Here is a 57,671-nt window from a genome sequence, read left to right as displayed (position 1 = left end):
CAGCTGCTAAAATAATTGCGTATCTATTTTCCACGTTTGCCACCTCAAATTAACTAAATTGTTTGATTTTCTTCTAAATCGTCCTCATTATACCTTTTCTAGTTTATCTTACTCTTTTGTCTTTTTCAACAAAATAAGGCATTTAAAAGGTAGACCAATTTATTTTCTCATCTTTTTTTAAAGGAATAAAACAGAAAAAAAGAACCTGAAAATGGAATGGACCATTTTCAGGTTCTTTTTCAAATTATTTCTCTGTGAAATAGTTTCCTGGGACTACGCTAATCGTTTTTGTTTGTGTATCAACATCTTCCACATATAATAGCGAAGTGTAGTCATCGATTGCACGACGGCCATTGAATTTTGACTCAGCAAAAACAGTAATGCCCACAAGTTCTGCTTCAAATTCTTCAATCATACTCTTCATACCATTGACGGTGCCGCCGCCTTTCATGAAGTCATCCACGACTAAAACTTTTGAGCCGCGTTTTAAGCTGCGTTTTGAAAGTTCCATTTTTTCGATACGTTCTGAAGACCCTGATACATAGTTCACGCTCACCGTTGAACCTTCAGTAATCTTAGAATCGCGACGAACAATCACAAACGGAACATTTAAGTAATAAGACACAGCTTGCGCAATTGGCACTCCTTTGGTCGCAACGGTCATTACCGCATCAATTTGTTTGCCTAAATATTTAGAAGCAATAATCCGGCCCACTTGTCTTAATAAATTCGATTCCCCAAGTAAATCTGAAAGATAAACATAACCCCCAGGTAATAAGCGATCTTGTTCTGACAAACGATCACACAAATCCATAATCAACTGCTTCGCTTCCTCATAAGGAATTTCAGGGATAAAGCGGACACCGCCTGCAGCGCCTGGAATCGTTTCTAAAATACCTGTTCCACGTTCTTTAAATGTTTTTTTAACAATTGCTAAATCTTCACTAATGGAAGACTTGGCAGATTGGTATCGGTCAGCAAAATATGTCAAAGAAACCAATGTATGGGGATGATCTAAAAGATATTGGGTCATATCGATTAATCGTTCACTTCTCCGAATTTTCAAATTCGTCACTCCTTTTCATTCTATCGTTCCTTATTATAAGGGGTTTAACCGAAAAATTCGAGGATTTTTTTCAAATAACTGAAAATAGTTCGCCATTTCTTTAAAAAAAAAGAAATAAAGGAGAAAAACTTTCGTTTTTCTCCTTAGTTTCTTTGCATTTTTTGTTTTCGTTGGACCATGACAACCACTCGGCGATAAATATTGACTAATAAGAATAAACCAATAAAAATTAGGGTAATGCTTGCACTCGGTGGTGTTTCCAAATAATACGAGCTAGTCAACCCTGTTAGCATGCCAATCAAGCCCATAAACACACTGATGATAATCACCGTGTTGAAGCCTTTACCAATTCGCATACCTATCGCAGCTGGTAAGACCATAATTGCTGAAATTAACAAGGCTCCCGCGATCGGAATCATCACAGCAATCGCCACACCAGTAATTACATTAAAAAGCATCGACATCCAATGAATAGGTAGCCCATCAACATGAGCAGTATCTTCATCAAATGTTAAAACATACATTGGGCGTTTAAATAACATAAACAATAGAACTAAAACTACGAATAAAATTGCCAACATAACCACTTGATCCCACGTAATCGTGACGATGGAACCAAATAAATACGATTGAATACTAGCAGCTGAATTGCCTCCTGTTAAATTCATTAAAACTAACGCCAAAGCCAAACCGCCTGACATTAAAATAGCAATCGAAATTTCTGAATAGGTGCTATAAATCATTCGTAAATATTCTAGAATGATTGCAGCCACAATCACGACAATTAAGGTCATTAAATTAGGATTCCAATTAAAAAAGAAGCCTAGTGCCACACCGGCTAATGACACATGTGAAAGGGTATCTGCCATTAAAGATTGTCGGCGAATAACTAGAAAGACGCCGAGCATTGGGGCAATCACTGAGATAAACAGTGCTGCTAAAAAGGCCTTTTGCATAAATGCATAAGAAAGCATTTCTGCCATACGATTCACTCCTTACCGCTAAAATGAACACTACCATTGTAGCGACGTTTAAGCGAATTAATTTTTTAATTCCTGCTTATTTTTTAAATTTTTCCAACATTTCTTTAAGCTGTTCCTAGGCTTTCGTTATTATCGAGCCAGATAACGTTTTATTGGAAAATTTACGTATACGATTCTTCACTCATATGGAAGCAACGCCATTTCGAATCTTCTTTGCGGACAAGACGAATTTGACGATCTACATAGGTTTTGATATCTTCATGATCATGCGTAATCATCAAAATAGCTTTTCCATGTTCATGCGCACTGTGTTGCAACAATTGATAAAATTCGTTTCGCGATTGTTCATCCATACCTGTTGTTGGCTCATCTAAAATAAACAAATCTGGATCAGTCGCAAACACTCGTGCTAAACTAATTCGTTGCTTTTGCCCGCCAGAAAGCTCGCCAATTCGTTTGTGGCGCATTTCCCACATGTCCACTGATTTCAAAGCTTTTTCCACATGAAGATGATCTTTTTTCGTCAACGGTTTGAACCAACGATTTCTGGGAAAGCGACCTGAACGTACTAATTCAATGACGGTGCTAGGAAAGCCCGCATTGAAAGAAGCGACTTGTTGTGGAATGTAGCCAATGCTGATTTTTTCACCAGCACTATTTTTTTTAGCGACCGTAATTTTGCCACTTGTTGGTTTTAATAACCCTAAAGTACTTTTGATCAGCGTTGACTTGGCAGCGCCATTTTCTCCTGTTAAAATAACGAATTCCCCTGGATCAACATAATAAGAAACATCTTCTAAAACAGGTTCATCATCATAATAGAAGGTTAAATTTTCGACTTCAATATAATGCATAAGTTGGCTCCTTTCTGTTGCCAGATTAATGAATGCTTTTTTGTAAAGCGGCGAGGTTTTCTTTCATGACAGACACATAGTTCTCGCCTGCTTCTTGTTCTTTTTGAGTTAAACTCTCTAAAGGATTCAATACGGCTAATTCGACGCCTGTCTCATCTGCCAATGTTTTGGCTACTTTTGTAGAAGCCGATGCTTCAAAATAGATCACAGAAACATTGTTTGTTTTAATATATTTTTTTAATTCGGCTAAACGACTTGGCGAAGGTTCTTGGTCTGGAGAAATCCCAGCAATCGGTTCTTGGGTCAAGTCATATTGTTTTGCCAAATAGCCAAATGCAGCATGTTGCGTCACAAAGGTCCGATTTTTAGCGCCTGCAAATGCAGCTTGGTATTCCTTATCTAGCGCAGTCAATTTTTCCAAATAAGCAGCGGTATTTTTTTCAAATACGGCTTTTTTCTCAGGATATTTTTTGATAAGCGCATCCCGAATCGCTATCACTTCTTTTTGCGCTAACACGGGATCTAACCAGACATGCGGATCCAGTTCGTGAGAATGGTTATGGCCTTCATGACCTTCTTCGCCAGATTCTTCCTCTTCTGTTCCTTGCATCAATTGAATGGATTGACTGGCTTCCACGATTGAAACTTTTTTCGTGTCCAAGTTTTCAATAACATTCGGAACCCAAGTTTCTAGCTCTTTACTATTATAAACAAAGACATCCGCATCAGTAATTTTCGCTAAGTCTTTTGCGCTTGGTTCATAATCGTGTGGTTCCGTTCCAGCTGGAATCAACAGCTCAACCTCTCCCTCATCACCAACGACTTGTTTTGCGAAGTCGTACATCGGATAAAAAGTAGTCATTACCGTGAGCTCTTTCTTCTCTTTTGGCGATTGTGTGGTTTGCCCACAACTAGCTAAAAGAAAAGCGCTGATTGCTAAAGTAACGCCGATTATCAAACGGCGGTAGATTTTCGTCATGTTCTGTCCTCTTTTCGATTTACCTATTATAAACCGTAATATTTACGATTTGCCAGGAATAATGTACCAAATGGATCACGGGACGTCAAGGAATAAATTAAAAAAAACAACAGAGCGTGGGACAAAAATCACTTTGGATTTTTGTCCCACGCTCTGTTGTTTTTTATTTATTTCAATGTCCGAACCAAATAAACTTCTTCGCAAAAGCCTTTGAGTCCATTATAAATCCGTTGTGCTCGTGTTTTCTTTTCACATAAAGCAAAGACTGTCGGTCCACTGCCGCTCATCAACGCTGCATCAGCGCCGTACTTCAGCATGCGATCCTTGATTTGTTGCACGATTGGATGTCTGGCAATCGTGACACTTTCCAACGCATTGCCGACCGTCTGGGTCATCCCAGTATAATCACCATTTTCAATAGCTATTCTTAGTCCAGCAATATCTGGATGGTGCAATTCATCTACCGCTAAATCATTAAAAACGGTACTAGTAGATACACTAATTCTTGGTTTAACTAACACAATCCAACATTGAGGCATGGTCGGTAATGCTTCAATTTTCTCCCCACGTCCGTTTGCAAAGGCTGTTCCGCCCCTTAAACAATAAGGAACATCCATACCAATTTGGCTACCAATTTCACAGAGTTCGTCCATCGTCAACCCCAGATTCCACAGCTTGTTCAAGCCTCGTAATGCTGCGGCACAGTCACTGCTACCACCTGCTAAACCAGCTGCCACGGGGATACGTTTTTCAATATATATTTTAATTCCTTTATGAATATTATAGGTACGCTTTAATAAGTCAACTGCTTGATAGACATGATTCCGTCGATCCACGGGTAAAAAAGAGCTGTCCGTTTCAATACGAATGATGTCTTCTTCTAGATTTTCAAAAGTTAAATGATCGGCTAAATCTACACTTGCAAAAATAGATTCAACTTCATGATAGCCATCCACACGTTTATGCAGAACATCTAACCCAAGATTAATTTTCGCAGGAGCTCGTTCGATTATTTCCATCGGTTCCCTGATTCACCTTCCTTAATCTTTTGTCTACCAACATTTTAATCTTTTAGATTCTATCATATGTCCATGAAGAAGTACACCGAAGATTGCTCTTTCTCTGACGACAGATGGCTGAAATTAAAAAGAGCTTAGGAACGAAGGGCTCTTCCTTCACTCCTAAGCGGACTTTCTAAATTATACGGCTTGACCGATGAATTCGATTTCAACGGTGCGTGTTAAAACATCTGAATAGCTATAAGATACACGTTCAAATGAGTTCTCGTCTGGATCCAAGTCAACAACAAAAACAGATGGATAAGTCTCCGTTAAGATTCCTTTACGTTCTGTTTGGCGCTTTCTTCCAGTCTGAGCAACTAACATAATTTCACTGCCGATACGGCCTTCCAAATCTTTCTTAATTGACGATAACGTTGTTGGCATTGCATTCACCTCGAGAAATATTATATCACTTTTTTTAAAAAATTTCAAGTTTATCATACTAGAAGTCTGTTTGCAACTACTTTTGCTCGACAAACCGGCTGTTTTGTCGAATTTTTATTCATTTTCTAATGTATATTTCATTTTTGCTTTGGCACGATCATAGGCACTTCGGACAGCTGAAAAAGTTCCCCCACGTACTTTAGCGATTTCTTCTAACGTGTAGCCTTTTAAGTATGCGTTTAAAATTTGTTGTTCCAACGAGGAAAGACGTGTCGGAAAAGCTGCCAATTTTTCTTGAATCATTAATTGACCTAATGGGTCGGTGGCCGTTGTCCCTAAATAGTCCACTAACTCTTCACCAGTGCTTTCTAAGCGTTGTTCCAGAGAAATAGACAAGGTATCTGTTCGCCGCTTATAGGCGCATTGATGGCGAATTAAGCTATGTACGTGATTTTCAAAATTTCGTTTAAAAAACTTTCCTAATGATGCTTGTTTTTCTGAATCAAATCGTTCTAACGTCCGAAAGAAGACAATTCGCCCTTCTTGAAGCCAGTCCTCAGTATCATAATCTTTTAAATAGTATTTTTTCATGCACTTATAAATCACTGGCTGATATTGCCCATATAAAGCTTGAAATTGTTCTTGGTCTCCTGCTAATGCTTGCTGAATCTGTTCTAACATAAAAAGCCCTCCTTTTCGATAAACGTATCGAATGATTTAGGAGAGCATAGCATGTTAGAAATTTATGACTTAAGCGAACATTTGTTTAATCTTTTTTTTGAGACAATTCTTCTAGCTTCTCAGAAAGTTTTGATAACTGCTCCACGTTCCATGGAGAATTTCGACGAAATTGCTGGAAATGGATATCTGTTGCATGAATGGCAATCGTCTTTTCTGTTTTCTGGACAGCTTTGTAAAGTTCATTGGCCGAAGTCCGCAATGCACCTTGTGAAAAGACCACCCATTGTTCAGCCAAATCACTCGTTGCGACTGTTACTTGCGTTAAACGATCATTTTTTTCACCAGCTAGACGTTCAATATAACTATCTGCTGTTTCATCTTCTTTGGTGAAAACCACGGTCAAAAGGTACTTTTTGTACGTTTGCTGAATACCTGGGACTAATTGGGCATCAAAGACCACAATGATTTCCACCCCTTCATATTTGGCATAATTGGACAGACGACTAAGAAGCAGTTCACGCGCATCCTCTAAACGCTCTTGCTTTTTCAACTGGACCAATTCTGGCCAAGCACCAATCATGTTATAGCCATCAACGATTAACAATTGTTTTTTCATACAATCGCCTTCTTCTATAATGGGTTGCGGCCACGATAGACTTCATACATTAGCAAGCCTGCAGCCACACCAGCGTTTAAGCTTTGAACGTGTCCAGTCATTGGAATCGTTAATAATTCATCCACTTCTTTATGAAGACCTTGACTCATGCCACGACCTTCATTTCCGATGATTAAGGCAATTGCGCCTTGTGTATTCCAGCGACGATAATCCGTCCCAGACATATCTGTACCAAAAATCCAAAATTGATTCTCTTTTAGCGTTGCAATACTTTGCGCTAGATTCGTTACACGAGCCACTGGAATATGTTCCACGGCCCCTGTTGACGCTTTGGTTACGGTTGGTGTAATTCCCACTGCGCGATGTTTCGGAATGATAATACCGTCCACGCCTGTCGCATCAGCTGTTCGCAAAATTGAGCCAAAGTTATGTGGGTCCTCTAGACTGTCTAAAATTAGGAAAAATGGTGTTGCTGTCTTTTCTTTTGTTTGTTCCAATAATTCTTCTAAAGTTAAATATTGATACGCTGTGATTGCTAAAACCATGCCTTGATGCACGCCGTGATCACTCATCGTATCTAATTTTGCTTTAGGCACCCATTTGACTGGAACCGCCTGTTCTTTCGCTGCTTGTTTTAATTGCTCAATTTTCTCGCCACGAGCATCTTCTTGTAAAAACAATTTATTCCCGCGTCCTTGCTGCAACGCCTCAACAGTGGCATGGAAACCAAAGACAAAGTTATCTGCTAGCTCTTCTGAGGCTCCATCAGCACCTGCTGTCGCTGGTCGTGGGTTCCGTTCTTTTGAACGCTTGTCTGAACGTTCTGGACGTTTCTTACCTTTTTTAAAAGGACGAGATTTTTCATTTTTCATTGGTTTCACCTACTTTCTTGATACACCAGTTAATTAATTCTTCTAAACGTTCTTTTTGTTGTGTCAAATGTAAATAACCCATCAAGGATTCGAAACCGGTCGCTACCCGATAGGTCGTCACATCAGCATTTTTGGCAAAGGTGTGACTTTTAGCATTCCGACCGCGTTTGTACATCACTTCTTCTTCCTCCGTTAGCATTTCTCCCGCTAACATCGCTTGCATTAAGCTTGCTTGGGCTTTTGCTGACACGTAGTGTGTCGCCATGCGATGCAAAACATTCGGTTTCGTTTGTCCTAAGGAAACTAAATAATCACGAATGTAAATTTCATAAATCGCATCGCCAACATAGGCCAAAGCTAAACCGTTTAATTGTTTGTAATCTCTCATTCACTTCTTCTCCATCTCGTTCCTTGCGGAGTATCTTCTAAAACAATGCCTTGTTCTTTTAATAAATCGCGGATTTCATCACTTCGGGCAAAATCACGGTCTTTCCGTGCTTGGTTCCGTTCTTCAATTAACGCATCGACTTGTGCATCCACTAATTCTTCGTTTTTAAAGAATAAACCAAAAATAGCTAACCAGCCACTGAAAAGCTTATCCATCGCCACTAGAACTGGTTCCGAAACTGTCGCTTGTTCACTGTACTGATTCATCATCTTCGCTAATTCATAAACGACCGTAATCCCGTTAGCTGCATTGAAATCATCATCCATTTCCGTAATAAAACGTTGCTCTAATTCGTTTAATTGCGCTAAATAGTGTTCATCCTCTGGCAAACTTGCGACCGCATCTGCTTGTCTAAAACGTAAATTTTCAAACGCATTTTTCAATTTTTGATAATTGGCTGCTGCCTCTTTTAGAGTGCTTTCGCTATAACGAATCGGGCGACGGTACTGGGTGGTGGACATAAAGAAACGTAAAATTTGCGGATCCACTTTTTGAATCATTTCATGAACAGTAATGAAGTTACCTAGGGATTTACTCATTTTTTCATCGTCTTCACCAATTGTGACATAGCCGTTATGCATCCAGTAATTGGCAAAGGTATGGCCTGTTTTGGCTTCGCTCTGTGCAATTTCATTCTCATGATGTGGAAATTCTAAATCTTGTCCACCGCCATGAATATCAATCGTCTCTCCCAAGTGTTTTGTCGCCATGACAGAGCATTCAATATGCCAGCCGGGACGTCCTTTCCCCCAAGGAGAATCCCAAGAAATTTCATCTTCTTTGGCACTTTTCCAAAGAGCAAAATCCAATGGGTCTTCTTTTAATTGTTGTTCAACGCCAGTTCGTTGACTTGCCCCCACTTCTAATTCATCAATCGATTGATGGCTTAATTTACCATAATTAGGGAATTTACGGGTGCGATAATACACATCACCTGCGACCTCATAAGCAAAACCTTTTTCAATTAAAACGTCGATAAAAGCTAAGATATCAGGCATGTGGTCCATCACCCGAGGATGTAACGTTGCTGGTTGGACATTCAATGCTTGCGTGTCTTCTTCAAAGGCTTTGATAAAACGCTCCGCCACTTCCGGCGCAGTAATTTTCAATTCTTTGGCTGCCTTGATAATTTTATCATCGACATCTGTAAAGTTCGAGACATAATTCACTTCATACCCACGATATTCAAAATAACGACGAATCGTATCAAAGGCGATCGCACTGCGCGCATTACCGATATGGATATAGTTATACACGGTTGGTCCGCAGACATACATCCGAACTTTATGCGCCTCAATTGGCGTAAATACTTCTTTTTCTCTGGTCAATGTATTATAAATTTTAATCATGCCCTTTTTCCACCTTTCTTCCATTTAGACGAACGACTTTCGCAGGAACACCCACAGCTGTGGCATCTGCTGGGATGTCTGAAATAACAACAGCACCCGCACCAATTTTTGAACGTTCACCAATCACAACTGGCCCTAAAATTTGAGCTCGTGCCGAAATCATCGCTCCTTTTTTCACTGTTGGATGGCGTTTACCCGTATCACGACCGGTCCCACCTAACGTCACTCCGTGAAACAAAACAACATCTTCTTCTATTTCCGCGGTTTCCCCAATCACAATGCCCATGCCGTGATCGATAAAAACTCCCGCACCAATTGTGGCTCCGGGATGAATTTCTACGCCCGTTATGAAACGCCAAAATTGTGCATGAATCTTCGCCAACAAAAACAACTGATGCCTATATAAGAAATGAGACAAGCGATGCCAAAACAGGGCGTGCAAGCCAGGATACGTTAAAAGAACTTCTAGTGTAGTCCGCGCTGCAGGATCGTTTCTTTTAACAGCTGCGACGCTACGTTTCAACCAACTCATAGGGTGAACTCCTTTCTATTATACAAAAATAAAAAACGTCTTTTAAGCAACAAAAAAACGTTGCTTAAAAGACGCCCATGCGTGGTTCCACTTTTCTTCACAAGAACTAGCTCTTGCCTCGATACAGTTAACGCCTGCCGACGTCTTCGGTTACTTTTTTCACCGAAGCCACTCATAGATGCATTTCGACAAAAGATGCTCGCTGTTCTCACCACCCACAGCGTCTCTGAAATCCATCTGATTGTCTACTTCTTCTATTCTTTGTGTTTTTATAACACTTTATTTAAATGATCTAATGCTTTTTCTTTGCCTAATAATTCGATAGTTTCACCTAATTCAGGACCATGCATTTGTCCAGAAACAGCAATTCGAATTGGCATAAACAAGTTTTTGCCTTTAACGCCGGTTTCTTTTTGGACGGCTTTAATCGCTGCTTTAATACTTGGCACATCGAAAACGTCCAAGGCTTCTAATTGTTCTTTAAACGCATGTAACACAGTTGGCACTGTTTCTCCTTGCAAGAATTCTTTCGCAGCATCATCTAAAACTGGATGTTCATTAAAGAACAAGTTTGATAGTTCCACAATTTCAGCTGCATAACTCATTTGTGGTTGATACAAGCTAACTAATTGTTTTAACCATTCGATTTTTTCAGGAGATGGATTTTCTTCAACACGACCGTCAGCGACTAAATAAGGAAGACACATATCTGTTAGTTCACTTAAGTCCATTTGTTTCATGTATTGATTGTTAATCCATTCTAATTTTTTCGCATCAAAGGCCGCTGGTGACTTGCTTAAGCGTTGTTCATCAAACAATTTAATCAAGTCTTCTTGTGAAAAGATTTCTTCTTCGCCAACAGGAGACCATCCTAGTAAAGCAATAAAGTTGAACATGGCTTCTGGTAAGTAACCTAATTCACGGTATTGTTCAATAAATTGTAAAATTGTTTCATCACGTTTGCTCAATTTTTTGCCAGTTTCTGAATTAATGATTAAGGTCATATGGCCAAAGACAGGTGGTGTCCATTCAAACGCTTCGTAAATCATTAATTGTTTTGGTGTGTTCGCAATATGATCATCGCCACGTAAAACGTGAGAAATTTTCATTAAGTGATCATCTACTGCAACGGCAAAGTTATACGTTGGCATCCCATCACGTTTTTGGATGACAAAATCGCCACCAATGTTATCTGACTCAAAAGTAATTTCACCTTTTACGATGTCATCAAATTTGTATTCTGTGTTACGTGGCACACGGAAACGAATCACTGGTTCTAGACCAGCCGCTTCTTTGGCTGCTTGTTCAGAAGGTGTTAAATTCGCACAAGTGCCTGCGTAGTGAGGCATTTCCCCACGAGCTTGTTGTGCTTCACGTTCTGCTTCTAATTCTTCTGGCGTACAATAACACTTATACGCACGATTGCTACTTAATAATTGATCAATCAATGGTTGGTAAATTTCTTTACGTTCTGATTGACGATATGGACCATATTCTCCCGGATGAGCAGGTGATTCATCCCATTCCATCCCTAACCATGCTAAGTTTTCCAACTGACTTTTCTCGCCGTCTTCGATGTTCCGTTTTTGGTCGGTATCCTCGATACGAATGATAAATTCTCCGTCATTATGGCGGGCAAATAAGTAGTTAAATAATGCTGTTCTTGCATTCCCAATGTGCAAGTGTCCAGTTGGACTTGGTGCGTAACGCACACGAACTTTCGTCATGTTCATTCCTCTTTCCATTTTTTAAAAACAGACGGTTTAACGTCGTTTTCAGTTATTTTTCCAATAAAGCAACGGCAATTGCGCCGATTCCTTCTTTTTTACCAACAAAGCCCATCGTTTCCATGGTCGTTGCCTTAATGTTCACTTGTGTGACCGCTAAGTGGCAACTCGCGGCTAGATTCTTTTTCATCTCTGCCAAGTATGGGCTCATCTTTGGCTCTTCCGCTAAAATTGTACAATCAATATTGCCAATAGTAAAGCCCGACCGCCCAACTTTTTCATTTACTTTTTTTAATAAGTTTACAGAATTCGCATTTTTGAACTGCGGATCGGTTTCGGGAAACAGTTGCCCAATATCACCCAGACCAGCGGCACCAAGGATTGCATCAATAATTGCATGTGTTAAAACATCGGCATCTGAGTGCCCTAACAGACCTTTTTCATAAGGAAGAGTAACCCCACCAATAATTAAAGGTCGTTGCGGAACTAATTGATGAACATCAAAACCTTGACCGATTCGAATCATACTAAGTCCTCACTTTGCTTAATTTTTATCGTTTTTAGGATGGTTATCCTTGCGATCATTAATCCCGCGACCCGCATGCGCCGGTTTGGCAAAAATCATACGCCCAGCTGCGGTTTGTAAAGCACTTGTAACGACCACTTCGATTTGCTCATTCATGTAATGCTGGCCATCTTCAACCACAACCATTGTGCCATCATCTAAGTAAGCGACCCCTTGTTGACGCTCTGTTCCAGCTTTTACAACCATCACATTCATCGTTTCACCTGGAATCACCACTGGTTTCACAGCATTAGCTAAAGCATTAATGTTTAAAACAGGCACATTTTGAAATTCAGAGACTTTATTTAAGTTGTAGTCATTGGTCACAACCACGCCATCTAATAATTTTGCTAATTTGATTAATTTACTATCTACTTCAGAGATATCCTCGAAATCTCCGTCATACATCTCAACGGAGATACCTTCTTCTTTTTGTAAAGCATTTAAAATATCTAAGCCACGACGACCTCTCACCCGTTTTAAACTGTCTCCAGAATCAGCAATGTATTGTAATTCATATAAAACAAAGTTAGGGATGAGCAAAACACCTTCTAAAAATCCTGTTTTCGCGATATCGTAGATTCTGCCATCAATGATGACACTGGTGTCTAAAATTTTGTATTTATGGAAGTTGTCTTCCACTTTACGTTCCAACATTTGTCCTTCGGCGTCTTCCGTATTTGCTTTCTTTTGGCGAGGTGTGAAAACTTTTTTCCATTCCTCAATCCGTGTTGTTCCCATTCGGAAACCTAAGTAACCCAGAATAATCATAACTAGAATTGGTAGTAAACTATTCACGACAGGAATTTGTAAGTTGTACATTGGAATGGAGATAATGACGCCAATTGTTAAACCAATGATGGCACCAATACTTCCAAATAATAAATAGGTTAAACTCATTTCATTTAAAGCTGCTTCGATTTTTTTGACAGCGGAAACAATATACTTTGCTAACCCTAAAGATAAAATAAAGAAAATAATTGCACCGATTAATCCGTTCGTAAAGTTATTGTTTAACCAACTGTTATTGCCTTGCTTAGCCATTTCCCAAGCCATGGGGAAAAGAGAAATTCCTAAACTTGCACCAGCAATGATCATCAGCAACGTGATGATTCGTTTTTGCATATAGCCATCCTCCTCGTTTATTTAATAAAGACGTCTAGTGTTGTGGGGCGTATAAAAATCATACGCCACCAACAACCTAAACGGATTATTTCTACTTTCATTATTTAAAAACTTTTCTTAACGTTTCACCAATTGTTGAAACGCCAATAATTTCAATCCCTTCAGGCGCTTCCCAGCCACCAAGGTTATTTTTAGGGACATAGACTTTTGTAAAGCCTAGTTTTTGCGCTTCACGCACTCGTTGTTCAATACTATTCACGCGGCGGATTTCACCAGTTAAACCAATCTCACCAATGAAACATTCTGAAGATGAGGTTCCTTTTTCTTTATAGCTAGAAGCAATACTGATTGCTAACGCTAAATCAATAGCTGGTTCATTAATTTTGACTCCACCAGCCGCTTTTAGATACGCATCCTGGTTTTGTAATAAAAGGCCTGCCCGTTTTTCTAAAACCGCCATGATTAAAGAAACGCGATTAAAGTCCAACCCGGTGGTCGTTCGCTTGGCATTGCCAAACATCGTTGGGGTAACTAACGCTTGGATTTCCACCAAAATGGGGCGTGAACCTTCCATTGCTACCACAATCGAAGACCCAGTGGCTCCTTCTAAACGTTCTTCTAAAAAGACCTGAGAAGGATTCATAACTTCAACCAATCCATGTGTCTGCATTTCAAAAATACCAATCTCATTCGTTGAGCCAAACCGATTTTTGACAGCCCGTAAAATTCTAAAGGTGTGATGCTTATCTCCTTCAAAATAAAGAACCGTGTCTACCATATGTTCCAACATCCGTGGCCCTGCGATAGACCCTTCCTTCGTTACGTGTCCGACAATAAAAATGGCAATTCCATTCGTTTTTGCCAGTTTCAATAATTCGGCAGTTGTTTCTCGGACCTGACTGACACTACCAGCAACGCTGGTAACATCTGGCTGCGTCATTGTTTGAATCGAGTCAATAATGACATAATCTGGTTCTAATTTTTCAATGGCTCGTGATATTTCGTGCATATCTGTTTCTGCGTATAAGTAAAATGTCTCGTTGACGGTGCCTAGACGCTCCGCTCGCAATTTAATTTGCTCAGCACTTTCTTCACCAGAAACATATAAAACCGTGCCACCTGTGGCTGCTAATTGTTGCGATACTTGTAAGAGCAATGTTGACTTACCAATTCCGGGATCGCCACCGATTAAAACTAATGAACCTGGAACAACGCCACCACCTAAAACCCGATTCAGCTCCACTAATTCAGTTTTTACACGCGGCTCTTTTTTAGGTACAACTTCAGATAGCCGTTGTGGTTGTGTCTTTTTACCAGTCAAACTTACTCTAGCACGACGATCAGAAGTATCTTGAATAACCTCTTCCACCATCGAATTCCATTGTCCGCAATTAGGACAGCGGCCGAGATATTTTGGAGACACATACCCACAGCTTTGACATTCAAATTGAACTTTTGCTTTTTTTGCCATGTAGAATCTCCTTATCTGTTGTTTATTTTAACATTTATTAAATGGTTTGAATAACGTTGCCTACTGAAAAAATGGGCTTTATTTTTGTCCAGACGAACCAAAACCGCCCGTTCTTTCTGCATCGACTTGGTCATCATCCGCTAATAAAAACGGTTTAAAAATCCCTTGGCCAATTCGTTCACCTTTTTCAATGACAACATCTTCATATCCAAAGTTTAAAAATTGGAACATGATATGTCCTTCGTTATTCTCGTTATTATAATAATCACTGTCAATGACTCCGACACCATTCGCTAAAAGTAGGAACCGTTTTAGCGGGTTCGAAGAACGACTCACCAATTCTAAATATTCAGAATCAGGCATATACGCCTTAATTCCTGTTTTAACTAAAATTGGTTTGGGATTTTCTCCAGCTTGTTGTAACTTCCAAAGACTTGGTACAACGACCGTTTCGGCTGCTTGAAAATCATACCCAGCGGCACCTTTTGTTGCTCGTTGTGGGACACTCAAGCCCTCTTCTTGATACTTAGAAATAATCTCAAAACCACGTTGTTTCATATTCATTCTCCCCTACTGTCTAAACTACTCCTATTTTACCATAATCTCTGATACTCTGGTTGTTTTTAGTAAGTTTCTCATTTCTAAAAGCCCAGTTAATCTAGACTACGCAAAAAAGAGGAGAATTTTTGTTTATTTTCCTTCTTTTAGTCTATCATCTTCTCTTAAAATAAACAGACCAAATCCCAAAAAGTCCCAAGATTCCCTCAAAAAGTTCACACTTTCATTAAACTTTCTTTACTATTCATTATTTAGCACTTTCTAGTAGCCGCTGATTTTGTTATAATGAGTGTCAAATTTTACTGTAAAAAGAAACGAGGCACTTATGAGAAACAAACTCCAACAGGCCAAACGAATTGTGATCAAAGTCGGAACCAGTTCTCTGATTTATCCCAATGGCAATATTAACTTAAAAGCAATTGATCAATTAGCCTTTACTTTGAGTGATTTAAGCAACCAAGGCAAAGAAATTATTTTAGTTTCTTCTGGCGCAATTGGTGTCGGACTGAATAAATTAAATCTATCTGTGCGCCCAACGACAATTCCAGAACAACAGGCAGTCGCTGCAGTCGGCCAAGCAGAATTAATGAACATTTATAATCAGCGGTTTTCAACCTATAGCCAACAAATGGCACAAGTTTTATTAACTCGTGATGTTATTGAATATCCTGAAAGTCGCAATAATGTTACCAATACTTTTGAACAACTCTTAAAAATGAATATTATTCCTATCGTCAATGAAAATGATACTGTCGCAATTGAAGAATTGGATCACTTAACCAAGTTCGGGGATAACGATCAATTGTCAGCCATTGTCTGCCAAATTGTTCAAGCTGACTTGTTAGTTATGTTATCAGATATTGATGGTTTCTTTTCAGATAACCCTACTGTCAACAAAGAAGCCACGTTATTTTCTGAAATCAATGAAATTAATAAAGACTTGTTCCAATTAGCCGGTGGTAAGGGGAGCCGCTTTGGCACTGGTGGGATGTCTAGTAAATTAAAAGCTGCTGAACGTGTGTTAGCTAATCAACAGGCGATGATTTTAGCAAACGGAAAGCAGCCAAAAATCATCTTTGAAATTTTAGAAGGAAAAGATATCGGTACGTTATTTATTAAAGGAGGGCATGAAAGTGACTGATTTAAAGCAACTAGGGCAACAAGCTAAAGAAGCCTCTTATACGCTAGGCTTGATGGATACTCGTCAAAAAAATACTTTGTTAAACAAAATGGCCGCAGCCATTGAAGCCAATGCGCCCCGCATTTTACAAGCAAACGCATTAGACTTAGAGCAAGCCGCTACCCACGGAATTTCTGAAACAATGCAAGACCGCTTACGTTTAACAGAAGAACGGATCACAGCGATGGCCGAGGGCATGCGCCAAGTCGCTACTTTACCCGATCCAATTGGGGAAGTAGATAAAATGTGGCGCAATGAAGCGGGGCTGTTAATTGGGCAACAACGCGTGCCTTTAGGTGTTATTGGAATTATTTATGAATCGCGGCCAAACGTGACAACAGATGCCGCTAGCCTTTGTTTCAAATCGGGAAATGCTGTTATTCTTCGAGGCGGAAAAGAAGCGTTTCACTCCAATCAGATATTGGTGACAATTTTACAAGAAGCGCTAATACAAGAAGCCGTTTCTCCCCATCTCATTCAATTTGTTGATGATACTTCTAGAGAAACAGCCCAACAACTTATGCGCTTAAATGACTACTTGGACGTCCTCATTCCACGTGGCGGCGCCAACTTAATCAAAACTGTTTTGACAACGGCCACTGTTCCTGTTATTGAAACGGGCACAGGCAATTGTCATATTTACGTGGACAAAGATGCCCAGTTAACAATGGCAACTGAAATTATTGTCAATGCTAAATGTCAACGTCCTTCTGTCTGTAACGCCGCCGAAACGTTATTAATTCATCAAGAAGTGGCTGAAGCCTTTTTACCAACAATTGAAAAAGCCTTGAAGGAGTTTCACGTGGAACTTCGGGCAGATGAACGTGCGTTAGCAATTTTTGAAGAAGCCATTCCAGCGACTGAACAAGATTGGGAAACGGAATTTCTCGACTTTATCTTAGCAGTGAAAGTCGTTGATTCTTTAGACGAAGCCATCCAGCATATTAATCGCTACAATACAAAACATTCTGAAAGTATTATTAGTGATAATTACTTTGCCACACAACAATTTTTACAACAAGTGGATGCAGCCGCTGTTTATGCGAATGCTTCAACTCGTTTCACGGACGGTTTTGAATTTGGATTTGGCGCCGAAATCGGCATTAGTACGCAAAAATTACATGCCCGTGGACCTATGGGTCTAGCAGAGCTTACTTCGACAAAATATGTTATTTATGGAAATGGGCAAGCACGTTCTTAGAAAGAAAAACCCTTGATTTAAAAATCAAGGGTTTTTCTTTCTCCTCTCCAATGTGCATCTTTACACATGGGATTGTTCACAGTTCTACAATCTATTCTTGATATTTTTTTTGAATCCTCATTATACTTTCTACATATGCTTGTTTCACTTGGACTGGCTCTAAAATTGTCACTTCTTCACCAAAGCCCATAAAATAGTTGGCTAAAAATTGTGTTTCTGTTGGATGAATCTGTCCAACTAAAAAACACTCCGTGGGCGTTTCTTCCAACTGAATATTGTCAAAGCGATGTTTATAAAAAAATTCTTTGCCTTTTTCTGTAATGATTGCTTTAAATGGAATCGTACGTGCCGTCGTTTGTTGATGGCGATACGATTCTTTCAATTCTTCATTCGTAAAATCCAGTGTTTGGTTTAACTGCTGAATAGCCTCCATAAAATCACAGCGGTAAGTACGCCAAGCCTTTTTAGTCACATCATAGCCTGAACAATACCAATACCCTTCTAAAATAGTTAACCGGGTTGGTAAGATTTTTTTCGTTGTTGCTTCATATCTGGTATAGTTAAACTGAATTACTTGTTGCGCCAAAATACAATGAAACAGCTGCTCTAAATTGCCTGGTGCTTCTACTTGTTCAATTCCTTCGTAATAGACGACCTTACTCATTTGACTGATTTTAAATTGGGTTGGTTCATCTAAAGAATGCAATAATTTTTGCTTAATCTGCTGATAGGAATGACCAAACGGTGACTCTGCGACTAATTTCAGTAATTGTAACGAAAAAAAGATCGCTAACACTTCGTTTTCATTAAAATAAATCGGCGGCAACAACGGTTTGTTTAAAACTCGATAGCCACCATAACGACCATTCTCCACATATAGCGGCACGCCTAAATTTTCCAAAGCTTCAATATCCCGCAAAGCTGTGCTTTTAGAAATCCCAAAAGTTTTCATTAACTGATTTAAATTAAACTGAGGATGGGTTCTCAAGAAAAAAAGTTCCTGATTTAAACGTTCTGATTTTTTCATTTTTCCCTCCATCGGTGTCACTTTTTGACACCTTTTATTGTTATACTTATCTTATCAATCTTAGGAGGTTCAAACAATGAAAAACACACAATTTGCCCTTTTTATGGTCTTAAATGGACGAGCAACGGAAGCCTTGACGTTTTACCAAGAAGCCTTTGCTGGTGATATTCTTTTTAAAATTACTAATCAAGAATTTAAAGAGCGCTTAAATCCTTCTTTGACCATTCCCGCTGGCGAAGAACACTGGCTTTCTCACTCGATTTTACAAATGGACACTTTTCAATTACAACTAGCTGATAATCCTTTGTTTGCAGGAATGAATACCACGCCCACAGAACAATTGACCCTCAGCTTAACCGTCGACAGCCGTCACTCTGCCAAAACAATTTTTGAAAAACTCACGTGCCATCCCGAATCCTGTATTATCCAAGAACCAATTGAAAATGAATTTGCAACATTTTATGCGATTGTGAAAGATCCTTTTGGTTTAGTCACTCAAATTACTCATGAAAAACAAGCAGATCCTACCAAGAAAGGACGTTAGCCGAAGAATGCGAACCTATGAATCAAAAGAAGCCTTGATTGAGGCCATTCAAATAGCTTCACAAAAATATTTAGCTGAATTTGCAGAAATTCCTGAAACACTTAAAGATCACCGAATTGAAATAGTAGCTAAAACACCTTCAGAGAACTTAGCCTATCAATTAGGCTGGCTCAACTTGCTGCTTTCTTGGGAAGAACAAGAACAACGTGGTCTGACCGTTCAAACGCCAGCTGAAGGCTATAAATGGAATCAACTGGGCGCTCTCTATCAATCATTTTATCAAACCTATGGACAAATGAGTTTAGAAAGTCAGCTGATTGCGTTGCAAGACACCTTAGAAAAATTACTTCATTGGATTGACTCGCTTTCCGAAGATGAATTATTTTTACCTCAACAACGGGCTTGGGCGACCACCAAAGCACAATGGCCTCTTTGGAAATGGATTCACATTAATAGCGTTGCCCCTTTTACTAGTTTCCGAACGCAAATTCGCAAATGGAAAAAAGCGTGTCTTTAAAAAGTTATCCACATTTTTTCAAAAAAAGCTTGACAAGCATTTTTAAATTCTCCACAGAAAACTTTGTGGATGAAATTTCTTATTTTTTCCAAAAAACTTTTCCACAGTGTTTATTTGTTCGACATTAAATCTTTGTAAATTCTAGAAAAAAGAAGATGAAAACGTTGTTTTAATAACGTTTTCATCTTCTTTCAACTTTATGGGTTCCTTTACTTTTAGCAAGCAGGACTTCTGAACTTACGTCTATTTTTTTTAGCAACTCGAAAACTTATCCTTGTGGATAAACCGAGATAAAAAGCTCTTTTGTGGTTTTCAACAGAGTTATGCACAAAGTTATCCACAAGGTGTTTTCAGCAATTTTTCGGAGAATATTCGTTGTTTAATCTGGTGATTTAGCATTTGAATGTCAATCTCTTACTACTAATTCTTCTTCACTCCACCCTTAGGATCCTAATAAAATTTTAAAGTTTTTCTTCTATTGGTACATCAAATAAAGAGTATGATAAACTATAGGTACTTTCGAAAAATCAGGTGAGGTTATTTATGAAAAATAAAAGTAGGCAGTTTTTAAAAAACAACTGGCCTTATATGTTAGCCAGTTTCTTCATTCCATTTTTAATTATGGCAATTATCTATTTGAGTATTGGGATTTATCCAGGAAGTAGTCGCAGTGTTTTAGCCAGCGATGCCTTTTCTCAATTTTCAAACTTTCACGCAAGCTTTAACAATGTTCTTCATGGAAAACAAAGTCTTTTCTATACGTGGAATGCTTCTTTGGGATTAAACTACTTGTCCTTAATTTCCTATTATCTTGGTGGCTTATTTACGCCGCTCGTCTTTTTCTTTAACAATCAAAACATGCCTGATGCGCTCTATTTCCTAACGTTGTTGAAAATTGGGAGTGCTGGCTTGAGTTTTTGGTTCTTGGCAAAACAAACCTTTAAGATTCCTAAATGGTCCCATGTGACTTTAAGTGTGTCTTATGCGCTAATGTCCTTCATTGTGGCCCATTCAGAATTAATTATGTGGCTGGATGCCTTTATTTATCTGCCACTCGTAATTTTAGGAATTCATCGTTTAATGGACCAACGAAAGCCGACATTATTGTTTGTCAGTTATTTCTTGCTTTTCATTACAAATTATTATTTTGGCTTTATGATTGGGTTGTTTTCCTTCCTGTACTATTTTGCACGAACGTTTACAGACTGGCAACGATATAAATCTCGAATCGTTGCGTATTTTACTACTTCTCTTTTAGCTGGTGGAGCATCCATGATTATGGTCTTACCTGCTGTCTTAGATTTACGAACCAATGGTGAAACTCTTTCTGAAATTACAACCTTTAAAACAGAAGCGACTGCCTTTTTAGATATTATTATGAAAAATATGATTGGCGTTTACGATACAACCAAATATGGGTCCATTCCTTTTATTTACATTGGGTTGTTGCCTTTGATTTTTTGTCTCTTCTATTTCGTTACGAAAGAAGTTCCATTGAAAAACAAACTACTTTTTGGCAGTTTGTTTGTCCTATTGATTGCTAGCTTTTACATCACGCCCTTAAATTTATTCTGGCACGGCATGCATGCGCCGAACATGTTTCTTTTTCGCTATAGTTTCCTCTTTTCATTCTTAGTTATTTTGCTTGCAGGTTATGGTTGGGAGAAATTTGAAAAGGATGATCTCGGCGTCTTAAGCGGCTTGATTTTGATTCTTTTAGCAATTTTTGCTCTTGCAATGGGCACAAAAGGTGCTACTAGTTATACGTATGTGACTTTAACCTCTTTCGTATTAACAGCAACTTTTTTACTATTATACTTTTTCGGAATTGCTTTTTATCAATTGAAAAAAGCGCCTATGCAATACTTAGTGATTTTGTTATTGCTGCTCGTTTCTGGTGAAGCAATCATTAACACACGGGCGATGGTCACTGGTATTTTAGATGATTGGAACTACGCATCACGTAGCTTGTATTCTGAACCTTATCCTGACCTAAAAAATCTAGTCGATCAGACAAAAAAAGAAAATGATACCTTTTACCGCTTGGAAAATCTAAATGGTGTTTCGGCCAATGACGGCATTAACTATGGCTACAGTGGCATTAGCATGTTTTCTTCCGTACGGAACCGACATTCTTCAACATACCTAAACGCCTTAGGTTTCCGCTCACGAGGCACGAATTTAAATATTCGTTACCAAAATAATACCTTGTTAATGGATGCTTTGATGGGCATTAAATACAATATTGCTGAAAACAATCCAATGAAATTCGGCTTTGAACGACAAGCAGCTGCTGGTAAATATCAGCTTTATCGTAACGAAAATGCTTTGCCGTTAGGATTTTTAGCAGACAAAGAGATTTACAATGTCCGGCAACCTCTCAATGATAATTTAGGTAGTCAAACAAATTTACTAAATGCTTTAGCCAATACCAATGAACGGTATTTTACCTTTTATCAACCAACGATGACGCTTCAAAATAACGTGACAATTACGCAAAATACAGCTGGCGTAACTTTTACGGAGAAACAACATAACGTAGCCAAAGAGATTTCTTATACAGTCAATGTGCCCGCCAATACGCAAGCTTATTTGAGTTTATTCCCAACGGATTTTGCTCAATTGGAAAGTTCCACTGCGACGGTCACCGTGAATGGTTCAAGTCAGCAATCACAAATTGGCATTACTGGCCAATATTATAATTTAGGTTACTATCCCAAAGATACAACTGTTAACTTCAAAGTAAGTTTTTATGGAACCAAAGCAGTAAGTTTTGTTCAGCCGCAAGTGGTTGGCTTAAATACCAATGCATTTGAAAAAGCCATTTCCGCCGTACAAGAAAAAGGCGTTGATTTAACCACTGGCAAACGCTCTGCTTCAGGTACTTTTACCGCCGACAACAATCAAGTACTCGTCACTACAATTCCTTATGACAAAGGTTGGCGTGTCAAAATTGACGGCAAAAAAGTTACCCCAAAAGCCTTTAAAGATGCCTTTCTAAGCGTTCCTGTCAGCGCTGGAACCCATACTATTCAGTTCTCTTATTTACCAGAAGGATTGATTCCTGGCATCGTGTTATTCGTTCTATGTACTGGTGGTTTCGTTGCATACGTAACCTTGATTCCTGCTAGACGAAACCGTAAAAAAGAAGACAAATAAAAAATCACGCGATGGATAAGTCATCGCGTGATTTTTTTAAATTTCAGTCATTGCTTCTTCCACAAGCGAAACACTTTGATGTCTTCCTTTCGTAATCAACAAGGAAAGTTGCACAAAAGCAAAGAGTACACTGGTCCGCTTAGGATAAGCAAAATAACGAGGTTGCCAACTAGTGACATATTGTTCTTTGCGCTTGCGTGTATCTTGAAACGCATAAATTTGATAACTATACTTGTAAAAAATATTAACAAAGCGTTCTTTTAAGAAAGAGTACTTGCTCTCCCCTACGTTAGCCAACGGAGCCATCCCAATATCAATTAATTGATAGCCCTGCTGTTGATAGGTTTCAATAAAATGAGTGAACAAATATTCTCTAGTAAAAGCAGGTGCTTCTGAACGAATACGTAACAAATCATACGAAATACTTTTGCCTTTTTCCATTTCTTTTCCAGTAATGAAACCGATGACCGTTTGTTTCTGTCTCACCAAGCCCACGCTACTGCATTTCAAGTACTCGGGATCCAACCGTCCACCAATAAAGTAGCGCTCTTTTTGATTCCGTGACCAGTCCGCAGAAACTCGTTCTAACTCTTGATATAAGGCATCACTAATCGTTTCGGGATAAAATTCAAACTGAAAATCCGCTACTTCTGCTGCTATTTTTTCAGTCACTGTTTCCGTCCAGGCTGTTTGATTCACTGTTGACGGCTCATCAAATTGAATCAAGCCTTCTTCCCCAACTTTCATAAATTCAAAGCCGCAATCGTGAAGATTCATAACATATTCTTCCGAGATACGATAAAAAACTAATTGATAACCTAACAAATCAGCTTGATCCATAAACGCCAGTGTCGCCGCTGTCCATTTCTCTCGTTGCCCAATTGGATCCGCCAAGACAAAGCATTTATTAAACTTCATTTGAAACCCAAAAAGTACTTGATCTTCGCCTTCTTCTTGGTAATAAAAATGACCATAATCCTTTAAATATAAAAATTGACTGCCTTCGTTGCCACCAAATTTTTCCAAAAAGCGTGTCAACCGCGCTTCTTCAAACCCCTCACCTAAAGTAACAGTTGTTTCGGCTAAATATTGATACAAAAAGAATAAACCAATCAAGGAAATACTTAATCCAATCAATCCGTTAAACCAAACATCATCTGACGGAAACAACAAAAAGTGATTGATAACTTGATTGCCACCAGCTGGTCGTGCGGCGTAATAGCCAGCAACCGCATAACCGATAAACAAGCAGCCAAACAAAATACTATCTACCGTTAAAGCGCCCCATGAATAAACAAACTTTTCACGATAAAATTCTTTACGAGCCAAAATAACCGCCAATAAAATAACGGCATAAACAGCAATTAACTGCCACGAAGTCGTTCGTGCCACCGTATTTACAATACAAAATCCTAGTAAAATAATTGTAGGCCAATAAGCTTTTTTCACTTTCATAGAAATGCCTCGAGCTAAACCTAATAACAAGAATCCTACAAATAAATTCAATGTTTGATCTAAAAAATTAAAAGAAAAGGGAAGTAACACTTGGAATAAACGACTGACATTCGACAAATTCGTCACAGTCGATAATAGAACCATCATAATTCCTGCAAAATATAACGCCGCCACCAAAATAAAATGCGCCACTTTTTGTGAAAATAACCGAGGTAAATTATCAAAAAATTGATTAACTTTCATGCCTGCTTGTTGCAAGAACAAAATAACTCCTGTCATAAAAGGCGTCACATAATAGAACAAACGATAATACAACAACCAGACGACCGCTTGTGATCGATCAATCCCTAATTGTGATAAGCCCAAAATCATTAAGACATCAAACGTTCCCATACCACCAGGAACCATAGTTAACATCCCAATCAACGTAGCGATAACAAACATTGGGTAAACAGAAACCATCGAAACTGGCACCTGCATCAAGCGACCTATCATCAAGAAAGCAAACATCCCACCTAGCCATTGACCTAATGAAGCGCCGAATAAAAGGAGCACCGCTTTTGGAAAAAATGTTTTAAACAATGTTCGCCGTTTTAAATACGTGAAAAACCAGAGCGCTGGCGCAATTAGGCTGCCCAATAATAACCAAACCCAATATTCACGAAAAACATTTTGGGTTCGAATAAAAAATAAATCAACAAACGCCACAAAAGATAAAATAGATAACCCTGAAATCAAGAACAGAGCAACTTTTGAGACCGTTGCTACAACCTTGCCCCGCGGTACATCTTTTCCGTAAAAATTAATCCGTAGCGTTGCCCCAACCACGCCGCCAAAACCCGCTAAGTTATTAATGGTATTAGTGACCCAAGCCGAAGTTAACCAATCCATTCGTTTCATTGGTGGCTTACCTTCTTTTTCCAATAATTTAACGACTACATAGTCATAAAGGAGCATCGGAATAACCCCTAATAGTCCTGCCAAGACCATACCAATTAAACGCCCCGTACTTTGTTGTTCCATCGTGGAAAAAATATCCGCCCAGGTCATGCCTTGAGCGATATGTGTCACTTGGTTAGCCACGAAAACTAATACAGAACCAAGAAAAATTAGTTTCAATAATAAACTGTGTTCTTTCAACCACTGCGTTAGTTGGCTAATATTTTTTTTCATCTTATAGCCTCTTTCATATCTCTTTTCTATTCATTTAACTTTCGTTTTATCGATTTTCTTCCATGGTAGCCTATTTGCTGAAAATTTTCCAGCACGGCTAGACATTTTGGCTGAATCGTATTGTTTTATTGAAAAAAAAGAGTGAAAAAAATCTAAGACGATTTTTTCTCACTCTTTTAACTGTATTTTTTACGCCACTACTTCTGCGATAATCTCAATCTCCACCAACACATCCATCGGTAATTTAGAGATTTCAATCGTTGTGCGTGCAGGATATTCCGCACTAAAATACTCAGCATAGACTTCATTGAATGCCGTGAAATCCGCCATATTTTGTAAATAGCATGTCGTTTTGACTACATGAGCAAAATCACTACCAGCTTCTGTTAAAAGCCCTTGAATATTTTTCAGTACTTGATTGGTTTGTTCTTTAATCGTTGTCCCAACCACCTTGCCTGTTTCAGGATCCAGTGGAATCTGACCAGAAGTAATCAATAAACCATTCACAATTTTTGCTTGTGAATATGGCCCAATTGCTTGTGGTGCTTGCTTTGTTTTAATTGTTTTCATTTCTTTTCCCCCAGTAAATGACAAGTTGTTACTTTTTGTTATTTTATTTGTTTCTATTTTTCCATTGTACTGCAACCATTTTCGGAATGCTATCTTTTCTCAATTATTCCCAAGCGCTGATGTTGTGCCATCCTTTTGTAAAACAGCTTCAAAACCTTGGCGCATCCTTTCAAGTCCCTCGTGTAGTTTTGCTTGCGAACAGCCAATATTTAACCGTAAAAATCGCTGTCCATTACCGCCATAAATTGAGCCGTCCATAATGGCGACTTTCCCCACAGAAACTAAAGCCTCTTGTAAGCGGGCCACATCTGGAACTGCCGCTGATACGTCCAACCACATTAAGTAAGTGGCTTCCAGCTCCGTCACTTTAATTTTTGGCAAATATGTCTGTAAAAAATCTTTCACGTAACGTTGGTTCTCCGCTAAATAATCATTCAACTCGTCAACCCAAGTACCACATTTTTGATAGGCCGTCATGGTTGCTAGCATTCCCAAAATACTTGTTGATGATAAACCATCGGCATTTTTTAATTTGAGCTGAAAAGCGTCACGTAATTCGTTATCTGGAATTAGGGCGTAAGCAAAAATCAGCCCTGGAAAATTAAAGGTTTTCGTGCCACTGGTAATAATGGCAGATTTTTTATAACCAAATTGCGTAATTGGTCGATGAACTTGGCCTTTATTAACGATATCCATATGAATTTCATCAGAAAGTAAAAACACATCATACTGTTGGCACAATGAAACCATTCGCTCTAATTCCCATTGCTCCCAAACACGTCCTGTTGGATTATGCGGGGAACATACAAGCAAACAGCGATTTTCTGGTTGCGCTAGTTTTTTTTCTAAATCAATAAAATCAATGCTGTAGCGCTTCTCTTGATAAAGCAGTTCATTTGCCACTACTTGCCGCTTATTTTCCTGAATAACTTTAAAAAATGCATCATACGCAGGTGTTTGTAAAATAATGCCCTCCCCTTCATTAGTTAATAATTGGATCAACGCAGAAATCCCATAGATAACGGTCGGGGTATACATAATCCAGTGTTCTTCAATCTTCGTCTGGAATCTTGTCTGGTACCACGTTTGAATTGCTTCTTTTAATTGCGGATGGTTCCACCTCGTATAGCCAAATACGGGATGTTTCAAACGCTCCTGTAATGTTGCCAGAACTGCCTCTGGCACAGCAAAATCCGTATCGGAAATAGTGAAGGGAAGCAAGTCCGCTTCCCCAAATCGGTCTTCTACAAAATCCCACTGTGTACAATACGTTCCTCGTCGATCAATTGCTTTATCAAACGACACACTCTTCACCTTCTGTCTTTTTTCTAACCTAAAATCATCTCTAATTGATTACGGACCGTTGTCACTTTGGTTCCGATAATCACTTGCACATTCTGCGCATCTAAATGCACGACGCCTAAAGCCCCTAATTGCTTTAATTTGTCATCATCTACTTTATTAGCATCTGCTAACACTAAACGTAAACGCGTAATGCAATTATCAATAGCTTGAATATTCTCTTGCCCACCCAAAGCCGCTAAAATCCCAGGCGCATCATAGCCACCCGTTTTCTTATATTGAACTTCTTGATCGGTATATTCAGTCTCATCTAAGACCTTGTCTCGTCCAGGTGTTTTTAAATCAAAGGTTACAATGACTGTTTTAAAGACGAAATAATAAACAACAAACCAGATAGCGCCGACAATGAGAACCCACCACCATTTTGTATAAGTTCCTTGTAACAAGCCAAAAATAACAAAGTCCAGTAGCCCGCCATCAGTGTTTCCAATCACAACACCCAATAAAGCCATTACCATGAAACCTAGACCAGTCATAATGACATGAAACAGCCATAATAATGGACTAATAAATAAGAATAAAAATTCAATTGGTTCTGTAATGCCAGTGATAGCCGTAGCAATTACACCTGAAAGGAGTAAGCCTTTAATCTTATGTCGATTCGCCGGAGCTGCAGTATGATACATCGCAAGCGCCGCCGCTGGTAAGCCAAAAATAAAGGTCGGCATTTTCCCTTGTGACAAGAAAGCTGTTGCGCTTGGTGAAATCGGTAAATTATTTTGCAATTCTGCATAGAAAATATTTAACGCACCAAACACTTCTTTGCCAGCCACCACCGCTGAACCCCCTGCTTCAGTAAAACGAATCATGGAAACCAAAATATGATGCAACCCAAACGGCAACAGTAAACGTTCCCCTGACCCAAACAGAAAAGGCCCAAAAATACCAGAACGTTGGATAAGTTGGCCAATCGCCATAATCATTAGCGCGAAAAGTGGCCAAACTAACGGAATGACTAAGCCCACGAAGGCCATCACTAATGAAGTAATAATTGGCACAAACCGTGCGCCAGAAAAGAAGGCAAAACTATCTGGTAGTTGCACCGTATAAAATCGATTATGCAACTTATAGACAATAAGCCCCGCGATAATTCCACCGAGAACGCCCATTTCAATCGTTTGAATCCCAAAAACCATTCCTTGGCCAGCTTCCCGCAACTGTTCAGGATCCACGAGGCGATTCGTCTGCACTAAATAGAAATTAATCGCTAAATTCATCACCGTATAGCCTACGAAACCTGAAAACGCAGCAATTCCTTTTTCTTTCCGAACTAACCCCAACGGAATGGCCATTGCAAACATGACAGGTAAATAGGCAAACGCAAAACCACCAATTGTCGACATAAATTGGAAAATAATTTTCACTGCGGGCTTTCCTAAAAACGGGATTGTTTCAATCATGGATTCACTGGAAAAAGAACTTCCTAATCCCAACAAAATCCCCATAAAAGCTAATAAAGCCACTGGCAACATAAACGTTTTACCTAATCCTTGGAAAAACTCCCAGAAAGTCGCTTTCTTTTTCTTTACTGCCATTTCTTAACTCCTCCATTCATTCTTTACAAAACTAAAAATGATTGCGTTTACATTCATTGCCCTCATTATAACTAGCCCAAAACAAAGAAAAAAGAGGCTACACTTTTTCTGTATCCCCTTACATCATTTAGTATGGTGTTGCATAAAATTACCGCGGCTGCTTTGCCTCTGCGTACATTAATAAAACCGTATCGAACAAACAAATGACAGCAATTCTTGAACTTAAATCCACGCGCTGATGATAACGTGTCGTCCCTTTGGCAAATAACGTCGTCGTCGACAATTTTTCCAAGGTGCTTCCTTTAGTCGAAATCAAACTAATCATCGGCACTTGCTGTTCCTGCGCTACACGTGCATACGCTAAAATCCCCTTAGTTTCTCCTGTATAACTGACAAAAATGGCTAAATCCTGTCCATCCAGATTCTTAACTGCTGCCGCTTGTTCATCCCAATCAGATCGTGCATAGGCTTTTTTTCCTAAAAATGTTAGCTTTCGTGCAAAATCAGTACAAATAGGAAAACTGCCACCAACACCGAACACTTCAATCGTATTCGCGCACTCAATCATTTTTAGCATTTCCGCGACTTTGGCTTCATCCATCTGTTGAAAACTATCTTGCACGTTGGCGATCAATTGTTGCGTAATGGCTTGAAAACTACGACTATCGCTTTCTGTGCTCTCGCTCTGCACCGATTGGACGATCGCATATTTTAATTCTTGGAAGCCTCGATAACCTAAGTGTTTGGCTGTCCGAGAAATAGTGGCTGTTGAAACAAACAACGCCTGCGCCACCTCATAAATGGTTTGTGAACTAATTTCCGTCATATGCGTCAAAATATAATCCAGTACTTGATTTTCAATTTTACTTAAATCATTTCGTTTCTTTTCTAACAAAGCGATTAATCCCTCAGTCGTCATCCAATCCCTCACTTTAAATCCTTTTTTATAATTATACACCAGAATATTCTGATTATTTCAATAAGAAAGTCCAAAATAACCAACAGCGGCTCCATCATTCGCCAGAGAAAAAAATCAGCCTTCCGATGGAGGTGCTTGTTGCGCATTCTTGCTATACTCTGTATATAGAAAACAGGAAAAATTTGGAGGTAGTACGTATGAATAATCAACGACCAATGTTTATAAATATTCTTTTAGTGTTCCTTTTATTTTTAGTTGTCGGTTCACTCTTTAGTGCCGTTGTCGGTATCGTGGGAAGCTTATTGTGGCTAGCAGTAAAAATTTTAGTTCCCGTAGCGATTATCGTGTGGCTTGTTCGAACAATTTCGGGAAATAATGGTAACTGCCACCGTCGTTATTAAAAAAAAACAGGTTTTCCTTTTCGGAAAACCTGTTTTTTTACTTCTTTTATCTAAAAGCATATACAATATTGCTAATACCAAACATCATAAAGTAAAAGCCAACTAAGAAGCTTAAAGTTAATGCTGAAGACAATGGATTAAATAATAACATTACACCTAAGATAATCCCTAAAACGTCAACAATTAATGTGAACCAGAAGTAACCTGTGCTTACTCGTTTAGCAAAATCTAAAGTAAATAAGCCGAAAATTGAGTCGAATAAAAACCAAATTGCAAAAACAAATGGTAACACAGCGACACCAATATTTAAGTTAAACAATAAGTAAACACCAATTAGGATATCAATAATCCCTAAGATGATTGGTGCATAAGCTTTGTAGCCTAGCAATTCTTTCATACGATTACGTACAAAAATTTCAAAAATCCCTTTAATAATAGCAAAAATCGCAAAAACCATCACAATGGCAATTAAATTACCGGCAGGATTTTGGAAAGAAATTAATGCAGTCAGAACAAATAGAATTCCTAATACTAATGAACCCCAGTCCATTCCATGATGTTGTCGTTGTTCCATGACACTCACTCCTCTATAAAATAATTTATTACACTTATTATGTTACTACTATTTTACAAGGTGTCAAATATTTTCATCGTGCTTTCTGAAAACCATTTCAATGATAACTCCATTAAAAACAACGTATCACTTGATTGTCTCTTTTTTGGTGCAAAATTGTGCCTTTTTTGTATAAATAAGTCCCTCGTTTTCCCACAAAAAAACCGCTACTTTTTCATCTAGTTTATAAAAAAGTAACAGTTATAAATTATTTTTTCTTTTTCCCAATCGAGAGAATCCCTCTTTTTATGACATCAAAGAAACTCAAAGATTGGACCATATGATCTGGGTCAACATATTCACGAATAGCTCGTAACACTCGCTTCGGCTCTTTTGAAGCAAACGTATACGTCCCATTTTTCTTGGTTTGAATCGCATAACGAGGAATCCATTTTCCTTTGAACATTACTGAAGCCAACACGTAATCGACTTCTTCCCACGGAATTTGGATAAACTTACGTGGATCTTTGGCATGGTAAAATTCAAACCCGCGGTCACCTATCATAATTTGTCCATAATCTGTTAATCCTGTAAATGCCGTCGCATCTATAACTAAATCAACTTTTGTGTTTAATGATTGTACCATGTTATCTGCTCCATTTCATTCGACTAATTCCTCTTTATTATACGTTTCTTTCCTGATCGAAACAAACAAAATTACATCTTTGTTTAAAAAAGCGGAAGAAAAGTTTCTCGACTTCTCTTCCGCTTTTTTTGATTAGAAGTAATAAACTTACCTCGTCATTCTTATAATAAGCCGATTAAGTGGCCGACAACGCCGACTACGAATAAACCAAGAATGATAACGATTGGGCTAACTTTTTTCTTCAATAACCACATACATAAGAATGTAAGTAGTAATGGTGCTAGACCTGGAATCAATTGATCTAAGTTATCTTGTAAAGTAGTAACTTTCGTTGGTGAAAGCGCCAAGCCTTGGTTCACTTGTTCAAAGGCTTTATGCATTCCTTCACCGCCAGCAGGAAGTTTATCCCACTCGATATAAGCACCTTTGTCTAACTTAACTTGTGAGACAATTGGTAAGAACTTAATCGATACCCAACGTTGAACTAATGCGGCCAGTACGAACATCCCTAAAATAGAAGCACCTTTTGTAATATCTTGTAGTAAACCACCTGAAAGGTCATCAGTAATTTTAGAACCTGCTTTGTAACCAAACTCTTGTGTATACCACATGAATGACCAACGAATTAAGTTCCAAGCAACGAAGAATAAGATTGGGCCTAAGATGTTACCACCCATTGCTAAGGAAGCACCTAAAGCGCCTAACATTGGACGAACAGTAAACCAGAAAACTGGGTCACCAACACCGGCTAAAGGACCCATCATCCCAACTTTAACCCCTTGAATCGCTACGTCATCAACTGGTGCGCCATTGGCACGTTCTTCTTCCAAAGCTAATGTTACACCAAGAATTGGTGAGGCAATGTATGGGTGTGTATTAAAGAACTCTAAGTGACGTTTTAACGCCGCTGAACGTTCTTCTTTCGTTTTATATAATTTTTTGATTGCTGGAATCATTGAGAATGCCCAGCCGCCGTTTTGCATACGTTCATAGTTCCAAGAACCTTGGATAAATGTTGAACGCCAAGCTACAGCTAAACGATCTTTTTTAGTTAATTGAATTTTTTCTGCCATTTTCTTTGCTCCTCCTTCAGAATTAGTAGTCGTTTAAAATATCGCCTAATGGGTCGCCAGAGTTGCCTCCGCCATTTGAGTTAGAAGAACCGCCCATTTTAGATAAGTTCAAGTAAATAAGAGCTAAAGCGACACCTAAAGCACCTAATGCGATTAATGTTAATTGAGAAATCGCTGCGACTACGAAACCGATAATGAAGAATGGCCATACTTCTTTTGTTGCCATCATGTTGATTACTAATGCATAACCTACGGCAACGACCATACCACCACCGATAGCCATACCATCAGTTAACCAAGCTGGCATTGATTCTAAGAAATTACGAACAGTGTCAGCAGGAATGAATAGTAAAGCACCTGCTGGAATCGCAATACGAATACCTTGTAAACATACAGCGAAAATGTGTAACATTTCAACTTGTTTAATGTTGCCTTTTTCAGCAGCCGCGTCCATCATGTGAACGATTGGAACCGCAACTGTCCGAACGATCATTGTTAAGAACAAACCTGCAACCGCTAAAGGAACTGCGATGGCAATCGCTGAAGGAACACCTTTAACACCTTGGCCACCTAAAACTAAAATAATTGCTGAGGCAACAGATGCTAAAGCGGCATCCGGTGCAACGGCAGCCCCGATGTTCGCCCAACCTAACGCGATCATTTGTAAAGTACCACCTAAAACAATTCCGGCTTCTAAATTACCAGTAACTAATCCGATTAATGTACATGCTACTAACGGTTGGTGGAATTGGAACTCATCCAAAATCCCTTCCATACCAGCTAGAAAGGCAACGAGTAAAACTAAAATAATTGATATAACAGACATGATAAGCCTCCTATTTTGATTTGTATTTGGCGAGTTACGCGTTTGCTAACTCATTTTTTGCTTTTTTCAAAATTTCGTCCATATTCGCTTTTGAATCATTTGGCACTTTACGCACATCAAATTTGATGCCTTTGGCTTTTAATTCATCAAACGTATCAACGTCTTCTTGACCCATTGATAATACTTTGCTTACAACGACTTTTCCAACAGAGTGAGCCATTGAACCAACGTTTACTTCTGGGATTTCTACGCCGCCTTCAACCACTTTTAAGACGTCTTCAGGATTTTCAAATAATAATAATGCTTTTGTATTGCCAAAACGTGGATCTTTCGCTACTTCAATCATTTTACTGATTGGAATAACATTGGCTTTTACTCCTGGAGGAGCTGCTTGTTCGATTAATTTCTTACGTAAGTCATCTTTTGCAACGGCATCAGAAACAACAATAATTCTGTTTGGTTGTGTTGCTTTTGTCCAAGCTGTTGCTACTTGACCATGTAATAAACGTGAATCAATACGTGCTAGCACAAATTTAATTTTGCCATCGCCAACAACTGTACCTGGTGGTAACGAACCTTTTGGCTGTGCATCTTCTGTCGCAGCAGCTTTTGGTGCTTCTGCTGGTTGTAACTCTTCTGGTTTAACTTTGACACCATCTTTTGCTGTTTCAAGAATGTGTGTCGCAATTTCTTGTGCTGATTCCATAGAGAAACGAGAAGCATATGCTTCAATAACCATTGGTAAATTCATACCTGCAACGATTGCCCATTTGTCTTTATGATCTTCTAACAATGAGTTCGCTTGGTTAAATGGTGTTCCTCCCCATAGGTCAACTAAAAATAGTACTTCGTCTTGATTGTCAAACGATGCAATGGCTTCTTGCATTTTTGCTTTTACATCATCGGGACCTTCGCTAGGCATTAACGTAACTGCTTTTACATTTTCTTGTTCGCCAAAGATCATTGCACCAGATTGCAAGATCCCTTCAGCAAATTCACCGTGACTTGCTAGGATAATTCCTACCATTTTTATACCTCCTGTATAATTGATGTTTTTTTTCATGGTTGTACTGCTAAACGCTTTCACTTTTTGAAAAAAATCAGATAAATCAGATTCTGACAAAAATAAATGAAAAAATTTCAATAGTTCTTGATTTTTTTCAACATCAGCACTTGCCTTTATCAATACAGTTCATGAAGCAATGATGTTGGTCCTAGGCCACCACATCCTTTCAATGTCTTTCGTCTGTAAAAATGAACGTCAGCTGGCGTTATTTTCTTTGCTACGCTCTTTTTTCAGTAAATCCATCAAATTCACTTGGCTGTCTGCTGCGACTTTTCGAATTTCCAATTCAATACCTTGTTCATTTAAAAACAGAAATGCTTTTAAATCGTTGGCATCCACTGCGACTGCATTCGTAATCATTCGCTTGCCTGTACTGAAACTCATTCCGCCAATATTCACAGAAGTTAGTTGTACACCGCCTTCGACCACTCGTTTCACGTCCAAAGGATTAGTGAATAACAACATGGCTCGAAACGAATCAAAACGAGGATCAGGGTAAACATCAATCATTTTTTGAACAGTGATGACATTTACTTTGACACCAGGTGGAGCAGCTTGAACTAACAAGGCTTTTCTCAAATTGTCATGAGCAACGGAATCACTAACCACTAAAATGCGATTAATGTTCGTCAATTTTGCCCAAACAGTTGCTACTTGGCCATGAATTAATCGATCATCAATTCGAGCTAAACGAATATCCATTACCATCGGGAATGCTCCTTTAAATTCATTTTTAAAGGTTAGGACCTTTGTCTTTTTACTTAAAAATTTTAGGTAAAAAGGGACACCTTATTATAAGCAAGTTTCGTGCCAACTTTAGTGTATCGGTTTGAAACCTAGAAAATTATAGGTTTTTTTAAGAAAATTAAAAAATCGATACACTAATAAATAGTGTGTCGATTTTTCTGTATTAATCTAGTGTATCAATTTCGGTGATTTTATCTTCGATACACTGGGCATTTTTGACTAACTGTGCGATAAAATAAACTTCTTCTGCTGGAATATCCATATTAAGAGCTTCTTCCATAGTCTCAATTGAGGCCACAATCACTGGATAAATTGGCTCTTGAACCAATCGACCAAGTTCTTTTTCTGAAACCGTCAGTGTATCATTCCGTAAAATACGCTCCAACATGCCTGATGTGTGCATAATCAAATTGATGTAAAATGTGTACTCTTCTGGCATCGCTAATTGGGTTTGGATATTTTTAGCGAATGACCACAACAGATCAATGATTTTTTTTCCATTAATAAAAGTGAAACTTTGCTCCATATATTTGAGACAAATTTCTTTTGCTGCCGCTTCGTCCAACGGCTTATTCATTACTTCTTCTTTCCGCTCTGCTAGTAATTGCTGAATAATTTTTTCTGCTTCACCGGAAAAGAAATTTTCCATGGAAATATAAGGAACTCCAATTTTGGGATTGGTAATCCCAGTTGTCGCAATAATTTCATAGTCTTCTTGAATTTTAGGCAAGACTTCTTTCATATTTACAATGGACAAAGGAATCACTTCTAAATGCCAGTCTATTTGTGGCAAGACAGCTTCCTCAATAAGCTCTTTCATTCGGCGCGCAGTTCCTTCTCCAGAAGCGCAGATAGCAATAATTGCTCTTGTTTTCCAATTTTCAATGATTTGTTTCGTTTCACTTTGGCGAATATCGGCATAGCCATGAAAGTTTTTTAAGGACTCGTGAAGTGTTTCCAATTGTGTATCAATTAATGCGGTTTTGCGGGCCGCTTCAAGCACAATTGGCGTAGTCACCATGTCTACTGTCCGCACATCAATGCCTGTCTGGCGTACAATTTCTTCTGAAAACGTACTTAATGAACCCATATCCACCAATAATAGTACGCCATTCTCTTCATTCACTTCACCAACTGCTTCAACGATTTTACGCAAAGCTTCTTTCGGTGGCATATCTAACGGCATATCCACAGCCTTCAAATTATCAACATTTAACAATTGAGAAACCACTTGTACCATACTGCTAGCGGTACTATTTCCGTGCGCAGCCACGACAATGCCAATCCGGCCAGCCTCAGGATTTTCTCTTAAAGAAATGAGCAAAACAGCTAAATAGTAACTTTCAGATTCAGGAATCTCCATCTGATAACTACTTTCAATAATATTTTTAATTTCTTTCGCTATTTCAAACTCTGTTGGATAATCTAAAACCATATTTCGAATACTTTCATTTAAAGGATGCTTAGGATCTTTGCCTAATTGGATGCGTTTCAAGAAAGAACTAATGTGTAAACTCATTGCATAAATAAAGTTGGGTTGAAACGAATACGATAACCGCTTCGCTGCAAAATTATAAATTTTCTTAGTGACATCAATAATTCGTTGGTCCACAATTTCAGCCAATTTATTTTCTGTATCAAAGGTGAATCCATAATCTTTGTAGAAAGATTTTAAATGAACATTGATATCCGTTGTAATAAAATTATTAATTAGTTCTTGGTCCAAGCCGTCTGCTTTTAAGAGAGCCGCTTTATCTCCAATAATCTCATATAGATTGTAAGGCAATTCATAGGCATCTGACTGAATAGCTACTAAAGATTCATTTGGTGATACCACTAATTGCGGTTCCAGATATTTCGACAACTCCGACAATACTTCTCGATTACTGGCAAGTTGCATAATGCCTTCTTTAATATTGTCCGTTAATTCGTCCATCGTAATCATTAATTCCTCTTGTTCCATCTGATTAAGGAACCCTCGCGCAGTCACAAGTTGCACATTCGATTTTAGCTGACCGACATTTCCATAAGAAACACTTCCGATTAACGCTTTGACCACATCTTCTGACAAAGAGATTCGCCGTTGAATCCGCGCTGCTTCCATTGAAACCATCACTTTTAGGAGGTCAATTTTTTCTTTCGCAGGACGGTCACTAAAGTTCGGTAATTGAATGATAATCGGAATGCGTCGCACAAAAGTATTCAATAAAGAAGAAGTAGGATTCTCCGTCGTAGCACAAATAATCCGAACATCCGCATGATGTGATTTCACTGTTTCACCTAAACGCGCGTACACGCCGTGATCCATAAAATAAAAAATCATTTCTTGTCCTTCGGGTGGTAACCGATGTACTTCATCTAAAAACAGAATGCTGCCATCTGCTTCATCAATAATCCCTTCTTTCGCTTTCGTAGCGCCTGTGAAGGCCCCTTCTACATACCCAAATAAATGCGACATCAAAAGTTCTGGATTATGCGCATAGTCTGCACAGTTAAACACCACAAACTCTTTTTCTTTGGCCACAATTTGGTTCAGCTTCGCAAATTGAAACATGGCATGAGCAAAATAAGTTTTCCCAGAACCTGTTGGTCCAGTAATTAAACAATTCAAGCCTTTTGGCGGATATAAAATCGCTGCTTTGGCTTGTTCAACCGGCGTTTTCATGCTTCCAGCTGAACCGATAATTTTTTTGAAAATATCTTCAACTTCTGGGGTTTTACTTGTCGTGACTACTGGTTCAACCAATGGTTCGATAAAAGTTTTTGTGGAGTGATCCATTGATTTTTCCCGATAACTTTTAACTGGCTTGGTTAATGGTCGATGCTGAAACGCCACCTGCGCGACATATTTTACTGGTCGACCAGATAATTTTTTCAAGCGCCCTTCACGAACGAGTTGATTCAAATCTTTACTAGCATTGGTCCGCTGAATGTTTAAACGTTCTGAAATTTCTTGTGTCGTGACTCCCGCATCACTTGTTAAGGTCATTGGCGTTAAATTCTTCGTTTGCTCTTTAACATATTGATAGATTTTTTCAATCCGCTTCATTTTTGATGGCTCCTTTAATCGATACACTAATTAATTTACATGATACAGTGTATCATTAAAAAAATACACTAAAAACCCTTTCATGAAAAAATTTTCTGTTTCACATGAAACATTTTAAAAAAACGCCTTTTTTTCTATAAAAAACCCACCTTTTTATTCGTTTCTGTAAAAAGATTGAAACTCCTTGAAAAAAGGTTCTGTAGCCGATATAATGCAGAGAGGTTCAAGAATATATTAAAAGTGAGGAAAACAATTGATTACTGTTAATGATGTAAGTTTACAATTTCCAGATCGTAAACTTTTTGAAGAAGTGAATATTAAATTTACTCCTGGCAACTGTTACGGCTTAATCGGCGCAAACGGTGCAGGAAAATCAACGTTTCTTAAAATTTTATCAGGTGAGATTCAACCGACAACTGGCGTGGTTTCAATGGGTCCTAATGAGCGACTAGCAACGCTGAAACAAAATCACTTTGACTACGAAGACTACACTGTTTTAGAAACTGTAATTATGGGACATAAACGTCTTTACGAAGTAATGAAAGAAAAAGATGCTATCTATATGAAAGAAGATTTTTCAGATGAAGATGGGATTCGTGCCGCAGAACTAGAAGGCGAATTTGCTGAACTTGACGGTTGGGAAGCAGAACCTGAAGCAGCTGTTTTACTCCAAGGGCTAAACATTCCAGAAGAATTACATGATCAAAAAATGAGCGAATTAACAGCTGGTCAAAAAGTCAAAGTATTATTAGCTCAATCTCTTTTTGGTAAACCAGATGTCTTACTATTAGACGAGCCGACAAATGGTTTAGACACCCGCTCAATCAATTGGTTAGAAGAATTTTTAATCAACTTTGAAAATACCGTTATCGTGGTTTCCCATGACCGTCATTTCCTAAACAAAGTCTGCACCCACATGGCAGATTTAGACTTTAGTAAAATCAAACTTTACGTTGGTAACTATGATTTCTGGTTGGAATCAAGCCAACTAGCGACAAAATTGCAAGCACAATCTAATGCCAAAAAAGAAGAACAAATCAAAGAATTACAAGACTTTATCGCTCGTTTTAGCGCCAATGCCTCAAAATCAAAACAAGCAACGTCACGTAAAAAAATGTTAGATAAAATTACCTTAGATGACATTCAACCTTCCTCTCGTCGTTATCCATTCGTTGGTTTTACACCAGAACGTGAAATCGGCAATGACTTATTACAAGTTGAAAATGTCTCTGTAACGATTGATGGCAAAAAAATCTTAGATAATATCTCGTTCAACTTAACAAAAGATGATAAAGTGGCATTCATCGCTGACTCAGATATTACAACGACTACGTTATTCAAAGTGATTATGGGCGAAATTACTCCCGATACAGGTTCTGTTCGTTGGGGCGTTACAACTAGCCAAGCTTATTTACCAAAAGACAATAGCAAAGACTTTGAAGAGCCATTAACCATTTTAGATTGGTTACGTCAATTTGCTGGTAAAGAAGAAGATGACAATACGTTCTTACGTAGTTTCTTAGGTCGGATGTTATTCTCTGGTGAAGAGGTACTAAAACCAGTCAATGTTCTTTCCGGAGGCGAAAAAGTGCGTGTCATGCTTTCAAAATTAATGCTTTCCAAAGCCAATGTCTTAGTTTTAGATGATCCAACGAACCACTTAGACTTAGAATCAATCACTGCGTTAAATGATGGGTTGATGGCTTTCACTGGTTCAATTCTTTTTGCTTCACATGACCACCAATTTATCCAAACATTAGCAAACCGAATTATTGCTGTTTCTGATAAAGGGGTCATTGATCGGGCAGAAACAACCTATGATGAATTCTTGGAAAACCCAGAAATTCAAAAACAAATGGACGTTTTATTCAGTTCAGATTATTAAAAAATGAGGTCGGGACAGAAGCGTTTAACTCCGAGAAATAAGAAGGAATTTCCGAAAATTGTTCTATAATTTTTGGAGAATTTCGGCTTATTTCCGAAGGAACTTCAACTCTTAGAGCTTTAGCTCTTAGAAGTTGTTGAGATCGGAGCAACGCGTAGTGTTGCTTCTGTTCCCGCCGTTTATCAATTTTTAAGCCTAGGACAAAAATCCAAAGTGATTTTTGTCCTAGGCTTATTTTTTATTTTCTTTTTTCACCAAAAGAAAACACAGCAATACAACCTATTCCGGTATGACTAGTAATGGTGGGTCCTAGAGGATAAATCAGTATCTCATTAACCTCTATTTCTTTTTCAATTAATTCTTTGACTTTTTCCGCGTCATCTTTCGTTCCCGCATATGCAATCAACAGTGTTTGTTTCATTGGCTCTACAATGCCTTGAATCGTTTCTTGCGCAATCTTTTGCAAGGACTTGTTTCGTCCACGAGTTTTACCAACGGATGCTAGTTTGCCTGCCGCATCCACGCGAATAATTGGTTTAATGTTCATTAAGCCACCAAGCGCTGCCGCTGTTTTAGAAATCCGTCCGCCACGTTCTAAATGTTTTAAATCATCTACCGTTACCCACGAGTGAAGTTTCATTTTTTGCTCTTCAAGATAGGCAACAACTTCTCCTAATGAATGACCATCTGTTTGTAATCGAATGGCTTCTCGGACTAACATCCCTTGACCTAAGCTAGCTGCTTTTGTATCAATAATATGAATTTCTACATTATCGTACTCTTCTTTTAACATCTCTACTGATTGCAACGCACTTTGATAAGAGCCACTTAACCCAGATGAAAAAGCTAAATAAATCACCGGTAACCCTTGCTCCACAAAAGGACGGAAAAATTCATTGTAGCGTCCCACATTAACTTGAGAGGTAGTGGGCATACTTCCATTTTTAATAGCCTTTAAGAAGTTCTGATAATCAAACGTTTCACCTAAATCATCGCGATATTCTTTCCCGTCAATTTGAATATTCATGCTAATAAAAGGTACTTGGTTTTCTTTTAAGTATGTATACGGCAAGTCACAACAAGAATCTGTCACTAATTGATAATTCACGGACAATTGCCCCCTTCATGTTTTCTTTTATTTTACCATAGTTTTTCTTTTTTATATAAAATTAAAAAAGAACGTAAAGGCTGAACTGGCATAAGCCATCCTTTACGTTCCCTTAAAAATCTGCTTAAATTTGTGCCCAAACGCTTTCTAAAACGTTCGTTTGGTTACGGTCTGGACCTACAGAGAATGTTGAAATGCGCACACCAACTAATTCTGAAATCCGATGCACATAGTTACGAGCATTAGCTGGTAAATCGGCTAAAGTTTTGCAACCAGTGATATCTTCAGACCAACCTGGTAATTCTTCATAAACTGGTTTACAGCGGCTTAATTCTTTCAAGCTTGCTGGATAATGGTAAATTAATTCACCATCAAGTTCATAAGCTGTACAAATTTTCACCGTTTCTAAACCACTTAACACGTCAATCGAGTTTAATGACAAGTTTGTAATCCCTGATACACGTTTTGAATGACGCATAACTACTGAATCAAACCAACCGACACGACGCGGACGTCCTGTTGTTGTTCCGTATTCTTTACCGACACGACGAATGGTTTCTCCTGTTTCATCAAATAATTCTGTTGGGAATGGGCCGTCACCGACACGTGAAGTGTACGCTTTGCAGACACCAACCACTTTATTAATTTTTGATGGACCAACGCCACTACCGATAGTTACGCCACCAGCTACTGGATTAGAGGAAGTAACAAATGGATAGGTTCCTTGATCGATATCCAACATGACACCTTGTGCCCCTTCAAATAAAACCCGTTTTCCAGCATCTAATGCATCGTTTAAAATAACCGAAGTATCTGTAACATATTGTTTAATTTGTTGTCCGTATTCATAGTATTCTTCAAAAATATCATCAAATTCAATGGCTTCGCTATCAAACATTTTAACGAATTGACGATTTTTTTCTTCTAAGTTAATTTTCAAACGTTCCGCAAAAATTTCTTTATCCAATAAATCAGCGATACGGATTCCCACCCGTGCTGCTTTATCCATGTAGGCTGGGCCAATTCCTTTAATCGTTGTCCCAATCTTGTTTTCACCTTTCGCATCTTCTTGCAATTGATCCAATTTAATATGATACGGCAAGATGACATGGGCACGATCTGAAATACGTAAATTATCAGTGGCAACATTATTTTCTTTTAAATAAGCTAATTCTTTTACTAAAGATTTTGGATTCACAACTACGCCGTTACCAATTACACTAATTTTTTCTTTATAGAAAATCCCTGAAGGAATTAAATGTAATTTATACGTTACGCCGTCGAATTTAATGGTATGTCCGGCGTTATCTCCGCCTTGGTAACGAGCGATCACTTCTGCGTTTTCACTTAGAAAGTCTGTAATTTTTCCTTTACCTTCGTCGCCCCATTGCGTTCCAACAACTACTACTGATGACATTCGAACACCTCGTTCATAATTTTTTTGTCCTGAATCATTGTACCAGTAAAACTAGTCCCTTTCAAGGGTAAAAATCGAATATTCTTTCACAATCAAAAGCGTTTCTGTCAAAAATACGAACATTTTTAGTTATGTTTTTGTAAAATAATAAAATATACGAATATTGTTCGTGTTTTACTCTCTGATTTTAATCCCTTAATAAGCAAAAAAACGAACTCAAAAAATGAGTTCGTTTTTTAAAATTCTGTCCTCGGCGAAAGCGAAGAAAATTTATTATATTCTTTAATGAAAAGTAATTCGACCGTTCCACGCGCACCACTACGGTTTTTCTCAATGATGACTTCTACAACATTGTCAACTTCTGGTGGCTCATGATCGCCGTCTTCTCCTTCACCACGATCATAGTAATCATCACGATAAAGAAAGGCAACGATATCGGCATCTTGCTCAATGGAACCTGATTCACGAATATCACTTAACACAGGACGTTTATCTTGACGTTGTTCCACGCCACGAGAAAGCTGTGACAAAGCGATAACCGGGACTTTTAATTCTTTCGCTAATTTTTTTAATTGACGTGAAATATCAGAAACCTCCTGTTGGCGGTTCTCTTTTCCAGTTCCTTCAATCAATTGTAGGTAGTCGATCAAAATTAGACCTAAGTTGCCTTTTTCTTGTGCTAATTTACGACATTTCGCACGAATTTCGGTAATTTTAATCCCTGGTGTGTCATCAATATAGATATTCGCACGGGACAAACTACCCATCGCAATAATTAAGTTTTGCCATTCTTCTTCAGATAATTGCCCTGTTCTTAAATGGCTAGCCTCAATGGATCCTTCTGCACAAAGCATCCGGTTCACTAATGATTCTGCCCCCATTTCTAAACTAAAAATAGCGACAGCTTTATCTGTTTTGGTGCCGACATTTTGGGCAATATTTAATGCAAAAGCGGTTTTCCCTACCGCTGGACGGGCCGCTAAAATAATTAGCTCTTCCGCTTGCAAGCCGGCAGTCATTTTATCCAATGCTTGATAGCCTGTAGGTAAACCAGTAATCTCTTCATCATTTTGGTATAATTGGTCAATATTCGCAATAGTTGTATTTAGAACATCTGAAATTGATAAAAAGCCACTGCGATTCCGCTTTTCAGAGACTTCTAAAATGCTTCGTTCTGCATCATCCAAAATAGATTCAACATCTTCACCTTGCTCAAAGCCTTTAGTTACAATCTCTGTAGCAGTTTGGATTAAGTTGCGCAGCAACGATTTTTGTTCAACAATTTTTGCATAATAAATGACATTGGCAGCTGTCGGTACAGCTAAAGCTAAATCTGACAGATAACTTAGTCCACCAACATCTTCTAACAAATTCTCTTGTTCTAGGCGATCTTTGATTGTTACCACATCAATCGCTTCATTTCGGTCGCTTAAGGTCATCATCGTTTGGAAAATCAACTGATGACTACGACGATAGAAATCTTTAGGTTCCACATATTCCATCGCTTCTATTAGCACATCTGCATCTAAGAAAATAGAACCTAAAACGGCTTGTTCCGCTTCAATATTTTGTGGCGGTACCCTATCTTGCAATAATTCATTCATTTTGTTCTCTCCCACGATGTCTTACTTTCTGGTTCATTTAGTCTATCCATTTTAACACAATTTCATTAAAAAAAGTACATTTTTTCTCTGCTGATTTCTCTATTTTTAGTTCACTTTTCAATTTTAAAAAATACACAACTAATAAAATTATAATACTTCAGTTAATTTAAAGTGTTATGTATTTGATTTTTAAATATTATAAAAATAATTTGAGTAATTTATTCGGCATAAAAAAGAAGCCGGAGAAATCGGCTTCTTTTTTATCGATTGTATTATTCCGCTACGACATGAACCTTAATTTTCGCTGTAACTTCATGATGTAGTTTGACTGGTACGTTAGTGTAACCTAGAGAACGAATTGGGTTGGCTAATTCGATTTTGCGTTTATCCAATTTTACATTGTATTGTTTGTTTAAGGCTTCTGCAATTTGTTTTGAAGGAATTGAGCCAAATAAACGGCTGTCTTCTCCAGCTTTTGCCTTGATCTCTACAACAGTCTTTTCATCTTCTAAAAAGGCTTGCATTTCTTTTGCTTGTGCTAAAACTTCTGCTTCATGTTTTTCTTGGGCTTTCTTTTGACCCGCTAACGCACTCATGCTTCCTTTATTGGCTTCTTTCGCATAGCCGTTTTTAATTAAAAAGTTTTGGGCGTAACCAGTTGGCACTTCTTTTACGTCCCCTTTTTTTCCTTTTCCTTTAACGTCTTGTAAAAAAATGACTTTCATTTCCTTCACTCCTGTTCATACATTTCATTAATATTTTGACGAATTACATCAAGTAGTTGCTCTTTTACTTCTGCTACTGTTACGTTTGATAATTGTACTGCCGCATTAGTAAAGTGACCGCCACCACCTAAATTTTCCATAATAATTTGGACATTAATTGAACCATTACTCCGAGCACTAATGCCAATCTGTTGATCCGTCCGCTTGGTAATGACAAATGCTGCATTAATCCCTGCCATAGAAAGTAATGTGTCCGCTGTTTTGGCAGCTGTGACACTATCATATTCTTTGTCTTCACTCCCGGCAACAACGACGGTATCTTTTGTGACATATTCGCTTTTAGAGATTAAGTTGTTCATTTCCAGATAGCTTGTAAGATCAGAACTTAATAGATATTGTACTAAAGATGAGTCTGCTCCACAAGTTCGTAAATAACTAGCCACATCAAATGTTCGCGCCGTCGTTCGTGTATTGAAACTTTTCGTATCAACCACAATTCCCGCCAACATCATGGTTGCTTCAAAGGCCTGCAGTTTATTTGCGCTATTACTTTGGTATTCGATCAATTCTGTGACTAATTCTGAAGCAGAAGAGGCAGAAGATTCAATATAAGAAAGCAAGGGTTTTGCTGGAAATTCGTCTCCTCGTCGATGGTGATCAATGATTACCACTTTATCAAAACGCTCATAGAGCTCTTGTGAGATCGATAGAGACGGTTTATGGTAATCTACCATAACTAATAAGCTACTTTCTTTCTTGCGCTTCATGGCCTCTTTAGGACTAATAATGCGCTCTTCTAATTCTGGGTACTCTTTAATCGCCTCTAACACTCTTTTGACATCGGGAATGATTTCATTTTCATCTAAAACAATCCACGCTTTTCGATTATTAAACGAAGCTAAACGAGCAACACCAAATGCTGAACCTAACGCATCCATATCTGGATAACGATGGCCCATAATATAGATGTCAGCTGATTCCGCAATAATTCCCTTAATTGCCATGCTCATTGCACGAGAACGTACTTGGGAACGTTTCGTCGTTACTGCCGTTTTTCCACCAAAAAATAACGGCTTCGCTTCATCTTTGGCTTCTTTTACAACCACTTGATCGCCGCCACGTACTAAAGCTGTATCTAGGTTTGTTTGAGCCGTGGTCCCGGTTTGATCTAAGGTTGGCCCCCCATAAGCAATCCCCATGCTTAACGTAATGGCTACTTCATGGTTAGCTGATTCCTTACGGATCGTATCCAAAATAGAAAATTTTTCGTCCATCATTTTTTGAATATCTTCCCATTGGGCAATGAAAAAATAACGTTCTGCGTTGATTCGCTTATAAAAAACTTTGTATTGGTCCATCCAATCAGAAACCATCGTCGTAATGAAACTATTCAAATAAGAAATTTCTTTCTCGTCCATTGTATCGGTGACATCATCATAATTATCGACAGACACAATGCCAATAGCCGTTTGCATTTCGACTTTTTCTTGATACAAATTACTTTCTTTAGTGATATCTTCAAAAGTAATTGTATGTTGTTCTTTATTGACGCTAAAGCGATAGGTATTTTCATCAATCGTAAAGATATCTTGGTTTCGTTCTGCTAATTCTAAATAGGACGTCACTTGGCTAGCGGTTAACGTTAGCTGATTGTCTTTATTAAAAATAGAAGCAGCATAAGGATTAAGCCATTCTACCGCGCGTGTTTCCCCGTTATACGTAATAATTCCCACAGGTACTTCATTCACAACATAATCCAACGATTGTTCAGCAATGGAACTTGCTTCTTGAATCTTTTCTACGTTTGTAATTTCTACATCTCTAATCAACAGCCGAATAACCACTAAGAGAAAGATATCTAATGCGATAATTACCGCCAATAGCAGCCATTTATTTGTTAGTAAGAAATAGAGGAGAAATTCTACTAAGAGAAGACCCACAACAATTAAGAAACCGTTTTTTTGAATTCTCTTCTTTTGCATTTTTTTGCCTCCAATCTTTCTGCAGACCTTTGAGGCGACTTGTTCCAACGAGCATATAGCTCTGGTGATTCACTAGTTATTTCATCCCTTATTTTATCACAAAACACTTCATTCTGCGAACCTTGTTATGTTTCACGTGAAACACTAGTCAAGATAAAAAAAACCAAAGAGCAAGCTCTTTGGTTCTGGAAATTGTCATAAAATTATTGTTCGTCACTAACGAATGGTAATAATCCCATGATACGTGCGCGTTTAATAGCAATCGTTAATTTACGTTGGTTTTTAGCGCCAGTACCTGTAACACGACGTGGTAAAATTTTGCCACGTTCTGAAATGAATCGTTTTAACAATTCAGTATCTTTATAGTCGATGTATTCGATGTGGTTTGCTGCGATGTAGTCGACTTTACGACGTTTACGTCCGCCTCTTCTTTGTTGTGCCATTCTTGTTCCCTCCTATCAAATTCGTTTAGAATGGTAAATCATCATCTGAAATGTCGATAGATGAACCTGAGCCACCAAATGGATCAGAATCTTTATCGAAATCAGGCATACCGTTATTGTTTTGCGACTGAGAAGATGATGGATTGAAACTATTGTTGTTGTTATTAAATCCAGAACCGGCATTGTTATTACCAAAGCTACGATTTTGTGATTGATAACCATTTTCGTTGTTATTAAAGCTACCGCCGCCAGTTCCTCTTTGTTCTGAAGCAGAACGAGATTCTAACAATTGGAAGTTTTCACAAACCACTTCAGTTACGTAGACACGTTGACCTTGTTGGTTCTCGTAGTTACGAGTTTGAATTCTTCCGACAACACCTAATAATGTACCTTTACGGGCATAATTAGCCATTGTTTCTGCGGGTTTACGCCAAATCACACAGTTGATAAAGTCTGCTTCACGGTCACCATTTTGATTCGTAAAGTTACGGTTTACAGCAAGTGTAAAGGTCGCAACAGCTGAACCACTCGCGGTGTAACGTAAGTCAGGATCTTTTGTCAATCTTCCGACTAATACAACGTTATTAATCATTCAAAACATCTCCTTTCGTCAATAAATGTTTCATGTGAAACAAATTATGCTTCTACCTTCACGATCATATGACGGATAATATCGTCATTGATTTTTGCTAAACGATCAAACTCGTTGATTGCGCCAGCTGTTGATGGAGAAGTAACGTTAACGATATGATAGATGCCTTCACGGAATCCGTTCATTTCATATGCTAAGCGGCGTTTTTCCCAATCTTTAGATTCGATAACTTCTGCTCCGTTATCTTTTAAGATTGTGTCGAAACGTTCTACTAAAGCAGTTTTTGCTTCTTCATCAATGTTCGGACGAATAATGTACATGATTTCGTACTTCGTATCTTGACTCATTGATTTTCACCTCCCTATGGACTTCAAGGCTCTTAGTTGGCTAAGAGCAAGGAGAACATACCTAAAAAGGTAGTTCACAATCTCTAATTATATGCTAATTGATGGACAAAAGCAAGAAATAGTTTTGAAAAGCCCCAATAAAAAAGTTTCGCCAACTGGCGAAACTTTTTTATGTTATTCTTCTGTTTCTGATGTTGTTTCGTTTTCTGTTGTTTCTACAACTTCAACGATTTCTTCTTCCACTTCTTCTGGTTCTACAACAGCCATTGTTACCACTTTGGCACCATCTTCCATTCTCATTAAACGAACCCCTAATGTTGCGCGTCCTGTTTGAGAAACAGAATCAACGTTAAAGCGGATAATGACGCCTTTGTTCGTAATCAATAAGATATCTTCATCCCCATTGACCGTGGTTAAACCAGCTAATGGACCATTTTTCTCAGTGATATTTGCTGTCTTAATCCCTTTACCGCCACGTCCTTTAACTGGATATTCAGAAGCTTTTGTACGCTTACCATAACCATTTTCAGTAATGACTAGGACTTCTTTATTTTCATCCAGAATCGCTGCGCCGACCACATAATCATTTTCGCGGAGACGGATTCCCCGAACACCGGATGCTGTCCGGCCCATATCACGTACAGTATTTTCATCAAATGTGACAGAGTATCCTGCATGTGTTCCGATAATCATCTTCTGATTGCCATTAGTCGTTACCACGTTAACTAACTCATCATCTTCTTTTAAGCTAATGGCGATTAAACCATTACTACGGATATTAGAAAAGGCTGTTACGGCTGTCCGTTTGACGGTTCCTTTTAAGGTTGTGAAGAACAAGTATTTACCTGCTTCCGCTTTGCCCTCAACAGAAATAATCGCTTGAATTTTTTCTGCAGAATCAATTCCCAGTAAGTTAATCACTGGAATTCCTTTTGCTGTTCTACCGTATTCAGGGATTTCGTAACCTTTTGCTCGGTAAACTTTCCCAGTGTTCGTAAAGAATAATAACGTGTCGTGTGTTGAACAAGAAACTAGGTTTTTCACGAAATCATCATCATGAACGCCCATGCCTTGGACACCACGTCCGCCACGGCGTTGCGCCCGGAATTCAGAGTTTGCCATCCGCTTAATGTAGCCGTTATTGGTTAATGTAATCACGACTTCTTCTTCTTCGATTAAATCTTCATCTTCAAGACTTAAGACTTCACCTACTAATAATTCTGTGCGTCGTGCATCACCAAATTTTGTGCGAACGTCATTTAACTCTGTTTTAATGATTTCAATGACGCGTTCTGGGCGGGCTAAAATGTCCTCTAAGTCCGCAATGAATTTCAATAGCTCTTGATATTCATTTTCAATTTTGTCGCGTTCTAAGCCTGTTAAACGGCGTAAACGCATATCTAAAATCGCTTGCGCTTGACGATCTGAAAATTCAAAGCGTTCAATTAACGTTGCTTTTGCTTCGTCATCTGATTGTGACCCACGGATAATGGCAATGATTTCATCGATATGATCTAAGGCAATTCGTAGACCTTCTAAAATATGCGCCCGTGCTTCTGCTTTGTTTTTGTCAAAAATCGTCCGGCGAGTAATGACTTCTTTTTGATGCTCGACGTAGTTTTCTAAAATACGTTTCAAGCTTAAAATTTTCGGTACACCTTTTTCAATGGCTAACATGTTAAAACCAAAAGATGTTTGTAAGGCAGTCATTTTGTACAAGTTGTTTAACACAACAGAGGCACTCACATCTCGACGAACATCGATGACAATCCGCATGCCTTCACGAGAAGATTCATCCCGCAAATCGGTAATTCCTTCAATTCGTTTATCTCTGTGTAATTCAGAAATTCGTTCGATTAATTTGGCTTTATTCACCATATAAGGCAATTCAGTTACTAAAATACGTTCTTTTCCATTCGGCATTTCAGTCAATTCAACTTTTGCACGAACTGTAATCGAACCTTTCCCCGTTTCATATGCTCGGCGAATCCCTGATTTCCCCATCACTAAACCGCCTGTTGGAAAATCTGGTCCAGGTAACACTTCCATCAATTCATTCGTCGTTACATCAGGATTGTCCATCAATAAACTTGTTGCATCAATCACTTCACTTAAATTGTGTGGTGGAATATTTGTTGCCATCCCCACCGCAATCCCCGTTGTTCCGTTAACTAGTAAGTTTGGAAAACGAGCAGGTAAAACTACTGGTTCTTGTTCTGAATCATCATAGTTTCCTTGGAAATCGACTGTATTTTTGTTAATATCTCGTAGCATTTCTAAAGCAATTTTACTCATACGTGCTTCGGTATAACGCATAGCGGCAGCGCCGTCACCATCGACAGAACCGAAGTTTCCGTGGCCGTCAACTAACATAGCCCGATAACTAAAAGGTTGTGCCATCCGCACCATTGATTCGTAAATCGCACTGTCCCCATGGGGGTGATATTTACCCATAACATCCCCAACAATCCGGGCTGATTTTTTGTGTGGTTTATCAGGGGTTACCCCTAATTCGTTCATTCCATATAAGATTCGGCGATGAACAGGTTTTAAACCGTCACGAACGTCAGGTAACGCGCGGGCTACGATAACACTCATTGCGTAGTCAATGAAAGATTCTTTCATTTCGCTGGTCAGATTGACGTCTTGAATGTTTTCTTTAATTTCTTCACTCATGAATTTTTTCCCCTCTAAATATATGTTCTAGCGTCTCTTACAACGTTGCGACACATTAAATATCCAAGTTTTTCACGTAATGGGCATTTTCTTCGATAAACGCACGACGTGGTTCCACACGATCGCCCATTAGCATTTCAAAAATTTGGTCAGCTTCAATGGCATCATCGACACTCACTCGCGCCATTAATCGTTTTTCTGGGTCCATTGTTGTTTCCCAAAGTTGGTGATCATCCATTTCACCCAACCCTTTGTAACGTTGAACACTTGGTTTTGGTGAAGCAGGTAATTCTTCTAACACTTTTGCTAGTTCCTCTTCAGCATGTTTGCCCGGTTGAACGTAGGTGATGTTTTTCCCTTGTTTCACACCATATAGTGGTGGTTGGGCAATATACACATAACCAGCTTCAACAATTGGCCGCATGAAGCGATAGAACAAGGTTAATAACAACGTTCGAATATGCGCACCATCGACATCGGCATCGGTCATAATCACTAGTTTGTGATAACGTGCTTTAGAAACATCGAAATCTTCGCCGAAGCCTGTTCCCATAGCTGTAAATAATGACCGAATTTCTTCATTGGCTAAAATTTTATCCATGCTGGCTTTCTCGACATTCAAGATTTTCCCACGAATTGGTAAAATGGCTTGGAATTCACGGCTACGGCCTTGTTTTGCTGAACCGCCGGCCGAGTCTCCTTCGACGATAAATAATTCGCATTTTTCCGGATCTTTACTTGAGCAATCAGCCAGCTTCCCTGGCAAGTTGCTAATTTCTAAAGCGCCTTTACGACGGGTGACTTCACGGGCTCTTTTAGCGGCTAAACGAGCTTTTGAGGCCAACATACCTTTTTCGACAATTTGTTTACCGACTGTTGGATTTTCCATCAAGAATTTTGTAAAGTATTCTGAGAATAAACGATCCGTGACGGTCCGTACTTCTGAGTTTCCTAATTTCGTTTTGGTTTGTCCTTCAAATTGAGGATCTGGGTGTTTGATGGAAACCACTGCGGTTAAGCCTTCACGAACATCTTCCCCAGTTAATTTTTCATCGTTTTCTTTCATCAATTTTTGTTTACGTGCATAGTCATTAATCACACGTGTTAAAGAAGTTTTAAAACCAGATTCATGCGTTCCGCCTTCATAAGTATGAATATTGTTGGCAAAACTTAAAATATTTGAGTGGTAGCCATCTGTATACTGCATTGACACTTCCACTGTAATATCTTGTTGCTCTCCTTCAATGAAGATTGGCTCTGGGAAAATAACGTCTTTATTGGCATTTAAATGCTCAACATAACTCTTAATCCCGCCTTCATAGTGATACTCTTTTTTATCTTCTTGTCCTTCACGACGGTCTTCAATTGAAATGTGTAAGCCTCGATTTAAAAAGGCTAATTCACGAACCCGTGTTGCTAATTTATCAAAATCATAAACGGTTGTTTCTGTAAAAATTTCAGGATCTGGAATAAAGTGAACAGTGGTTCCGTGGCGATCCGTTTCTTCGATAACTTTTAGGTCATCAACAACCGCACCACGACGATATTCTTGGTAGTACACTTTGCCATCTTTATAAACACGAACATCTAAACTGGTCGATAAAGCATTAACAACAGAGGAACCAACACCGTGCAAGCCACCTGATACTTTATAGCCGCCACCGCCAAATTTCCCGCCGGCATGTAGCACTGTAAACACTGTTTCCACAGCTGGGCGACCTGTTTTGGCTTGAATCCCGACTGGAATTCCACGACCATCATCGATAACAGTAATACTATCGTCTGGTTCGATAATTACTTGAATTGATTTAGCAAATCCTGCTAAGGCTTCGTCGATAGAGTTGTCAACGATTTCCCATACTAAGTGGTGTAACCCTTCGCCACTAGTAGAACCTATGTACATACCAGGACGTTTCCGGACAGCTTCTAAGCCCTCCAAAACTTGAATCTGACTAGCGTCATATTCTTGCGCACGTTCTCTCATGTTTTTTTCTTCTTCTGTCATGTCGCTGAATTCCTTTCTATCTTGCCTTGTTGAACATAAAAAATATCTGGTTCAACTGTTAGCTTGTCTTTTATGTGATCTAAACTAGTTGTCGTTAAGAACGTTTGAACTTTGCCTTCAATCGTTTCTAACAAGTGAATTTGACGTTCATTATCTAATTCACTCATGACATCATCTAGTAATAACACAGGATATTCTCCTGTTTCTGAATGCATCAAATCAATCTCTGCCAATTTAATACTTAAAGCTGTCGTTCGCTGTTGGCCTTGTGAGCCATACGTTTGAACATTTTGACCATTGACAATAAACAGCAAATCGTCACGATGAGGGCCTAAAAAAGTATTCGCTTTAAACAATTCACGCTTACGATTGTTCATTAATTGTTGGAGCAATTGATTTTGAAGTGCTTCTAAGGAAAGATCCGTGTTGTCAATTGGGATGCTTGATGCGTAGTCAATGGTGAGCGTTTCGCGTCCATGACTAATTTTTTGATGGAGTAAGTTTGCCCAGTGTTCTAATTTTTTAAGAAAACCTAACCGAGCGTATAGAACTTTCCCGCCAAATTCAGCTAGCTGCTCTGTCAAAATATCGAGATAAACAGTATCTGTTTGTTTCTTTTCAGCTAGTTGTTTTAGGTATTGGTTCCGTTGCTTTAAAACAGACTGATATTGGACAAGATCATAAAGATAAATAGGACTCACTTGTCCGAGTTCCATGTCAATAAATTTCCGGCGGACTTGAGGTGAGCCTTTCACCAAAGATAAATCTTCTGGGGCAAATAAAATAACATTCAATTGCCCAATGTACGCACTGAGCCTTTTTTGCTCAATGTGGTTAACCTTGGTTTTACGTCCTTTGTTGGAAATTAAAATTTCCAACGGCACGGTGCCTGTCTTTTTTTCAACTACGCCACTAATTTTAGCTGCTGCTTGTTCCCAGCCAATTAATTCTTTTTCATTGCTGGTTCGATGACTTCGTGTCATTGCTAGAACATAAATGCTTTCTAACAAGTTGGTTTTTCCTTGGGCGTTTTCGCCTAAAAAAAGATTTAACGTTTTTGGAAAATCTAAGCTGACTGTTTCATAATTACGATAATGCTGAAGTGTCAGCTCATTCAGCCGCATCGTCGGACTCGTTTCCGTTTTTCACCATAAAAAAAGTACCTTCTTCAGGTATCTCAATCATCATGCCCGCATAAAGTTTCCGTCCGCGACGATTTTCCAACTCGCCATCAACAAACACGCTATTGTCTGCCAAATACCATTTGGCTTGGCCGCCACTACCAATGACGTTGATTTCTTTAAGAAACTGACCAAGCGTTATATACTCAGTTGCTAAAACAAACGTTTTTTTCAATGTGCATCCCTCTTTTTTCTAATACGTTCTCATATATATTATACCCTTTTTCATAAGAGAAAACAAATTTATCTGTCTAATTTTCATTCTAAGCAATTTTAATTCTAAATGACCGAAAATATTATTAGGATAAAAAAACTCTTAAAAAGCATTTTAAAACGGAAATTGATATTTTTTTGAGAAAAAAGGGGCCTGATTTGGCAGAAATGACGAGTAGCGTTTAACTAAAAAACAATTTGGGGTAACTCAAAGACAAACGAAGAGGGCATGCATTGAAGAAAAGTAGCTTGTAGAGGTCTGAGCGTCGTTTTAAGCAACGTAAACTTCTTTCACTAGGAAATGTTCATAAAAAAATGAACAGCTCTTAAACGAAAAATTAAAGGGCTTTTTTCTTTATCCACGAAAAAAAAAAAGCAGAATTTATTCGTCAAACGATAGTTCAAACATTCACAATCATATTAGCGTAAAAGCTATTCTAGTTTTAAAAAGCTTATCTAGCAGCGTTTATCGGCTTTAAATAGACGACAAAAAAGAACCTTCGGCGATCATAGTGATTTTCCGAAGGTCTTTTTTAAACATGATTAATTTGTACGAACCGGTGTAATTAGTTGAATGAAATCTAGTTCTGTTTCGGTTGGCTCCAATGTAAACGGACGAATTGGAGAAAGGAATTTCACGGTAATATTCATATCGCCAAACGCTCGCAACGCATCTTTCATATAATCTGGGTTGAAAGAAATATCCAACGCTTCACCAGAAACATTTTCATAGTTTAACGCTTCTTCGACTTTTCCAATTTCAGGTGAATTTCCATATAAAACAACAGAATCTGTTGAAATTGAAAGGCGAACAATATTGTTACGTCCTTCATGAGAAAGTAAAGAGGCACGTTCGATTGCTGAAAGCAATTCTGGTACATAAAATTCAATTTGCGTGTTATGGCTAGTTGGAATTAAACGGTTGGTATCAGGATAATTTCCTTCTAACAAACGAGAATAGAAGTACATTGTTTCTGTTTTAAATAGCACTTGGTTTTCCATAATGCTGATTTCAACCATTTCTTCTTCATTGGTTAATGAACGAGAAAGTTCAGTTAAACTTTTTCCTGGAATTACAATGTTAAAGTCTTCTACTGCTTGTTCTGTCGGGATCACACGTTGACTTAAACGATGTGAATCTGTCGCAACGGCAAGTAATTTTTGATTTTCTAAAATAAAGTGGACCCCAGTTAAAATTGGACGACTTTCGTGCATCGAGACAGCAAAACCTGTTTCACTAATAATTTTTGTCAATAAATGAACAGGTAATTTCATTTGGTTTTGAGTATCAATTACTGGTAAGTGCGGATAATTGTCAGCATCTAATCCATTAACCGTAAAATCAGCTTTTCCTGAAGTAATTGCAACTTGATTGTTATCTAGAACTTCCATTGTGAACATATCTTCTGGTAATTTACGAATAATTTCGCCAAAGAAACGAGATTGTAAAACGATGCTACCTGTGCGTTCAATGGTCATTTGAGCTTTTTCATCATCTTTACTTAAAAAACTTTCAATTGAAATATCCGCGTTACTCCCAGTAAGTGATAAGCCATCTTCTGATAACACAATTTTAACACCCGTTAAGATTGGAATCGTTGTTTTAGAAGAAATTGCTCGTTGAACAGTTTGTAATTCTTGTAAAAAGACACTTCGTTTGACCGTTAATTTCATAATGTAAACTCCTTTTTAAGTATTTTCAATACGTTCTAATTTTGTACGCCACTGTTTTGTATATTATATATAAATAAATAATAAAAGTAATAGGGCATGTTGATTCTGTGGAAAAGTCAAAAGAGCATTGTTTTTACTAAGTTATCCACTTGTGTATAAGTTGTGGATAACTTTGTTCTTTTTTGTTTAGTTTTCCACATCCTAAGAGTTCAATAAATTTTTAATTTCACTGACTTCTTTTTGAATCGCTGGATCTTTTTCCAATAATTGCTGAATCTTTTCGTGCGCATGAATCACCGTTGTATGATCTTTGCCGCCAAATTCGGCACCAATTTTTGGCAAGGAATTGTCGGTCATTTCTCTAGCAAGATACATTGAGATTTGACGAGGAACCACAATTGTTTTCACTCGTTTTTTCCCTTTTAAATCCTTAAGAGGCACATGATAATATTTGGATACTTCTTCTTGAATTTGTAAGATGGACAATTGATTTTTACTACCAACTGATTTTAGAGATTTCAAGGCGTCCGCCGCTAAACTAGTGGTAATATCTTCTCCATTAATAGTTGCAAAGGCTTGAACGCGGACCAAAGCACCCTCTAATTCACGGATGTTGGAATCAATTTGACCAGCGATATAACTTAGTGTATCATCCGGAATTTCTAAACGCTCGGCATCTGCTTTTTTGCGCAAAATTGCAATCCGTGTTTCTAAATCAGGCGGTGTGATATCGACAGACAAACCCCAAGCAAAGCGAGAAACTAATCGTTCAGGTAATTTTGGAATATCATTAGGCGGGCGATCACTTGTTAAAACAATTTGTTTATTTTCATTGTAAAGATCGTTGAAGGTATGGAAAAATTCTTCCAATGTTGCTTCTTTTTCCGCCAAAAATTGAATATCATCGACTAATAATAAGTCAACATTGCGATATTCTTTCCGAAATTGTTCGGATGTCTTTGTTTGAATTGAGTTGATAAATTCATTCGTAAACGTTTCGCTACTAACATATTTGACTTTGGCATCTGGTTGATTCACTAACATTTGATGACCAATGGCATGCATCAAATGGGTTTTCCCTAACCCTACACCACCATAGAAGAAAAGGGGATTGTAAATCGAACCCGGATCCTCGGCAACAACAAGCGCTGCAGCGTGCGCCATTTGGTTTCCTTTACCAATAACGAAGGTGTCGAAAGTGTACTTAGGATTAAGCATCGCTTTTTTACTTTGTTCACTAAAAACAACTTCTTCTTCGGCAGGTTCTTCGAGTTCTTGTGCCAGTGCTGCGTCTTTTTCATCGGCAACAACAAAATGGGGCATCACTTCTGCACCGGTCAATTTAAATCCAGTTTCGACAATTTTTGCCGAAAGATTTTTTTCCCAGTAATCACGATGAACTGCAGAAGGGACTTCTAGCCACAATTGATTGTTGTCTAATTTCAAAGGGCGTGTGGTTTTAATCCAAGCATCAAAACTTGGCGCCGACAAAATCGCTTGATAGGCTTCTTCAAGGCTATGCCAAAAACTTTCCACGTCGGGCAT

Annotated in this window: 52 protein-coding genes and 1 other annotated feature (1 of these 53 running past the window's edge); of the genes, 7 read left to right on the top strand and 45 right to left on the bottom strand. The window is 38.4% G+C overall.

Features of this window, described 5'->3' with window-relative positions:
* The 18 genes from glmU to MKZ30_RS00180 form a co-directional block, all read right to left on the bottom strand.
* On the bottom strand, positions 1–34 hold the beginning of the coding sequence (glmU, locus tag MKZ30_RS00265; RefSeq protein WP_002381338.1) for a bifunctional UDP-N-acetylglucosamine diphosphorylase/glucosamine-1-phosphate N-acetyltransferase GlmU. 1,343 nt of this gene lie to the left of the window's left edge; 34 of the gene's 1,377 nt are visible here — the first part of the coding sequence; the start codon lies at positions 32–34; its stop codon lies off the left edge, out of view.
* A gap of 210 nt (positions 35–244) precedes the next feature.
* On the bottom strand, positions 245–1,066 hold the full coding sequence (gene purR, locus MKZ30_RS00260) for a pur operon repressor (protein WP_033600582.1): 822 nt from the start codon (positions 1,064–1,066) through the stop codon (positions 245–247).
* Positions 1,067–1,209: 143 nt separating this feature from the next.
* Positions 1,210–2,049 carry a metal ABC transporter permease gene (locus tag MKZ30_RS00255; RefSeq protein ID WP_002383493.1) on the bottom strand — a complete coding sequence of 280 codons (840 nt, stop codon included), beginning with the start codon at positions 2,047–2,049 and terminating at the stop codon, positions 1,210–1,212.
* A gap of 161 nt (positions 2,050–2,210) precedes the next feature.
* Positions 2,211–2,903 carry a metal ABC transporter ATP-binding protein gene (locus MKZ30_RS00250; RefSeq protein WP_002356064.1) on the bottom strand — a complete coding sequence of 231 codons (693 nt, stop codon included), beginning with the start codon at positions 2,901–2,903 and terminating at the stop codon, positions 2,211–2,213.
* Positions 2,904–2,928: 25 nt separating this feature from the next.
* Positions 2,929–3,882 (bottom strand): metal ABC transporter substrate-binding protein, encoded by a 954-nt coding sequence (locus MKZ30_RS00245; protein ID WP_002383496.1) that lies wholly within the window; start codon positions 3,880–3,882, stop codon positions 2,929–2,931.
* Positions 3,883–4,049: 167 nt separating this feature from the next.
* Positions 4,050–4,901: a 4-(cytidine 5'-diphospho)-2-C-methyl-D-erythritol kinase gene (gene ispE / locus MKZ30_RS00240; protein ID WP_002356061.1), complete on the bottom strand. Its 852-nt coding sequence runs from the start codon at positions 4,899–4,901 to the stop codon at positions 4,050–4,052.
* A 180-nt stretch (positions 4,902–5,081) separates the two neighbouring features.
* A complete protein-coding gene (locus tag MKZ30_RS00235) occupies positions 5,082–5,384 on the bottom strand; it encodes a Veg family protein (protein WP_025189153.1) in 303 nt (100 codons plus the stop codon).
* Between the two features lie 57 nt (positions 5,385–5,441).
* Positions 5,442–6,008, bottom strand: a complete 567-nt coding sequence (locus MKZ30_RS00230; RefSeq protein WP_033600583.1) for a sigma-70 family RNA polymerase sigma factor — start codon at positions 6,006–6,008, stop codon at positions 5,442–5,444.
* 85 nt (positions 6,009–6,093) lie between these two features.
* Positions 6,094–6,624 (bottom strand): NYN domain-containing protein, encoded by a 531-nt coding sequence (locus tag MKZ30_RS00225; RefSeq protein ID WP_002383499.1) that lies wholly within the window; start codon positions 6,622–6,624, stop codon positions 6,094–6,096.
* Between the two features lie 14 nt (positions 6,625–6,638).
* Entirely contained in the window at positions 6,639–7,496 is an 858-nt protein-coding gene (gene rlmB, locus MKZ30_RS00220) for a 23S rRNA (guanosine(2251)-2'-O)-methyltransferase RlmB (protein WP_033600584.1), read from the bottom strand.
* Positions 7,486–7,884, bottom strand: coding sequence for a Mini-ribonuclease 3 (locus MKZ30_RS00215; RefSeq protein ID WP_002356056.1), 399 nt, complete (start codon positions 7,882–7,884; stop codon positions 7,486–7,488). Before MKZ30_RS00215 ends, rlmB begins: the two co-directional genes overlap by 11 nt.
* Positions 7,881–9,293 carry a cysteine--tRNA ligase gene (gene cysS / locus MKZ30_RS00210; RefSeq protein WP_002370606.1) on the bottom strand — a complete coding sequence of 471 codons (1,413 nt, stop codon included), beginning with the start codon at positions 9,291–9,293 and terminating at the stop codon, positions 7,881–7,883. The genes MKZ30_RS00215 and cysS overlap by 4 nt, the downstream gene beginning before the upstream one ends.
* Entirely contained in the window at positions 9,286–9,825 is a 540-nt protein-coding gene (epsC, locus tag MKZ30_RS00205; RefSeq protein ID WP_002356054.1) for a serine O-acetyltransferase EpsC, read from the bottom strand. Before epsC ends, cysS begins: the two co-directional genes overlap by 8 nt.
* 64 nt (positions 9,826–9,889) lie before the next feature.
* Positions 9,890–10,096 (bottom strand) — a binding site (T-box leader).
* The gene (gene gltX / locus MKZ30_RS00200) at positions 10,095–11,552 is read right to left on the bottom strand and encodes a glutamate--tRNA ligase (protein ID WP_002389540.1); all 1,458 of its coding nucleotides are present in this window, start codon (positions 11,550–11,552) and stop codon (positions 10,095–10,097) included. It overlaps the preceding feature by 2 nt.
* Positions 11,553–11,604: 52 nt before the next feature.
* Positions 11,605–12,078, bottom strand: coding sequence for a 2-C-methyl-D-erythritol 2,4-cyclodiphosphate synthase (gene ispF / locus MKZ30_RS00195; protein ID WP_002367570.1), 474 nt, complete (start codon positions 12,076–12,078; stop codon positions 11,605–11,607).
* 18 nt (positions 12,079–12,096) lie between these two features.
* Positions 12,097–13,242, bottom strand: a complete 1,146-nt coding sequence (locus MKZ30_RS00190; RefSeq protein ID WP_002383500.1) for a PIN/TRAM domain-containing protein — start codon at positions 13,240–13,242, stop codon at positions 12,097–12,099.
* Between the two features lie 100 nt (positions 13,243–13,342).
* A complete protein-coding gene (gene radA, locus MKZ30_RS00185) occupies positions 13,343–14,713 on the bottom strand; it encodes a DNA repair protein RadA (RefSeq protein ID WP_002356050.1) in 1,371 nt (456 codons plus the stop codon).
* 78 nt (positions 14,714–14,791) lie between these two features.
* The gene (locus MKZ30_RS00180; RefSeq protein ID WP_002367569.1) at positions 14,792–15,277 is read right to left on the bottom strand and encodes a dCTP deaminase/dUTPase family protein; all 486 of its coding nucleotides are present in this window, start codon (positions 15,275–15,277) and stop codon (positions 14,792–14,794) included.
* A 319-nt stretch (positions 15,278–15,596) separates the two neighbouring features.
* Between MKZ30_RS00180 and proB the strand changes: the two genes are divergently transcribed.
* Both proB and MKZ30_RS00170 read left to right on the top strand, forming a co-directional pair.
* Positions 15,597–16,412 carry a glutamate 5-kinase gene (gene proB, locus MKZ30_RS00175; RefSeq protein ID WP_010714974.1) on the top strand — a complete coding sequence of 272 codons (816 nt, stop codon included), beginning with the start codon at positions 15,597–15,599 and terminating at the stop codon, positions 16,410–16,412.
* Complete coding sequence (locus MKZ30_RS00170; RefSeq protein WP_002383503.1) at positions 16,399–17,652, top strand: glutamate-5-semialdehyde dehydrogenase; 1,254 nt, start codon at positions 16,399–16,401, stop codon at positions 17,650–17,652. Before proB ends, MKZ30_RS00170 begins: the two co-directional genes overlap by 14 nt.
* A 91-nt stretch (positions 17,653–17,743) precedes the next feature.
* On the opposite strand, the gene MKZ30_RS00165 is transcribed toward MKZ30_RS00170, so the two are convergent.
* A complete protein-coding gene (locus tag MKZ30_RS00165) occupies positions 17,744–18,691 on the bottom strand; it encodes a helix-turn-helix transcriptional regulator (RefSeq protein WP_002383504.1) in 948 nt (315 codons plus the stop codon).
* A gap of 64 nt (positions 18,692–18,755) precedes the next feature.
* Here MKZ30_RS00165 and MKZ30_RS00160 point away from each other — a divergent pair, with 64 nt between their 5' ends.
* From MKZ30_RS00160 to MKZ30_RS00150, 3 genes are all read left to right on the top strand, one after another.
* Entirely contained in the window at positions 18,756–19,223 is a 468-nt protein-coding gene (locus MKZ30_RS00160) for a VOC family protein (RefSeq protein WP_002383505.1), read from the top strand.
* A gap of 7 nt (positions 19,224–19,230) precedes the next feature.
* Positions 19,231–19,740 (top strand): ClbS/DfsB family four-helix bundle protein, encoded by a 510-nt coding sequence (locus MKZ30_RS00155; protein WP_002419441.1) that lies wholly within the window; start codon positions 19,231–19,233, stop codon positions 19,738–19,740.
* Between the two features lie 543 nt (positions 19,741–20,283).
* Positions 20,284–22,899: a YfhO family protein gene (locus tag MKZ30_RS00150; RefSeq protein WP_033600585.1), complete on the top strand. Its 2,616-nt coding sequence runs from the start codon at positions 20,284–20,286 to the stop codon at positions 22,897–22,899.
* A 36-nt stretch (positions 22,900–22,935) separates the two neighbouring features.
* Here MKZ30_RS00150 and mprF read toward each other — a convergent pair whose 3' ends face one another.
* The 5 genes from mprF to MKZ30_RS00125 form a co-directional block, all read right to left on the bottom strand.
* Positions 22,936–25,527, bottom strand: coding sequence for a bifunctional lysylphosphatidylglycerol flippase/synthetase MprF (mprF, locus tag MKZ30_RS00145; protein WP_033600586.1), 2,592 nt, complete (start codon positions 25,525–25,527; stop codon positions 22,936–22,938).
* 189 nt (positions 25,528–25,716) lie between these two features.
* The gene (locus MKZ30_RS00140; RefSeq protein ID WP_010714971.1) at positions 25,717–26,097 is read right to left on the bottom strand and encodes a RidA family protein; all 381 of its coding nucleotides are present in this window, start codon (positions 26,095–26,097) and stop codon (positions 25,717–25,719) included.
* Positions 26,098–26,196: 99 nt separating this feature from the next.
* The gene (locus MKZ30_RS00135; RefSeq protein WP_016614454.1) at positions 26,197–27,411 is read right to left on the bottom strand and encodes a MalY/PatB family protein; all 1,215 of its coding nucleotides are present in this window, start codon (positions 27,409–27,411) and stop codon (positions 26,197–26,199) included.
* A 14-nt stretch (positions 27,412–27,425) separates the two neighbouring features.
* Positions 27,426–28,994 carry a maltose/glucose-specific PTS transporter subunit IIBC gene (gene malX / locus MKZ30_RS00130; protein ID WP_002378674.1) on the bottom strand — a complete coding sequence of 523 codons (1,569 nt, stop codon included), beginning with the start codon at positions 28,992–28,994 and terminating at the stop codon, positions 27,426–27,428.
* A gap of 148 nt (positions 28,995–29,142) precedes the next feature.
* Positions 29,143–29,913 carry a MurR/RpiR family transcriptional regulator gene (locus tag MKZ30_RS00125; RefSeq protein WP_010714969.1) on the bottom strand — a complete coding sequence of 257 codons (771 nt, stop codon included), beginning with the start codon at positions 29,911–29,913 and terminating at the stop codon, positions 29,143–29,145.
* 197 nt (positions 29,914–30,110) lie between these two features.
* On the opposite strand from MKZ30_RS00125, the gene MKZ30_RS00120 reads away from it, so the two are divergent.
* Positions 30,111–30,314 (top strand): hypothetical protein, encoded by a 204-nt coding sequence (locus MKZ30_RS00120; RefSeq protein WP_033600588.1) that lies wholly within the window; start codon positions 30,111–30,113, stop codon positions 30,312–30,314.
* A 46-nt stretch (positions 30,315–30,360) separates the two neighbouring features.
* Here the strand turns inward: MKZ30_RS00120 and MKZ30_RS00115 are convergent, their stop codons facing one another.
* From MKZ30_RS00115 to MKZ30_RS00085, 7 genes are all read right to left on the bottom strand, one after another.
* Positions 30,361–30,888 carry an HdeD family acid-resistance protein gene (locus tag MKZ30_RS00115; protein ID WP_002356034.1) on the bottom strand — a complete coding sequence of 176 codons (528 nt, stop codon included), beginning with the start codon at positions 30,886–30,888 and terminating at the stop codon, positions 30,361–30,363.
* 247 nt (positions 30,889–31,135) lie between these two features.
* Entirely contained in the window at positions 31,136–31,513 is a 378-nt protein-coding gene (locus tag MKZ30_RS00110; RefSeq protein ID WP_002356033.1) for a DUF956 family protein, read from the bottom strand.
* 161 nt (positions 31,514–31,674) lie between these two features.
* Positions 31,675–32,586 (bottom strand): PTS system mannose/fructose/sorbose family transporter subunit IID, encoded by a 912-nt coding sequence (locus MKZ30_RS00105; protein ID WP_002356032.1) that lies wholly within the window; start codon positions 32,584–32,586, stop codon positions 31,675–31,677.
* A 22-nt stretch (positions 32,587–32,608) separates the two neighbouring features.
* On the bottom strand, positions 32,609–33,412 hold the full coding sequence (locus MKZ30_RS00100; protein ID WP_002356031.1) for a PTS mannose/fructose/sorbose transporter subunit IIC: 804 nt from the start codon (positions 33,410–33,412) through the stop codon (positions 32,609–32,611).
* Between the two features lie 34 nt (positions 33,413–33,446).
* Positions 33,447–34,439 carry a mannose/fructose/sorbose PTS transporter subunit IIA gene (locus MKZ30_RS00095; RefSeq protein WP_002356030.1) on the bottom strand — a complete coding sequence of 331 codons (993 nt, stop codon included), beginning with the start codon at positions 34,437–34,439 and terminating at the stop codon, positions 33,447–33,449.
* Between the two features lie 234 nt (positions 34,440–34,673).
* On the bottom strand, positions 34,674–35,186 hold the full coding sequence (locus MKZ30_RS00090) for a mannose/fructose/sorbose PTS transporter subunit IIB (RefSeq protein WP_002385473.1): 513 nt from the start codon (positions 35,184–35,186) through the stop codon (positions 34,674–34,676).
* Positions 35,187–35,388: 202 nt separating this feature from the next.
* Positions 35,389–38,274 carry a sigma-54-dependent transcriptional regulator gene (locus MKZ30_RS00085; RefSeq protein ID WP_033600589.1) on the bottom strand — a complete coding sequence of 962 codons (2,886 nt, stop codon included), beginning with the start codon at positions 38,272–38,274 and terminating at the stop codon, positions 35,389–35,391.
* Positions 38,275–38,527: 253 nt separating this feature from the next.
* Here MKZ30_RS00085 and MKZ30_RS00080 point away from each other — a divergent pair, with 253 nt between their 5' ends.
* Complete coding sequence (locus tag MKZ30_RS00080; protein ID WP_002359215.1) at positions 38,528–40,159, top strand: ABC-F family ATP-binding cassette domain-containing protein; 1,632 nt, start codon at positions 38,528–38,530, stop codon at positions 40,157–40,159.
* Positions 40,160–40,397: 238 nt separating this feature from the next.
* Here MKZ30_RS00080 and MKZ30_RS00070 read toward each other — a convergent pair whose 3' ends face one another.
* From MKZ30_RS00070 to dnaA, 14 genes are all read right to left on the bottom strand, one after another.
* Complete coding sequence (locus MKZ30_RS00070) at positions 40,398–41,267, bottom strand: DegV family protein (protein ID WP_010822002.1); 870 nt, start codon at positions 41,265–41,267, stop codon at positions 40,398–40,400.
* 124 nt (positions 41,268–41,391) lie between these two features.
* Positions 41,392–42,684: an adenylosuccinate synthase gene (locus MKZ30_RS00065; protein WP_002376293.1), complete on the bottom strand. Its 1,293-nt coding sequence runs from the start codon at positions 42,682–42,684 to the stop codon at positions 41,392–41,394.
* A 236-nt stretch (positions 42,685–42,920) separates the two neighbouring features.
* A complete protein-coding gene (dnaB, locus tag MKZ30_RS00060; RefSeq protein ID WP_002381331.1) occupies positions 42,921–44,288 on the bottom strand; it encodes a replicative DNA helicase in 1,368 nt (455 codons plus the stop codon).
* A gap of 272 nt (positions 44,289–44,560) precedes the next feature.
* The gene (gene rplI / locus MKZ30_RS00055) at positions 44,561–45,013 is read right to left on the bottom strand and encodes a 50S ribosomal protein L9 (RefSeq protein ID WP_002356023.1); all 453 of its coding nucleotides are present in this window, start codon (positions 45,011–45,013) and stop codon (positions 44,561–44,563) included.
* 5 nt (positions 45,014–45,018) lie between these two features.
* Positions 45,019–46,995, bottom strand: coding sequence for a DHH family phosphoesterase (locus MKZ30_RS00050; RefSeq protein ID WP_002356022.1), 1,977 nt, complete (start codon positions 46,993–46,995; stop codon positions 45,019–45,021).
* Positions 46,996–47,198: 203 nt separating this feature from the next.
* On the bottom strand, positions 47,199–47,438 hold the full coding sequence (gene rpsR, locus MKZ30_RS00045; protein WP_002356021.1) for a 30S ribosomal protein S18: 240 nt from the start codon (positions 47,436–47,438) through the stop codon (positions 47,199–47,201).
* A 25-nt stretch (positions 47,439–47,463) separates the two neighbouring features.
* Positions 47,464–48,030 (bottom strand): single-stranded DNA-binding protein, encoded by a 567-nt coding sequence (gene ssb, locus MKZ30_RS00040; protein ID WP_002364599.1) that lies wholly within the window; start codon positions 48,028–48,030, stop codon positions 47,464–47,466.
* 44 nt (positions 48,031–48,074) lie between these two features.
* Complete coding sequence (rpsF, locus tag MKZ30_RS00035; protein WP_002356019.1) at positions 48,075–48,377, bottom strand: 30S ribosomal protein S6; 303 nt, start codon at positions 48,375–48,377, stop codon at positions 48,075–48,077.
* A gap of 174 nt (positions 48,378–48,551) precedes the next feature.
* Entirely contained in the window at positions 48,552–51,053 is a 2,502-nt protein-coding gene (gyrA, locus tag MKZ30_RS00030; RefSeq protein ID WP_002361457.1) for a DNA gyrase subunit A, read from the bottom strand.
* A gap of 55 nt (positions 51,054–51,108) precedes the next feature.
* On the bottom strand, positions 51,109–53,058 hold the full coding sequence (gyrB, locus tag MKZ30_RS00025) for a DNA topoisomerase (ATP-hydrolyzing) subunit B (RefSeq protein ID WP_002359210.1): 1,950 nt from the start codon (positions 53,056–53,058) through the stop codon (positions 51,109–51,111).
* Positions 53,055–54,182 (bottom strand): DNA replication/repair protein RecF, encoded by a 1,128-nt coding sequence (gene recF, locus MKZ30_RS00020; protein ID WP_002356016.1) that lies wholly within the window; start codon positions 54,180–54,182, stop codon positions 53,055–53,057. The genes gyrB and recF overlap by 4 nt, the downstream gene beginning before the upstream one ends.
* A complete protein-coding gene (gene yaaA, locus MKZ30_RS00015) occupies positions 54,169–54,414 on the bottom strand; it encodes a S4 domain-containing protein YaaA (RefSeq protein WP_002356015.1) in 246 nt (81 codons plus the stop codon). The genes recF and yaaA overlap by 14 nt, the downstream gene beginning before the upstream one ends.
* A 581-nt stretch (positions 54,415–54,995) precedes the next feature.
* Entirely contained in the window at positions 54,996–56,126 is a 1,131-nt protein-coding gene (gene dnaN / locus MKZ30_RS00010) for a DNA polymerase III subunit beta (RefSeq protein WP_033601253.1), read from the bottom strand.
* Between the two features lie 201 nt (positions 56,127–56,327).
* The gene (gene dnaA, locus MKZ30_RS00005) at positions 56,328–57,671 is read right to left on the bottom strand and encodes a chromosomal replication initiator protein DnaA (RefSeq protein ID WP_002356013.1); all 1,344 of its coding nucleotides are present in this window, start codon (positions 57,669–57,671) and stop codon (positions 56,328–56,330) included.

Source organism: Enterococcus sp. LX10, from assembly GCF_023539285.1.
In the GTDB taxonomy this organism is placed as follows: Bacteria; Bacillota; Bacilli; order Lactobacillales; family Enterococcaceae; genus Enterococcus; species Enterococcus faecalis.
Note: the sequence above shows the minus strand (reverse complement) of the source record. Positions and strands in the feature narration are given on the sequence as shown.

Bases quoted from the DNA above. Each gene is read 5' to 3' on its own strand.
- MKZ30_RS00255 (WP_002383493.1), bottom strand. From the start codon at position 2,049: ATGGCAGAAATGCTTTCTTATGCATTTATGCAAAAGGCCTTTTTAGCA.
- MKZ30_RS00250 (WP_002356064.1), bottom strand. From the start codon at position 2,903: ATGCATTATATTGAAGTCGAAAATTTAACCTTCTATTATGATGATGAA.
- MKZ30_RS00245 (WP_002383496.1), bottom strand. From the start codon at position 3,882: ATGACGAAAATCTACCGCCGTTTGATAATCGGCGTTACTTTAGCAATC.
- ispE (WP_002356061.1), bottom strand. From the start codon at position 4,901: ATGGAAATAATCGAACGAGCTCCTGCGAAAATTAATCTTGGGTTAGAT.
- MKZ30_RS00235 (WP_025189153.1), bottom strand. From the start codon at position 5,384: ATGATAAACTTGAAATTTTTTAAAAAAAGTGATATAATATTTCTCGAG.
- MKZ30_RS00230 (WP_033600583.1), bottom strand. From the start codon at position 6,008: ATGTTAGAACAGATTCAGCAAGCATTAGCAGGAGACCAAGAACAATTT.
- MKZ30_RS00225 (WP_002383499.1), bottom strand. From the start codon at position 6,624: ATGAAAAAACAATTGTTAATCGTTGATGGCTATAACATGATTGGTGCT.
- rlmB (WP_033600584.1), bottom strand. From the start codon at position 7,496: ATGAAAAATGAAAAATCTCGTCCTTTTAAAAAAGGTAAGAAACGTCCA.
- MKZ30_RS00215 (WP_002356056.1), bottom strand. From the start codon at position 7,884: ATGAGAGATTACAAACAATTAAACGGTTTAGCTTTGGCCTATGTTGGC.
- cysS (WP_002370606.1), bottom strand. From the start codon at position 9,293: ATGATTAAAATTTATAATACATTGACCAGAGAAAAAGAAGTATTTACG.
- epsC (WP_002356054.1), bottom strand. From the start codon at position 9,825: ATGAGTTGGTTGAAACGTAGCGTCGCAGCTGTTAAAAGAAACGATCCT.
- gltX (WP_002389540.1), bottom strand. From the start codon at position 11,552: ATGACGAAAGTTCGTGTGCGTTACGCACCAAGTCCAACTGGACACTTG.
- ispF (WP_002367570.1), bottom strand. From the start codon at position 12,078: ATGATTCGAATCGGTCAAGGTTTTGATGTTCATCAATTAGTTCCGCAA.
- MKZ30_RS00190 (WP_002383500.1), bottom strand. From the start codon at position 13,242: ATGCAAAAACGAATCATCACGTTGCTGATGATCATTGCTGGTGCAAGT.
- radA (WP_002356050.1), bottom strand. From the start codon at position 14,713: ATGGCAAAAAAAGCAAAAGTTCAATTTGAATGTCAAAGCTGTGGGTAT.
- MKZ30_RS00180 (WP_002367569.1), bottom strand. From the start codon at position 15,277: ATGAATATGAAACAACGTGGTTTTGAGATTATTTCTAAGTATCAAGAA.
- proB (WP_010714974.1), top strand. From the start codon at position 15,597: ATGAGAAACAAACTCCAACAGGCCAAACGAATTGTGATCAAAGTCGGA.
- MKZ30_RS00170 (WP_002383503.1), top strand. From the start codon at position 16,399: ATGAAAGTGACTGATTTAAAGCAACTAGGGCAACAAGCTAAAGAAGCC.
- MKZ30_RS00165 (WP_002383504.1), bottom strand. From the start codon at position 18,691: ATGGAGGGAAAAATGAAAAAATCAGAACGTTTAAATCAGGAACTTTTT.
- MKZ30_RS00160 (WP_002383505.1), top strand. From the start codon at position 18,756: ATGAAAAACACACAATTTGCCCTTTTTATGGTCTTAAATGGACGAGCA.
- MKZ30_RS00155 (WP_002419441.1), top strand. From the start codon at position 19,231: ATGCGAACCTATGAATCAAAAGAAGCCTTGATTGAGGCCATTCAAATA.
- MKZ30_RS00150 (WP_033600585.1), top strand. From the start codon at position 20,284: ATGAAAAATAAAAGTAGGCAGTTTTTAAAAAACAACTGGCCTTATATG.
- mprF (WP_033600586.1), bottom strand. From the start codon at position 25,527: ATGAAAAAAAATATTAGCCAACTAACGCAGTGGTTGAAAGAACACAGT.
- MKZ30_RS00140 (WP_010714971.1), bottom strand. From the start codon at position 26,097: ATGAAAACAATTAAAACAAAGCAAGCACCACAAGCAATTGGGCCATAT.
- malX (WP_002378674.1), bottom strand. From the start codon at position 28,994: ATGGCAGTAAAGAAAAAGAAAGCGACTTTCTGGGAGTTTTTCCAAGGA.
- MKZ30_RS00125 (WP_010714969.1), bottom strand. From the start codon at position 29,913: ATGACGACTGAGGGATTAATCGCTTTGTTAGAAAAGAAACGAAATGAT.
- MKZ30_RS00120 (WP_033600588.1), top strand. From the start codon at position 30,111: ATGAATAATCAACGACCAATGTTTATAAATATTCTTTTAGTGTTCCTT.
- MKZ30_RS00115 (WP_002356034.1), bottom strand. From the start codon at position 30,888: ATGGAACAACGACAACATCATGGAATGGACTGGGGTTCATTAGTATTA.
- MKZ30_RS00110 (WP_002356033.1), bottom strand. From the start codon at position 31,513: ATGGTACAATCATTAAACACAAAAGTTGATTTAGTTATAGATGCGACG.
- MKZ30_RS00105 (WP_002356032.1), bottom strand. From the start codon at position 32,586: ATGGCAGAAAAAATTCAATTAACTAAAAAAGATCGTTTAGCTGTAGCT.
- MKZ30_RS00100 (WP_002356031.1), bottom strand. From the start codon at position 33,412: ATGTCTGTTATATCAATTATTTTAGTTTTACTCGTTGCCTTTCTAGCT.
- MKZ30_RS00095 (WP_002356030.1), bottom strand. From the start codon at position 34,439: ATGGTAGGAATTATCCTAGCAAGTCACGGTGAATTTGCTGAAGGGATC.
- MKZ30_RS00090 (WP_002385473.1), bottom strand. From the start codon at position 35,186: ATGGTAATGGATATTCGTTTAGCTCGAATTGATGATCGATTAATTCAT.
- MKZ30_RS00085 (WP_033600589.1), bottom strand. From the start codon at position 38,274: ATGAAGCGGATTGAAAAAATCTATCAATATGTTAAAGAGCAAACGAAG.
- MKZ30_RS00065 (WP_002376293.1), bottom strand. From the start codon at position 42,684: ATGTCATCAGTAGTAGTTGTTGGAACGCAATGGGGCGACGAAGGTAAA.
- dnaB (WP_002381331.1), bottom strand. From the start codon at position 44,288: ATGAATGAATTATTGCAAGATAGGGTACCGCCACAAAATATTGAAGCG.
- rplI (WP_002356023.1), bottom strand. From the start codon at position 45,013: ATGAAAGTCATTTTTTTACAAGACGTTAAAGGAAAAGGAAAAAAAGGG.
- MKZ30_RS00050 (WP_002356022.1), bottom strand. From the start codon at position 46,995: ATGCAAAAGAAGAGAATTCAAAAAAACGGTTTCTTAATTGTTGTGGGT.
- rpsR (WP_002356021.1), bottom strand. From the start codon at position 47,438: ATGGCACAACAAAGAAGAGGCGGACGTAAACGTCGTAAAGTCGACTAC.
- ssb (WP_002364599.1), bottom strand. From the start codon at position 48,030: ATGATTAATAACGTTGTATTAGTCGGAAGATTGACAAAAGATCCTGAC.
- rpsF (WP_002356019.1), bottom strand. From the start codon at position 48,377: ATGAGTCAAGATACGAAGTACGAAATCATGTACATTATTCGTCCGAAC.
- gyrA (WP_002361457.1), bottom strand. From the start codon at position 51,053: ATGAGTGAAGAAATTAAAGAAAACATTCAAGACGTCAATCTGACCAGC.
- gyrB (WP_002359210.1), bottom strand. From the start codon at position 53,058: ATGACAGAAGAAGAAAAAAACATGAGAGAACGTGCGCAAGAATATGAC.
- recF (WP_002356016.1), bottom strand. From the start codon at position 54,182: ATGCGGCTGAATGAGCTGACACTTCAGCATTATCGTAATTATGAAACA.
- dnaN (WP_033601253.1), bottom strand. From the start codon at position 56,126: ATGAAATTAACGGTCAAACGAAGTGTCTTTTTACAAGAATTACAAACT.
- dnaA (WP_002356013.1), bottom strand. From the start codon at position 57,671: ATGCCCGACGTGGAAAGTTTTTGGCATAGCCTTGAAGAAGCCTATCAA.